This window comes from Granulicella mallensis MP5ACTX8 (genome assembly GCF_000178955.2).
Taxonomy (GTDB): domain Bacteria; phylum Acidobacteriota; class Terriglobia; order Terriglobales; family Acidobacteriaceae; genus Granulicella; species Granulicella mallensis.
On the sequence record NC_016631.1, the window covers coordinates 403,701 to 461,371 of the forward strand.

Annotated in this window: 47 protein-coding genes (1 of these 47 only partly in view); 23 read left to right on the forward strand and 24 right to left on the reverse strand. The window is 59.9% G+C overall.

Annotated elements, in window-relative coordinates:
• Positions 1-58 precede the first annotated feature (58 nt).
• The 4 genes from ACIX8_RS01700 to ACIX8_RS01715 form a co-directional block, all read right to left on the reverse strand.
• Positions 59-688, reverse strand: a complete 630-nt coding sequence (locus tag ACIX8_RS01700) for a hypothetical protein (RefSeq protein ID WP_150110453.1) — start codon at positions 686-688, stop codon at positions 59-61.
• Positions 689-809: 121 nt separating this feature from the next.
• Positions 810-2,066, reverse strand: a complete 1,257-nt coding sequence (gene fabF, locus ACIX8_RS01705; protein ID WP_014263585.1) for a beta-ketoacyl-ACP synthase II — start codon at positions 2,064-2,066, stop codon at positions 810-812.
• A 3-nt stretch (positions 2,067-2,069) separates the two neighbouring features.
• Positions 2,070-2,312, reverse strand: a complete 243-nt coding sequence (locus ACIX8_RS01710; protein ID WP_014263586.1) for an acyl carrier protein — start codon at positions 2,310-2,312, stop codon at positions 2,070-2,072.
• 550 nt (positions 2,313-2,862) lie between these two features.
• Positions 2,863-4,353, reverse strand: coding sequence for a DNA recombination protein RmuC (locus ACIX8_RS01715; protein ID WP_014263587.1), 1,491 nt, complete (start codon positions 4,351-4,353; stop codon positions 2,863-2,865).
• A gap of 116 nt (positions 4,354-4,469) precedes the next feature.
• Here ACIX8_RS01715 and ACIX8_RS01720 point away from each other — a divergent pair, with 116 nt between their 5' ends.
• The 3 genes from ACIX8_RS01720 (at position 4,470) to ACIX8_RS01730 (ending at position 5,799) form a co-directional block, all read left to right on the forward strand.
• Entirely contained in the window at positions 4,470-4,757 is a 288-nt protein-coding gene (locus ACIX8_RS01720; RefSeq protein WP_014263588.1) for a ribbon-helix-helix domain-containing protein, read from the forward strand.
• A 2-nt stretch (positions 4,758-4,759) separates the two neighbouring features.
• Positions 4,760-5,044 carry a type II toxin-antitoxin system RelE/ParE family toxin gene (locus ACIX8_RS01725; RefSeq protein WP_014263589.1) on the forward strand — a complete coding sequence of 95 codons (285 nt, stop codon included), beginning with the start codon at positions 4,760-4,762 and terminating at the stop codon, positions 5,042-5,044.
• 98 nt (positions 5,045-5,142) lie between these two features.
• On the forward strand, positions 5,143-5,799 hold the full coding sequence (locus tag ACIX8_RS01730) for a DsbA family protein (protein WP_044177599.1): 657 nt from the start codon (positions 5,143-5,145) through the stop codon (positions 5,797-5,799).
• 89 nt (positions 5,800-5,888) lie between these two features.
• On the opposite strand, the gene ACIX8_RS01735 is transcribed toward ACIX8_RS01730, so the two are convergent.
• Entirely contained in the window at positions 5,889-6,965 is a 1,077-nt protein-coding gene (locus tag ACIX8_RS01735; protein WP_014263591.1) for a radical SAM protein, read from the reverse strand.
• A 459-nt stretch (positions 6,966-7,424) separates the two neighbouring features.
• On the opposite strand from ACIX8_RS01735, the gene iscX reads away from it, so the two are divergent.
• Complete coding sequence (gene iscX, locus ACIX8_RS01740) at positions 7,425-7,646, forward strand: Fe-S cluster assembly protein IscX (RefSeq protein ID WP_014263592.1); 222 nt, start codon at positions 7,425-7,427, stop codon at positions 7,644-7,646.
• Here iscX and murJ read toward each other — a convergent pair.
• The 6 genes from murJ to tyrS form a co-directional block, all read right to left on the reverse strand.
• Entirely contained in the window at positions 7,643-9,145 is a 1,503-nt protein-coding gene (gene murJ, locus ACIX8_RS01745; RefSeq protein WP_223295445.1) for a murein biosynthesis integral membrane protein MurJ, read from the reverse strand. The two genes, iscX and murJ, sit on opposite strands and share 4 nt — an antisense overlap.
• A gap of 122 nt (positions 9,146-9,267) precedes the next feature.
• Complete coding sequence (locus ACIX8_RS25010; protein WP_083836761.1) at positions 9,268-9,915, reverse strand: MerR family transcriptional regulator; 648 nt, start codon at positions 9,913-9,915, stop codon at positions 9,268-9,270.
• A gap of 618 nt (positions 9,916-10,533) precedes the next feature.
• Positions 10,534-11,865 (reverse strand): hypothetical protein, encoded by a 1,332-nt coding sequence (locus tag ACIX8_RS24295; protein ID WP_014263595.1) that lies wholly within the window; start codon positions 11,863-11,865, stop codon positions 10,534-10,536.
• A 56-nt stretch (positions 11,866-11,921) separates the two neighbouring features.
• Positions 11,922-13,340 carry a phytoene desaturase family protein gene (locus ACIX8_RS01760; protein WP_014263596.1) on the reverse strand — a complete coding sequence of 473 codons (1,419 nt, stop codon included), beginning with the start codon at positions 13,338-13,340 and terminating at the stop codon, positions 11,922-11,924.
• A 26-nt stretch (positions 13,341-13,366) separates the two neighbouring features.
• Entirely contained in the window at positions 13,367-14,083 is a 717-nt protein-coding gene (locus tag ACIX8_RS01765; protein ID WP_014263597.1) for a YoaK family protein, read from the reverse strand.
• 8 nt (positions 14,084-14,091) lie between these two features.
• Positions 14,092-15,384: a tyrosine--tRNA ligase gene (gene tyrS, locus ACIX8_RS01770; protein ID WP_014263598.1), complete on the reverse strand. Its 1,293-nt coding sequence runs from the start codon at positions 15,382-15,384 to the stop codon at positions 14,092-14,094.
• Positions 15,385-15,501: 117 nt separating this feature from the next.
• Here tyrS and ACIX8_RS01775 point away from each other — a divergent pair, with 117 nt between their 5' ends.
• The 3 genes from ACIX8_RS01775 (at position 15,502) to ACIX8_RS01785 (ending at position 18,289) form a co-directional block, all read left to right on the forward strand.
• The gene (locus ACIX8_RS01775; RefSeq protein WP_014263599.1) at positions 15,502-16,446 is read left to right on the forward strand and encodes an aldo/keto reductase; all 945 of its coding nucleotides are present in this window, start codon (positions 15,502-15,504) and stop codon (positions 16,444-16,446) included.
• Positions 16,447-16,498: 52 nt separating this feature from the next.
• Positions 16,499-16,951 (forward strand): MmcQ/YjbR family DNA-binding protein, encoded by a 453-nt coding sequence (locus ACIX8_RS01780; protein WP_014263600.1) that lies wholly within the window; start codon positions 16,499-16,501, stop codon positions 16,949-16,951.
• A gap of 216 nt (positions 16,952-17,167) precedes the next feature.
• Positions 17,168-18,289, forward strand: coding sequence for a DUF6709 family protein (locus tag ACIX8_RS01785; protein ID WP_014263601.1), 1,122 nt, complete (start codon positions 17,168-17,170; stop codon positions 18,287-18,289).
• A gap of 484 nt (positions 18,290-18,773) precedes the next feature.
• Here the strand turns inward: ACIX8_RS01785 and ACIX8_RS01790 are convergent, their stop codons facing one another.
• Positions 18,774-19,175 carry a hypothetical protein gene (locus ACIX8_RS01790; protein WP_014263602.1) on the reverse strand — a complete coding sequence of 134 codons (402 nt, stop codon included), beginning with the start codon at positions 19,173-19,175 and terminating at the stop codon, positions 18,774-18,776.
• A gap of 70 nt (positions 19,176-19,245) precedes the next feature.
• Between ACIX8_RS01790 and ACIX8_RS01795 the strand changes: the two genes are divergently transcribed.
• The 8 genes from ACIX8_RS01795 (at position 19,246) to ACIX8_RS01830 (ending at position 24,531) form a co-directional block, all read left to right on the forward strand.
• Complete coding sequence (locus ACIX8_RS01795; RefSeq protein ID WP_014263603.1) at positions 19,246-20,055, forward strand: SDR family NAD(P)-dependent oxidoreductase; 810 nt, start codon at positions 19,246-19,248, stop codon at positions 20,053-20,055.
• A 4-nt stretch (positions 20,056-20,059) separates the two neighbouring features.
• Entirely contained in the window at positions 20,060-20,902 is an 843-nt protein-coding gene (locus tag ACIX8_RS01800; protein ID WP_014263604.1) for a hypothetical protein, read from the forward strand.
• Between the two features lie 90 nt (positions 20,903-20,992).
• A complete protein-coding gene (fabZ, locus tag ACIX8_RS01805; protein ID WP_014263605.1) occupies positions 20,993-21,556 on the forward strand; it encodes a 3-hydroxyacyl-ACP dehydratase FabZ in 564 nt (187 codons plus the stop codon).
• Positions 21,553-22,338, forward strand: coding sequence for an acyl-ACP--UDP-N-acetylglucosamine O-acyltransferase (lpxA, locus tag ACIX8_RS01810; protein ID WP_014263606.1), 786 nt, complete (start codon positions 21,553-21,555; stop codon positions 22,336-22,338). Before fabZ ends, lpxA begins: the two co-directional genes overlap by 4 nt.
• Before the next feature lie 29 nt (positions 22,339-22,367).
• A complete protein-coding gene (locus tag ACIX8_RS01815; RefSeq protein WP_014263607.1) occupies positions 22,368-22,694 on the forward strand; it encodes a type II toxin-antitoxin system RelE/ParE family toxin in 327 nt (108 codons plus the stop codon).
• Positions 22,695-22,708: 14 nt separating this feature from the next.
• Complete coding sequence (locus ACIX8_RS25435; RefSeq protein WP_014263608.1) at positions 22,709-22,984, forward strand: helix-turn-helix domain-containing protein; 276 nt, start codon at positions 22,709-22,711, stop codon at positions 22,982-22,984.
• The gene (locus ACIX8_RS01825; RefSeq protein ID WP_014263609.1) at positions 22,981-23,880 is read left to right on the forward strand and encodes an LpxI family protein; all 900 of its coding nucleotides are present in this window, start codon (positions 22,981-22,983) and stop codon (positions 23,878-23,880) included. The genes ACIX8_RS25435 and ACIX8_RS01825 overlap by 4 nt, the downstream gene beginning before the upstream one ends.
• Positions 23,881-23,973: 93 nt before the next feature.
• Positions 23,974-24,531, forward strand: coding sequence for a peroxiredoxin (locus ACIX8_RS01830; RefSeq protein WP_014263610.1), 558 nt, complete (start codon positions 23,974-23,976; stop codon positions 24,529-24,531).
• Positions 24,532-24,734: 203 nt separating this feature from the next.
• Here ACIX8_RS01830 and ACIX8_RS01835 read toward each other — a convergent pair whose 3' ends face one another.
• Together ACIX8_RS01835 and ACIX8_RS01840 are read right to left on the reverse strand one after the other, a co-directional pair.
• A complete protein-coding gene (locus tag ACIX8_RS01835) occupies positions 24,735-25,529 on the reverse strand; it encodes a hypothetical protein (RefSeq protein ID WP_014263611.1) in 795 nt (264 codons plus the stop codon).
• Between the two features lie 250 nt (positions 25,530-25,779).
• Complete coding sequence (locus ACIX8_RS01840) at positions 25,780-27,588, reverse strand: lytic transglycosylase domain-containing protein (protein ID WP_223295446.1); 1,809 nt, start codon at positions 27,586-27,588, stop codon at positions 25,780-25,782.
• Positions 27,589-28,024: 436 nt separating this feature from the next.
• Here ACIX8_RS01840 and lepA point away from each other — a divergent pair, with 436 nt between their 5' ends.
• Positions 28,025-29,827 carry a translation elongation factor 4 gene (lepA, locus tag ACIX8_RS01845; RefSeq protein ID WP_014263614.1) on the forward strand — a complete coding sequence of 601 codons (1,803 nt, stop codon included), beginning with the start codon at positions 28,025-28,027 and terminating at the stop codon, positions 29,825-29,827.
• Between the two features lie 346 nt (positions 29,828-30,173).
• Here lepA and ACIX8_RS01850 read toward each other — a convergent pair whose 3' ends face one another.
• Positions 30,174-31,442, reverse strand: a complete 1,269-nt coding sequence (locus tag ACIX8_RS01850) for an isoaspartyl peptidase/L-asparaginase (RefSeq protein WP_014263615.1) — start codon at positions 31,440-31,442, stop codon at positions 30,174-30,176.
• 114 nt (positions 31,443-31,556) lie between these two features.
• Positions 31,557-32,216 (reverse strand): OmpH family outer membrane protein, encoded by a 660-nt coding sequence (locus tag ACIX8_RS01855; protein ID WP_014263616.1) that lies wholly within the window; start codon positions 32,214-32,216, stop codon positions 31,557-31,559.
• A 1,652-nt stretch (positions 32,217-33,868) separates the two neighbouring features.
• Between ACIX8_RS01855 and ACIX8_RS01860 the strand changes: the two genes are divergently transcribed.
• The 3 genes from ACIX8_RS01860 to ACIX8_RS01870 all read left to right on the forward strand — a co-directional run bounded on the left by ACIX8_RS01860 (position 33,869) and on the right by ACIX8_RS01870 (position 38,490).
• A complete protein-coding gene (locus tag ACIX8_RS01860; protein ID WP_223295447.1) occupies positions 33,869-35,017 on the forward strand; it encodes a response regulator in 1,149 nt (382 codons plus the stop codon).
• A gap of 209 nt (positions 35,018-35,226) precedes the next feature.
• Positions 35,227-38,121 carry a hypothetical protein gene (locus ACIX8_RS01865; protein WP_014263618.1) on the forward strand — a complete coding sequence of 965 codons (2,895 nt, stop codon included), beginning with the start codon at positions 35,227-35,229 and terminating at the stop codon, positions 38,119-38,121.
• A 171-nt stretch (positions 38,122-38,292) separates the two neighbouring features.
• Positions 38,293-38,490, forward strand: a complete 198-nt coding sequence (locus ACIX8_RS01870; protein ID WP_014263619.1) for a hypothetical protein — start codon at positions 38,293-38,295, stop codon at positions 38,488-38,490.
• 28 nt (positions 38,491-38,518) lie between these two features.
• Here ACIX8_RS01870 and ACIX8_RS01875 read toward each other — a convergent pair whose 3' ends face one another.
• Positions 38,519-39,064: a carboxymuconolactone decarboxylase family protein gene (locus ACIX8_RS01875; RefSeq protein ID WP_014263620.1), complete on the reverse strand. Its 546-nt coding sequence runs from the start codon at positions 39,062-39,064 to the stop codon at positions 38,519-38,521.
• A gap of 200 nt (positions 39,065-39,264) precedes the next feature.
• On the opposite strand from ACIX8_RS01875, the gene ACIX8_RS01880 reads away from it, so the two are divergent.
• Positions 39,265-39,825 (forward strand): TetR/AcrR family transcriptional regulator, encoded by a 561-nt coding sequence (locus tag ACIX8_RS01880; protein ID WP_014263621.1) that lies wholly within the window; start codon positions 39,265-39,267, stop codon positions 39,823-39,825.
• Positions 39,826-40,043: 218 nt separating this feature from the next.
• Here ACIX8_RS01880 and ACIX8_RS01885 read toward each other — a convergent pair whose 3' ends face one another.
• Together ACIX8_RS01885 and mnmG are read right to left on the reverse strand one after the other, a co-directional pair.
• Positions 40,044-41,045 (reverse strand): SPFH domain-containing protein, encoded by a 1,002-nt coding sequence (locus tag ACIX8_RS01885; protein WP_014263622.1) that lies wholly within the window; start codon positions 41,043-41,045, stop codon positions 40,044-40,046.
• A gap of 110 nt (positions 41,046-41,155) precedes the next feature.
• Positions 41,156-43,249, reverse strand: coding sequence for a tRNA uridine-5-carboxymethylaminomethyl(34) synthesis enzyme MnmG (gene mnmG, locus ACIX8_RS01890; protein ID WP_014263623.1), 2,094 nt, complete (start codon positions 43,247-43,249; stop codon positions 41,156-41,158).
• A 429-nt stretch (positions 43,250-43,678) separates the two neighbouring features.
• Here mnmG and ACIX8_RS01895 point away from each other — a divergent pair, with 429 nt between their 5' ends.
• A complete protein-coding gene (locus ACIX8_RS01895) occupies positions 43,679-44,314 on the forward strand; it encodes a YceH family protein (protein ID WP_014263624.1) in 636 nt (211 codons plus the stop codon).
• Positions 44,315-44,446: 132 nt separating this feature from the next.
• Entirely contained in the window at positions 44,447-47,275 is a 2,829-nt protein-coding gene (locus ACIX8_RS01900; protein WP_014263625.1) for a M16 family metallopeptidase, read from the forward strand.
• A 342-nt stretch (positions 47,276-47,617) separates the two neighbouring features.
• On the opposite strand, the gene ACIX8_RS01905 is transcribed toward ACIX8_RS01900, so the two are convergent.
• The gene (locus ACIX8_RS01905; RefSeq protein WP_014263626.1) at positions 47,618-48,715 is read right to left on the reverse strand and encodes an ACP S-malonyltransferase; all 1,098 of its coding nucleotides are present in this window, start codon (positions 48,713-48,715) and stop codon (positions 47,618-47,620) included.
• Between the two features lie 23 nt (positions 48,716-48,738).
• Positions 48,739-50,178 carry a hypothetical protein gene (locus ACIX8_RS01910; protein WP_014263627.1) on the reverse strand — a complete coding sequence of 480 codons (1,440 nt, stop codon included), beginning with the start codon at positions 50,176-50,178 and terminating at the stop codon, positions 48,739-48,741.
• A gap of 176 nt (positions 50,179-50,354) precedes the next feature.
• Between ACIX8_RS01910 and ACIX8_RS01915 the strand changes: the two genes are divergently transcribed.
• Positions 50,355-51,242, forward strand: a complete 888-nt coding sequence (locus ACIX8_RS01915; protein WP_223295448.1) for a glycerophosphodiester phosphodiesterase family protein — start codon at positions 50,355-50,357, stop codon at positions 51,240-51,242.
• 375 nt (positions 51,243-51,617) lie between these two features.
• Here ACIX8_RS01915 and ACIX8_RS01920 read toward each other — a convergent pair whose 3' ends face one another.
• The 3 genes in view from ACIX8_RS01920 to ACIX8_RS01930 are tightly spaced (at most 35 nt apart) and all read right to left on the reverse strand, a layout consistent with a single transcriptional unit that may run on beyond the window.
• Complete coding sequence (locus ACIX8_RS01920) at positions 51,618-53,138, reverse strand: efflux transporter outer membrane subunit (protein ID WP_014263629.1); 1,521 nt, start codon at positions 53,136-53,138, stop codon at positions 51,618-51,620.
• Positions 53,139-53,173: 35 nt separating this feature from the next.
• On the reverse strand, positions 53,174-56,305 hold the full coding sequence (locus tag ACIX8_RS01925; RefSeq protein WP_014263630.1) for an efflux RND transporter permease subunit: 3,132 nt from the start codon (positions 56,303-56,305) through the stop codon (positions 53,174-53,176).
• Positions 56,302-57,671, reverse strand: the 3' portion of a protein-coding gene (locus ACIX8_RS01930) for an efflux RND transporter permease subunit (protein ID WP_014263631.1). 1,960 nt of this gene lie beyond the right edge of the window; the window shows 1,370 of its 3,330 coding nt (coding positions 1,961-3,330); the start codon falls outside the window, past its right edge; the stop codon is at positions 56,302-56,304. The genes ACIX8_RS01925 and ACIX8_RS01930 overlap by 4 nt, the downstream gene beginning before the upstream one ends.

The window sequence follows — 57,671 nt, forward strand, 5'->3', positions numbered from 1 at the left end:
TGCACTTTCTATTCTATCCGTTTGGCCCGAAATTCTCCGCTATCGCAGATACAGCGCATTACTTCTTGAGTTCTTCGTGAAAATGTTCCGTGACATCTTTTCCCGCCAGGAAGGCTTTGTCTATCGCGGCAGAGTCCTTCGCCAAAGCGTCCACCATAAGGAGATGGCCCTGCATGATGCCAAGCCGTTCCAATACAGCGCTTGCTCCTTCCGCGGTGATCTCTTTATCGAAGTCCTCTTTTTGAATGATTCCAAAGAACTGCGCGACGTCTTCCGCAATCTTTTCCTGCGAAGCCTCAAATTGGTTCTGAGCACCATAGATGTTGGAATATTTGTTCGCCTCTTCGTAAGGCATAAACCCTAAAGCGCCAGTAGCCTGGGCTGTCTTCCACGCTGTATCGTCCAAACGCGTGAACGAGAAATTCGCGGTGAGAGACCCCTTCTGTAGGCTCTTGTCGTTAGGGTTTTTACGGAGGCGGGTGAGAAAGTCGATGTCATCTTTGACGAGTGTCTGGTTCTTATCGGTACCCGCCAGTGCATCCGTCATCTGTTTGGAGTTGGATTCGATCTCTCTGTGCAGCGTCTCGCGCGCATCGCGCGCGAGGTTATGCTCATGATGCCGCTCGACGCAGCCTTCAATGCCGACAGCAATCAGCAGGCCGACCGTGATGGTCAGCAGATGGATCAAGAAGTCTCTGAAACCTTCAAGCCGATGATGCGGCGAATGAACATCCAACACATTGCCCCCTCGATAGCGCAGGATCTGCCTGTGAGTTCAGCCGTACAAGGAGCCAGCTATGCTGGGGGCGTTATTCCGCGCCCCAGCGTTTGAATACCAGCGAGCCGTTCGTCCCACCGAAGCCGAAGCTGTTCGACAGTGCATAGTCGATCTTCAGGTCCTGCGGCGTATTGGGTACATAGTTCAGACGGCAGCGTGGGTCGGCCTCATAGAGGTTCATCGTCGGCGGAGCGATGCTGTTCATCATCGCCAGGATCGTGATGCCTGCCTCCAACCCGCCTGCGCCGCCGAGCAGATGCCCGGTCATGGACTTGGTCGAGCTGACCAGCAGCTTGTGGTTCTTGGCGCGATCACCGAAGACGTTCTCGATGGCCTGTGACTCCAGCGCATCGCCGAGGGGTGTCGACGTGGCGTGGGCGTTCACGTAATCAATCTTGTCCGGAGAGATGCCCGCTACCTTGAGGGCAGCAGCCATCGCCCGCCGGCAACCGTCGCCCTCGGGGGCCATGCCGGTCATGTGGAACGCGTCGCCGCTCATGCCGTAGCCGACGATCTCAGCCAGGATGTTCGCGCCGCGTGCCTTGGCGAATTCAAGTTCTTCGAGGATAAGAATGCCTGCGCCTTCGCCTACGACAAAACCATCGCGGTCTTTGTCGAAGGGACGGCAGGCGTGCGTCGGGTCGTCGTTACGGGTGGAAAGGGCCTTCATTGCGGCAAAGCCCCCAACGCTGAGGGGAGTGATAGCAGCCTCAGCGCCGCCCGCGATCATTGCATCCGCATCACCGCGCTGGATGGTGCGGAACGCATCGCCGATAGAGTGGGCCGAGCTCGTGCAAGCCGTCGCCGTGGCCTCGTTCGGCCCTTTGGCGCCGTACTTGATCGAAACATGACCGGCGGCGAGGTTGATGATCGAGGCAGGGATGAAGAACGGCGAGATCTTGCGAGGCCCGCCGTTCATCAACGCCGTATGCTCGCGCTCGATGACATCGAATCCACCGATGCCCGAGCCGATATGGACGCCGATGTTATCGGCATTCTCAGGTGTAATCTTCAGGCCCGAGTGCTCCATGGCCTCCTGCGCCGCCGCCATCGCGAAGTGGATAAAGCGACCCATCTTGCGGGCCTCTTTCTTCTCGACGAAGACATGCGGATCGAAGTCCTTCACCTCTGCAGCAAAACGGACGGAATGGCCTTCGAGATCGTAAGCCTTGATCTCGGCCATACCGCTCTTGCCTGCGAGCAGACCTTCCCAAACTTGCTGGGCGGTGTTGCCGACCCCGCAAACGAGGCCCATGCCCGTGACGACTACCCGACGATACTCCTGCATTCGTTACTTGCCCTTCTGGTTCTTCTCGATGTAATCGACGGCATCCTTGACGGTCTTGATCTTCTCCGCGTCTTCATCGGGGATCTGGATGTCGAAGGCCTCTTCGAACTGCATGACGAGCTCAACGACATCGAGCGAGTCTGCGCCGAGATCTTCCTGGAAGCTCGCGCCGGGGGTAACCTCGGCCTCATCCACCTGAAGCTGCTCGACAATAATCTGCTTTACCTTCTCGTCTACTGCTGCCATCGTTCGATCTCCTGTGTGTGTTGCGTAATAAGCTTGTGGGAAACGCAGACCCTTGGGCCGGGCATCCGTACGACATGCCCCAGTGTGAAAGCATACCCACGCGGTCTTGCGGTGTAAAGACGATGCTGGATGCAAGGATATCCGACATTCGTTAAATGTTAGGTTAAGGGTACAGGTTTACGCGCTGCGGAAAAAGTTCAGTTTGTTTGTAGACAGCGTTATCCCTGTTCCGATACAACATCTTTTCTGGCAGTAGTTGAGCTCTATTCCTGTCTAAACCGCCTGTCAAACCACGTTCCGTCGCTAGAATAAGGCGACAAACGCTGTATCTGATTCGAAGGGTTCCCGTTGAGTACCAAAGTCTGTTCGTATTGTAAAAGTACGTCGATGCGCCGGATTAATCGCAATGGATTCATTCAGCGCGTATTTTTGCCCTGGTTTGGCTTCTATCCGTGGGAGTGCGTGATGTGCCGGCGCCGGATGTTCTTCCAGGACGCGGGCCACAGACCCTCCGAACGCGGCTCGTTGTCATAAGCGGCCGAACCGTCCCCTATTCCTCCTCGTTGGTGGTCAGCATCGGCAGTACGTTTTCGATGCTGAGAACCTTGGCGTCGCCGGGGTCCACCTCACCCACATCGCGTAGTGTGCGGTTAATGGCGCGGGTACGCACGCCGACGGCCTGAATCGTCTTCTGGACCTTGCTTACCTGGTCGTCCATCTTCGCCATCAACTCCTCAAATTTGCCGAACTCATTCTGGGTTTTGGCCAGAATCTTCCATACCTCATCGCCCTTTTTCTGCAGGTTGAGCATCTTGAAGCCAAGCTGGAAGCTGGTCAGCAGGGCATAGAGGTTCGCCGGTCCGGCGACCATCACACGGCAGTTCTGGTGCAGGTCGGCCTGCAGCCCGTCGCGGCGCAGCACCTCGGCGTAGAGGCCTTCGGTCGGCAGGAACATGATCGCGTAGGGAGTCGTCACCGGCTCGTTGATGTACTTCGAGCAGATGCGTTTGCCTTCCACCCGAATCGCCGCGTCGAAGGCCTTGCGCGCGGTTTCCACCTCGGCGGAAGCTCCCGACTCGTAGGCCGATTCCAGCCGCTCCCAGTCCTCGCGCGGGAACTTGGCATCAATGGGCAGCAGCACCTCGCCCGAGGTCCCGGGGAAGCGTACGGCGAACTCCACAACCTCCTGGGTGCCCGGCCGCACATTCGCGTTTTCGACGTACTGCCCCGGAGCGAGCACCTGGTCGAGCAGCTTGCCAAGCTGGACCTCGGCAAAGCCGCCGCGCGACTTTACGTTGGAGAAGATACGGTTGAGGTCGTTGACGCCGGTCGTCAGGGTGTTCATCTCGCCCAGTCCCGCATGGACCTTCGTAAGCTGGTCGGTTACCGCTCCGAAGCTCTCGGTGAGTCGCGAATGCAGGGTCTTCTGCAGCTTTTCGTCGACCGTGGCGCGCATCTCCTCAAGCTTCGCGACATTGCTCTGGTTGAGCTTGTTCAACTGCTCTTCGACGATGCCACGCAGCTTCTCCTGGTTGGAGGTCTGCGCCGTGCCGAGCTCCGTCAGTCGGGTGTGCAGGGCTTCGCGGCTTTCGCTGTGATGCCGTGTCGTGTCCGAGGTAAAGTTGGTGAGCCGTTCGCCCAGTGTCTTCAACTGGCCGTCGACAGCTGTTCGCAAACGCTCGGCAGCAGCGGTGTTGTCGGAGCGAAAACCTTCCAGCCCTACCCGCTGGGTCTCGCCGAGGGTGCTGATGCTGGCAAGCACCTCGCCGCGCAGCGCCGCATTGGCTGCTCCGGAGGCTTCGCGGGTGCGTGTGGCCTCGCTGGCAGCGTCGCTGCGCATCTGGGCCAGCTCGGCCCGCAGATGCTGCTCCTGGGTCTCCGCACGCGTATCCAGCCGCGCAAGCTTGGCGGGAAGATCGGCGGCCAGAAGCTGCGCCAGGCGCGGATCGGCAGCTTCCGCAGGACCGAGAGGCTTGCGCAGCAGCAGGACCACGAGCGCCAGAAGGGTGAGGATTTGGATAGCAAGGAGGGCAATGATCATTTCGATTTTCCTTCGCTTGGAGAATAGCAACTGCCGGGCTCTGAACAAAGGGTACAGAGCGGTTTTTTCTTTGAGACGGTGGTATTCTGCGGGTGCGATCCTTGCAGGGAGGACTCATGACGCCAAAGACGGAGACGCTCACGGTAAACCTTCCCGTAGAACTTGTTGCTCAGGTGCGTGGCGCCGTCGAGCATGGCGAATACCGCTCGGACAATGAGGCCATCTCGGACGCGCTGCTCGATTGGAGTGCGAGACGTGGTTCAGAGGCTGAGGATACAGGGCGATTGAGACAGGCCTGGCGAGAGGCGACAGAAGTGGACGCCCCGTATGTGCCGATGGAGGAAGTCTTTGGCCGCTTAAAGGCAAGGTATAAGGCGATGATCGTCCCCGCAGCGGAAAAATAGCAATGCATGTTGAGCTGTCGCGCTTTATTGAAAGAGATCTTCAAGAAATTGGCGACCACATTGCCAAGCATAATCCCACGCGAGCCTTGAGCTTTGTGGAAGAGATCGAGGAGAAGATCCAAAGCATCGGGGACAATCCACTGATTTATCGGCTTCGTCCGGAAATTGGGCCAGAGGCACGCGTGGCTGTTCATGGCCGTTATCTCATTCTCTTTCGCCTCATGGACAACTACATATTCGTCGAACGGGTTGTCAACGGTGCCCGCGATCTTTCCAGAATTCGTTGACGTCTCAGTCTGGGCATTGGCGCAACTCACATTGAAGTGATTGAATGATTCCAGAGCACACTTTGCTCGCAAAGGGTCTGCACGTGCGTCCTACAGCTATGTCTCGACTTCTCTCTGCCGCTCTTTTCCTCTCCCTGACCGGTGTCGCTCCTTTCGCGCTTACGGCGCAGACCTCCGTTCCGCCCAACCAGGTTTCGAACTTCAAGGACACCTCGATGCTCAAGCCGCCTCCGGGCGTGCCCGTAGCCATCATCGAGTGGGAAGACCTGGAGTGCCCCGCCTGCGCACATGCGTTTCCTATCGTGCATGAAGCCCTGAATCACTACAAGATTCCCCTGATTCGTCACGATTTCCAGATTCCCGGCCACATCTGGAGCCACGAGGCTTCGCTCTACGCGCGCTACATTCAGGACAAGATCTCGCCTGATCTTGCCACCGAGTATCGCCGCGAAGTCTTTGCCTCGCAGTACCAGATCGCGAGCAAGGACGACCTGCACAACTTCACGCAAAAGTTCATGACCACGCACGGCAAGCAGATGCCATTTGTCGTCGATCCGACCGGTGAGTTCGAGAAAGAGGTTCGTGCGGACTCGGCTCTTGGCGAAAAGCTGGGCCTCAACGAGACCCCGACCATCATCGTCGTGACGCAGAAGCACTGGATTCAGGTGAAAGACGTCATGCAGCTCTACACGGCGATCGATCAGGCTCAGGCAGCAACCGCTGGATCTGCTGCCCCCGCTGCGCACAAGAAGTAGTTTCAAACCAGCGAAGACTCGAAACCCCATCCTGCGACGGTTCACCGTCGCAGGATGGGGTTTCATTCGTTGTATTGTCTTGAGGCCGGTTATTGAATCTGTACGAGATCGCTTTCGCCGTGACCTGCTCCGCCGGGTGTGATGGTCGTGTGCTGCGGCGCGCGCCAGTGGTCGATGTAGCTCACCTGGTGCACGCAGGAGATCGTGCAGTTCGGCGCGCAGGATTTCTCTGTAAGGAACTCACGCTTCACAATCTCGGTGGTGTACTCGGCGACTGGAATGCCGGGATAGCCGCGCTGCTGAGAGCAGTAGGAGACGATCCCCTGCTCGTCGACATAGAGATAGCGAGAACCCGCGCGGCAGCGCCAGTCGTTCGGCAGACCGTTAGCGATGGCTTCCTGAAAGTGGTTGAAGCGGGAGTAGCTGCGGCGGGTGAGGCGGCGAACTTCGTCCCACACGCCACGCTCGCGCTCGCCGAGCGGCTTCAACTGGCCGGAGCCGTCGTGGATGATGCCGATGGTCGAGCTGAAGCCCAGCGCCAGCGCGCGCTTGCTGATGGTCAGCGCGTCCTCGGGGTTGGAGATGCCTCCGCCGACGACCGAGTTGATGTTCACGTGGAAGTCGGCATGCTCGGCCAGCATGCGCAGCTTGGCGTCCAGCACCTTCAGCGACTTCTTGGAAACATCGTCGGGCATGACGTTGTCGATGGAGATCTGCATGTGATCGAGCCCGGCTTTATTCAGACGCTCGATGCGATCCGGCATCAGCAGGTAGCCGTTGGTGATCATGCCGGCGATGGCGCCGGTCTTGCGAATCTGGCGGATGACGTCGTCAAGCTCGGGGTGCAGCAGCGGCTCGCCGCCGGAGATGGTGATGACCGAGGTGCCGAGGCGTCCGAGATGATCGACGCGGCGCTTCATCTCCTCGATATCGACCGGCTTGGAGACGTCGTCGAACTCGTTGCAATAGGTGCAGGCCAGGTTGCAGCGGCGCATGGGCACAATGTGCGCCATGTAGGGGTGGCTCGTAGAGGCTACGGCGGACGCGATCGAGCCGAGCTCGCGCATCTTGCGCGCGGCGGCGATCAGGCGGCGTCGCGCAGGCATGCGGCGCGCCACGGGAGTGGGGCTGGGGGTTACCTTCGTTGCTGCTGTTTCCGTGGGCATGTGCAGTCTTTATTCTATCGCGGCGGGGGTGAACCCGACTGAATGTGCGAGTTTCGATACCTGGCTATGTTTTGTGGTGCACAATTCTTCGTGTAGATACAGCGCGAAGCGCGTTTTGTTCGCCTCTCCACAGAATCGTCATCCTGAGCGAAGCGTCCCGGTCCTTGGGGACGCGGAGTCGAAGGACCCCGAGGGTTGCAGCCTCGCCTACGCTTTCGTACCTTTTCTACCTCAAGCTCCCGAGCCTGGATCTTTGTGCTGGAAACGGTCCCGATATCATGGGCAAGATCAAGTCCCTCGGGGTCCTTCGGTCCTGAGCGTAGTCGAACGGACGCACCTCGCAAAAGCGCGAGGCGCTTCGCTCAAGATGACAATTCTGGGAAGACGCGAACATTCACAAACCGCTCATGCTGTCGCTGATATTTTGATTGCCGTTACACTGACTCTGGAGACGACAACATGCCGCGCGAAATCAACTGGACAGACACACTCGAGATCGGGATTCAACTACAGGAGATGTTTCCGGACACAGACCCCTACTCGGTGCGCTTCACCGACCTGCACAAATGGGTGACCCAGCTGCCGGGATTTGTAGGGGACCCGACGAAGTCGACGGAAGGCATCCTCGAAGCCATCCAGACCGCATGGCATGAGGAGTACGTGGACGCGAAAGATGCCTAACTCTTTCGGCGGCGAAGAATCTGGGCAGGCAGCGCCGATCCTGTGAGGTGCAATGCGACGAATCCAAGAGCAGCCCATGCACAGCAGCCAGCGGTGAGCAGCGCGATGTCCCAGATATATCCGCTGCGTGCGGGTGCTATTTGCAGCAAAACAAAAACGCCCGCTCCCGAGATGCTGGCAGCTCCAAGTGAGCGGAGGATCTCCTTATAGTCAAGTCCGTCGAGAGACACTAAGTAACGCTTGTGCAGCAGCACGGCGAGCGTTACCGTGTGCGCAAGAATGGCGAGGTTGGATGCCCATGCTAATCCAATGACCCCGAAGTGCGCGTACAAACTCCAGTACATGGGTAGGGAGACAAGTGTAATGATTGTTCCCGCGACCATCGGGGGCAGCGTTTGCTCCGCAGCATAGAACGCGCGAATATAGATGGCCTGCGAACTCCACAGTGCGAGAGAAAGCGAGAAGACAGCCAGGAACATAGCTGTTTGCAAGCTATCGGCGTGGGTGTAGTGACCGCCGCGCAATACCAGATCGCACAGTGGGCGTGCCATTGCAAACATGGCCGAGGTCAGTAGCAACGCAATAGAAATAATGCGTGTTACGGAACGGTTGACCGCGTTACGGAAGTCCTCATACATGCCGCGGGAATAGAGAGATGCAAAGAAGGGCAGCGATGCTGCACCGGCAGCCTGCCCAATGATGGCCATGGGGGCCGTGAAGAGCTTTTTGGCGTTCATCATCCGCGAGATGTCGCCCGTCGCATGTTTGGCGAAGTATTGCAGAATTTGTGAATCCATGAAGACAACTGTGACGCCCAGCATCATGGGCAGCGACATCTTTACCCAGTCGCGGAGACCTTCGTTGTGGAAGTCGAGGACGGGCCGCCACCGGCCACCGGAGCGCCGTACTGCATAGGCATTGACTAAGAATGGTCCTGCTACAGAGCCGGCGAGCGCTCCCCAGGCTAGCGAGGGAATCCCAAGCCAGTGTGCTCCCAGCAGGCCCCCAAGGATGATGCCCATCGTGTAGACCAGTGGTGAGATGGCTTGATAGCTGAACTGTTTTCTCACCAGAGCCACGGACGCCAGCACGCCACCAGCGAAGAAGAACAGTTGTCCGGGAAGGAGGATGCGCGTCATGTAGAGCGCGAGTGCATCCTGTGCGGGGTCGCCGCTGGAATAGAGCCGGATGTACCACGGAGCAATGAAGAATTCAGCCAGCAGCAACGCGGACCCAAGCACAAGAGCCATTGTGTTCAGGATGACCGAGAGTGCAACTTCACCGTCCTCGTCTCGACCTTGTTCGCGATAGCGGCTGAGGATCGTTACGAAACTGATGGAGGCCGCGCCTCCGACGAGCAGATAGTTCACCCAATCGGGAAGATTGAAGGCGATATTGTAGGCGTCGGTCTGGTGGCCAGCACCAAACGTATAGGCGATATATTTATCGCGCACCAATCCGATAGCTCGCGATACCAGAGCGAAGAAACCGAGCAGCATTGCTGCGGAAGTGGTTGTATGTTTATGAGAAAAACGCAGAAAGTCGAATCGGCCATTCTTTGGCCGCTTCGCATTTGTGTTTGTAATCGCTTGGCTTGTGCTTGATGGGGGGGCAGACATCTTCATTCGGAGAGATCGGTGGGCTCAGGAGATTCCTCGCCGAATAATCCACGTTGTTCGAGCCGCAACTTCGGGCGTTCGGAGATGACATGCAGCGGCCTCGGCTCAGGCTTCGGCTCCAATACCAGGCGCGGACGCATCGCCTGTACCTTGCTCTCCTCGCGTTTTTCCGTGGGGGAAGAGGCAGGATCGGACACGGCCACAGGCGCACTCAGGATATCGAGCAGGGAGTGCATCTCGTCCCGCAGGGAGACAAGCTGTGCCAGTGAGGGCATGGAGAGAGACGCGGACGCGGCGGCTTCCGCTACCGGTGGCTGAGGAACAGCTTGCAGCATTGCAGCTTCGGCGGCCATGGCGGGAGTCTCTTTGGGTTTCGTCTCTGTTTTGAAGACCTGCCGGGCACCCGGAATCGTGTAGCCCTGGTCGTAGAGCAGGCTCTTGATACGCAGCGCCATCTCGACGTCGCGCTTGCGATAGAGCCGCTGTCCTGTACCGCCCTTATTGGGTTTCAGCTGGGGAAACTCGGTCTCCCAGAAGCGCAGAACGTACGCTGGGACCTCGCACAACCTCGCAACATCGCCGATGCGAAAGTAAAGCTTGTCCGGAATCTCCGGAGCAACGATCTTGCGGATTGGCTGGTGTGAACCCATGCTGTCAACATCCGCAGAGTCGATGCGCCCGTGCGGCAGCGCAACAAGGAGCGGAGTCTGAAGTATAGGATGCAAATTCCCGTAAAACCAGTCTTTTCTGTGGTACTCCCTTTGATTCATCCACTTCCGTGGATGGATCAGGTTTGGAGCTGGAAGTGTGCTTGAGGAGTCAGGGGCTGTCCTCAAACTTGCAGGCTCAAGCTGTGGAGGAGTCGGGTTAGGGGAATGTCTGGCGAATCGGGTACAACAACGAATCACCTATTTTGCGTCTTCCCACAGAATCGTCATCCTGAGCGGAGCGCCTCGCGTTTTTTGCGAGGTGCGGAGTCGAAGGACCCCGAGGGACTTGATCTTACCCATAGTGTCGGAACCTTTTCCAGCACGAAGGTCCCGGCCCGAGCACTCGGGTTAGAAAAGGGGCGAAGGGCATGGGCAGGATTGCAACCCTCGGGGTCCTTCGACTCCGCGTCCCAAAAGCCGGGACGCTCCGCTCAGGATGACGCTTTGGTGGGGGGATAAACAAAAGCTATGTGTGCAGCGAGCTTGGTTTCGCTCAAGGCTGGGGCTCCGATTCATCAGACACTACGTTAGAGCTCAGGCTTTTGCGAAGATCTGGACCTAACGTTCGAAGGGCCATTCGTTGATCAGATGAAAGCCACGGTCGAGCAGGGGATAGTGCTGCGGAAGTGGAACCCTGGTCAGATGGAGAATATAGCCGTTCTTCACGTCTCCCGCCGAAGCGAGCACGAGATGGGACGGATCGGGTTGACTGACGTTGTAGTCTGCCGGGCCCTGGCCCACCCACGTCATCCAGAACGTATGCTTCGTCTCGTCATACTTTGTCCGGGCGCGCCAGAGGACCCGGTCTGTCGCGCGTAAATTGGCGTGGCCGGTGGGTTCGAAGAAGATGTCAGTGATAGGCAGGCCACCACCGGAGAGCAAAGGATGAGGCGTGCTTATGCCATTCACGGTGATTTCGGCGGAGTCGATATGCCACTGGCCGGTGATAGAGGGAGGGTGTAGCCGGTTCTCCCTCTGCTGGGCGTAGACCTCTCCGTCCTGATACGCCATCACCCCCGCGCCCAAAATCAGGAGCGCTGCGATGCAGATCGCCTCGATGCGCCGGCCAAGCGGGGTAACGGGTGCCATTCCCTCTCCGTGAGAGGATGTGCGGCGATGCAGCAGGAAGTTGAAGAGTGGGCCAAGATCCGGCGCGAGCACGACCAGCGTCAGCAGCATCAGATGGACGGCATAGAGCTTTACGGGCACATCGAAGCAGAAGTTGTAGAGCACCACATTGCCCATGGAGAGCGCTGCAAGAAGAGCACCCAGCAGGGCGGTGCGGCGGAAGGGAAGCAGCAGGCCTGCACAGACCTCCACGATGCCGCAGATGATCTCGTAGACCGGGCTGAGGCCGATGAGCGTCCAGAGCATGATCATCGGCGACGTGTTGCCGACAGGCTCGTTGAGTACGGCCAGCGAGGGCGGTGTCATCTGCAGGGGGAAAACCTTGGACAGGCCATAGGCCAGCATGTCGTAGCTGATCGCGAGCCGCAGCACGAAGCTGAACCAGCGGAACAGGGTTCGATACTCCGTGCGGTTGCGGTCGAGCACGGTCCATACCAGCGCTGCGACAACAGCCACGATGAGCATGAGGCCGAACGCGATCCAGTCGAGAGGTTTATCGCCGGAGCCGCTCTGGTGAAGTAAGGCGCTGACGCCCTGCAAATGGAAGAGGTGCTGGCCAAGCCACTGCGCAGGCCGCCAGAAGGGCTTCGCCAGCCACGCTTCGACCGTTTCTCCGGCAAATGGAATCAGCTTCCAGAGCGTCACGTTGCCGCAGCAGAACACGTACAGCAGGCAGTAGCAGAAGACGAGGCGAAAAGCGATACGGGTCAGGGGTGTCCAGTGGATAGGCTCGGCATCTGCGGTCGTGGCGGGATCGGACAAGGGGGGCCTCAGGATGCTTCTGATTCTGTCGTCTGTGGGCCGGAAGGTCAATGGGGTCAGACGTGATCCGCCAGGGCGGCAAGCGCGGCGAGGTGCCCGCACATGCCATGCACGCCGCCGCCCGGAGGCGTGGACGAGCTGCAGAGGTAAAGCTTCGGATGGCTGGTGCGGTAGAGTTTCGCTGTAGGCCGCGTCAACATGCCGGAAAGCGTCATGGCTCCTCCTGAGACATCGCCGCCGGCCAGGTTCGGGTTCCAGGCCTCGAGCGCTTCGGAGTTGCTGGAGCGGCGTGCGAGGACGATATCGCGGAAGCCCGGAGCGAAGCGCTCCACCTGCCGTTCGATGGCTTCGGTACGGTCGAGGTTCGAGCCGCTGGGCACATGGCAGTAAGCCCATGCCGTATGTTGACCGGCAGGGGCGCGGGTGGGATCGAAGAGGCTGGGCTGTACCAGCAGCACGAAAGGCCTGTCGTAGCTCCGGCCATAGAAGGCGCCGTGTTCGGAGCGGGCGATCTCGCTCAGCGAACCGCCGAGGTGGACCGTTGCCGAGCGACGGCAGGCAGCTGCGCTCCAGGGGATGGGTTCGCGCAGCGCCCAGTCGACCTTGAAGATGCCCGGGCCACGACGAAAGTGGCGCAGCCGGGTACGGAAGCTGGAGGAGAGCGCTGTTCCCGCAATGCGGGCCAGTGCCGTGCTCGAGGTGTCGAAGAGTGTCGTGTCGGCTGCATCGAGTTCGTCAAGGTGCCTGATCTCGGTCTGGGTGACGATGCGGCCGCCGAGAGAGAGCAGGTAGCCCGCAAGTGCCTCGGTGAGCGCCTGTGCCCCGCCTGCCACGATGGGCCAGCCCGTGGCGTGGGCCGCGGCTGCGAGCACGAGGCCTGTCGCGGAGCTGGCGACGCGCGTCAGAGGCAACACGGAGTGCGCGGCGCATCCGGCAAAGAGCGCGCGGGTCTGCTCCCCGCGGAAGACATTCCGGGCGAGCGCCTGCGCGGGCAGTGCGGCGGCAAGGCCGAAGTTGGCCATGGCGGCGGGGTGGCTGGGGAGGCCCAGCAGCGGCTGCATGATGTCGTCGATGATCTTCGGCCAGTCGCGCACGGTGGGTGCAAGCAGCGCCCGCCAGGTGCGGGCGTCGTGCGGATCGAGCTGGGCGGCGGTGGCGTCGAGGGAGTGCTCGAGCGTGAGCGCTGTGCCGTCGTCGAAGGGATGCGCTAGCGGGGCATCAGGTTCGATCCAGCGCAGGCCGTGCTGCCCCAGCGGCAGGCTGCGAAAAAACGGCGAGCAGATACCGAGCGGATAGACAGACGAACCGAGATCGTGATGAAAGCCAGGTAGCGTGACCTCAGCGGTCGAGCAGGCCCCGCCGATCTGCTGGTTGCGCTCGTAGACCGTGACGGCTACTCCAGCTTGCGCCAGCGTGATCGCCGCGGCGAGGCCGTTGGGTCCGGAGCCGATGATGTTGGCCGTCCGCAGAGGCATGGTGTTCCTCCACGATCATACGTCTGTTAGCTGGGAGACAGAAGGTGCAGGTCGGTGGCGATGGGGAGGATGGTAGGCACGGCCAACAGGGCGGCCACCGGGAGCATCAACAGGAATCCGACATGCGGGTAAGCAAAGGCTCCCAGTGTTCCGCCGGTAAAGAAGAGCGTGACCAGCATGGTGAGCAGAAGCAGGCGAGAGCGCTCCGCGTGCACAGGAACGCGTCCGGTCGTCCGGTTCCAGTAGAGAGCTTTGCCAAGCTCGATGCCGATGTCGGTCACCATGCCCGTAATGTGCGTGGTGCGGATCTCGGCGTGCGAGACCTTGGTGATGATGGCGTTCTGCAGGCCCATGCTGAAGCTGAGCACACACAGTGTGAGGAGGATGTGGTGACCCTTGAGCGGAAACGCGAGCGAGGCTAGCAGGAGCGCTTCGAGCAGCACTGGGACCGCGAAGAGGCTTTCGCGATTGCGCCGCCTCTCCCAGTTGACGAGGATGGCGCAGAAGGCTGCTCCGGCCAGGAAACAACCGAGCACGACCGCAGGCTGCAGGAGAATATCGAGGCCGCGCGTGGCGATGTCCGCAGCCATCGCGGCGACGATGCCCGACATGTGCGAGGTGAACTGGCGCAGGGCCAGGTAACCGCTCACATCGACCGTACCGGCAGTAAAGGCGAGCAGGGCCGCAAGCTGCCAGTTGGCGGCGGTGGAGCGGTTACGGCCTGTGAGTCTGCGCAGGGGCATGGTGTTTGTCAGTCGGTCCAGCGCACGCGGACGGATTTTTTGCCGAGGCGTAGGGTTGGAGCTTCGCCAAGCGATTCTTTACTCAGCGTCTTGCCGTTGAACTTCTCCCCGTTGATCGAGACGGCGTTTTCGCCGAGCTTGCGGGTGGCTTCCCCGGCAGAGGCCGCGAGGCCTGCGAGCTGCAGCAGCTTCGCGATGCGCAACTCGCTGGTGCCCTCGACAGAAGAGGCGTGCAGCCCCTCGGCGCTCAACGATACGGCAACCTCCGGCACGTCCTCAGAGACACCCTTCTGCTGGAACTGTGTCGCCCAGCTTTCGGCGGCGGTGTCGGCCTCGGTGGCCGTGTGGAAGTCGGCGGTGATGGCATGCGCGAGATTCTTCTTCGCCTGCATCGGATGCAGTTCGCCCTTCTCGACAGACTCACGCATGGCATCGATCTGCGACTGCGGCAGGTCGGTGAGGAAGGTCCAGTAGCGCCACATGAGCTCGTCGTTGATACTCATCAGCTTGCCGTACATCTCGGGCGCAGGGTCCTTGATGCCGATGGCGTTGCCGAGCGACTTGGACATCTTCTGCACGCCGTCCAGGCCTTCGAGGATCGGCGTCATCAGGATGATCTGCGGCTTCTGGCCGGCGTCGCGCTGCAGGTCGCGGCCGCGCATCAGGTTGAACTTCTGGTCGGTGCCGCCGAGCTCGACGTCGCACTCCAGCGCGACCGAGTCATAGCCCTGCGCCATCGGGTAGAGCAGCTCATGCACGTGGATGGGCTGTTCTTCCTGGAAGCGCTTATGGAAGTCCTCGCGTTCGAGCATCTGCGAGACGGTGAACTTCGCCGCCAGCTTGACCATGCCCGCATAGCCGAGCTTGTCCAGCCACTCCGAGTTGTAGCGGACCTCGGTCTTCTCGCGGTCGAGGATCTTGAAGACCTGGTCCTTGTAGGTCTCGGCGTTGACGTCGATCTCCTCGCGGGTCAGGGGCTTGCGCGTCTGGTTCTTGCCCGTGGGATCGCCGATGAGCGCGGTGGAGTCGCCGATGAGAAAGATGACCGTGTGGCCGAGCTGCTGGAAATGGCGCAGCTTGCGCATCAGCACGGTGTGGCCGAGGTGTAGATCAGGCGCTGTGGGATCGAAGCCGGCCTTGATGCGCAGCGGCACACCGGTCTTGCGAGACTCTTCGAGCCGCGCGGCGAGGGCGTCTGCCGCAGAGGCGGCGACGGGAGGAATGATCTCGGCTGCGCCCTTGGTGATGAGGTCGAGTTGCTCGGGGACAGGTAGAAAGGCGATTTGTGTTTCGGTCGGCATGAGGTGGCTTTAAGTATAGAGAATCTGTTCCAGCGTCTGTTTGTCAGATGGTCGCCGTAGCGCCAGACCGCGTAACATCAGTTAGTCCATCAATGCCGCGGAGAGAGCAGGTTCATCATGATCGAATCTTCTGATTTTCGGAATAGGACAGTGCCGCTCAACCACGGAGCCGGCAACATGCCCGCACTCGGGTTTGGAACCTTGATTCCCGATGCCGCCGTGACGATAAGTGCTACCAGAGCCGCGCTGGAAGCCGGATTTCGACACTTCGATTGTGCGGAGCGATACCGGAACGAGCGTGAGGTGGGCGAGGCCCTGCAGGCAGGACTTGCCGCAGGAGGGATTGCGCGCGAAGACCTCTTCGTTACGACAAAGTTGTGGAACTCCAATCATCGGCCCGAGCGCGTGGAACCGGCCTTCGAGGCGAGTCTGGGCAGACTCAGGCTCAACTATCTGGATCTCTATCTCATCCACACCCCCTTTGCGTTTCAACCGGGAGACGAGCAGGATCCGCGGGATGAAAACGGCAATGTCATCTACGACCGCGGTGTGACTTTGCTCGACACCTGGAAGGCGATGGAGAGCCTTGTGGACCACGGCAGATGCCGGGCCATCGGACTGTCTGACATCACCCTGGACGGACTGTTGCCGCTCTACGAAGAGGCGAGGATCAAGCCGGCTGTGGTCCAGGTCGAAGCCCATCCGTATCTGCCGGAGACGGAGCTTCTGGAATTCTGCAAGGAGAAGGGCATTGTGTTTTTGGCCTTCGCGCCTTTAGGGCATGGAATGAGGCCGGGGCTGATCGAAGATCCGGTCATTACGGAGATCGCTGCACGAGTCGGAAAGACACCCGCACAGGTGCTGCTGGCCTGGGCTGTGCAGCGTGGAACGGCCTTACTGACTACGCCCAAGACTGCGGACCGGGCGAGAGAGAACTTCAACGTCTCCGCCCTTCCAGAAGACGCATTTGAAGCGATCAATCGCATTCAGACCAGGCAGAGACTCAATGACGTGGTGAATACCGGCTCCCCGGGCTTTATTCCACGAGTTAAATCAACATAAAAGCCGAAAACAGGATGACACGTCGCAGGTCCTCCAGTTCTATACTCTGCGCATGGATGTCGAACGCGCACGCAAGTTTCTGCTGTCTCTGCCGCATGCCGTCGAGACGATGCAGTGGGGCGACAACCTGGTTTACTGGGTTGGCGACAAGGCTATCGGTGGCAAGATGTTCACGCTGATCGATCTTGGCGAGGGTCTATCCAAAGGTGTGGCGATGTACTCCGCCGGTCCGGAACGCTATGCCGAGCTGCTGGAACGGGAGGGCCTTCTTCCAGCGCCCTACATGGCCCGCATTCACTGGCTTGCGGTAGAGCGGTGGAGCGCCCTGCGTAACTCCGAGTGGGAAGACGAACTGCGTGGGGCACATGCCATTACCTTCGCCAAGCTGCCGAAGCGCACACGCGAGGTCCTGACGCTGCCGGTAAAGCAGCAGGAGAAGCTGATCGCCGAGCGGAGAAAACTGCTGGCGGACAAGCCAAAGAAACCACGCACGCGCAAGGCATAAAGCAGGTTGTAGAAGGTCCCAAGGCAACTTCTTGCAGCGGATTGACGTCGCACTTTCGGTACCTGCTTTCGGGCCTGTTTAATATCCGTACGCTTACCTGCTGATAATTTTTTACGTGGCAAAAATCCTCGGGAGTTACTCTTCCCGTTGATCTTTGTGTCTCGATCCAAATTCCTCGCTGATGCGTTGCGCTAAATTTCCCGATAAAGGACACCCATGCTTCCCGGATTTTCCAGCAAGATCATGCAAGAACGCAATAAAAGGCTGCTGAACCTCGTTCTCTTCTTTGCAGTCGTTCTCCTTGGATTCTTCGCCTACGAATGGCAATACTTCTATAGCTTCTTCAGCGGTTCACATGCGGTGTCGAGTACCGAGCTGACCAGCTTCGCCAAGGCCTCCGATGCGAAGAATATCTTCGTCCTTGTTCAGCCGGGCGAGACTCGCGATACAGGCCTGCAGGACACGACCACCAACGACGAGCATGAAAAGGTGACGGTAGCCTCTTTCTACACCACCGTCATCGGAGGCAAGACCCTGCTGGTGCGGGGGCCCATCGGTCTTGAATATGGCGTGTCCGGCGTGAGCTTGTCGGATGCCATGTCCGGTACGGCGTTTACCCTGTCGCGCTCGCTGGAAGGCATGTTGCGCCCGCTGAACGGTGACGCCAAAGAGGTCATTCGGCGTTACACGGACAGGCCGGATAACAGTACCACGGACTTCCTGCCCTACTACCTGGACATGCAGGACTACAAGTCCTTTGGATATATCTCCCTCGCAATAGCGGGAGTCGTTTTGCTGCTGGCGGTCTGGCTGCTCTTTCTCTACATGCAGCGCACCAGCAATCCGGCAAAGCATCCTTACAACAAGCGCCTTGCCGCCTATGGGCCTGTCGATGTGCTCACGCAGCAGATCGACGAAGAGATGGCCGGGCCGCATACAACGATCTCCCAGAGGTTTTACAAAGTGGAGATATCCGACCATTGGGTGGTTGGGAATCAGCTGCTTTTGCCCATGCAGATCGACCGTATCGTCTGGGTCCATCGGCGCATCGTGAAGCGCAAGATGTACTTTGTGGTGACAGTTGGCAAGAACCACTTCGTCGATGTCTACGACGATCTTGGCCACAAGCTCATGGTCACCATGAAGCCGGAAAAGCTTACAGAGCTCTTTGACGTTCTGCGGCAGCGGGCTCCTCAGGCGGTCTTTGGCTATAGCAAGGAGCTTGAGAAACTTTGGAACGGCCTGAAGAAACCGGAGAAGGCCAACTTCCCGGGACGGGTGCAGATGCTTCCCGCCCAAACTCTGGGCGAAAAGACGCAGAACCAGATGACGCGCTGACACTGCCCGGGGAATCAGGTAGTGTTCGTCGAATCGGAGTCCCAGCTTTAAACGGAAACCCCAAAAATGATGCACTCGTACTGTTTTCGTACCCCCCACAGAAACGTCATCCTGAGCGGAGTGTCCCGTCTTTTGGGGACGCGGAGTCGAAGGACCCCGAGGGCTACCATCGTGCCCATGCTCTTCGAACCTTTTCAACCTCGAGCACTCGAGCCTGGGGCTTCGTGCTGGAGAAGATCCCAGCATCATCGGTGAGAAAAGTCCCTCAGGGTCCTTCGACTGCGCACCTCGCAAAAGCGCGAGGTGCTTCGCTCAGGATGACGATTCTGTGGAGAGAGTGAATAAAGATATGGGGTGAAGCTGTTGTCTACGCTGGCCAGACACAACCCAAAACCCGGACTTATCTCAGAAGCGAAGGCAAAAGCCGCTGGTGCCCGAAGCGCGCGCCTTCAGTCGAGGTGACGGGATCGAGGCAGCCGAACCGTTACAGCTTGTTTGTGTCGATCTCAGGATTCGGTGCAAACAGCGAGTGGAAGCTGCGGTGGTACGCGACGAGCAGGATGAGTTCCAGGAACGTGCAGACCAGGGCTATGGAGACGCCCTGTCGCATAAAGAGAAAGTGGAAGAGCAGGATGTTGACGAGAATGGGCGCCAGGATCGTCAGGCCCAGCGGGACAAAGCGACCGACCAGCAGTAGCAGGCCTCCGACGATCATGAGGACTCCCACAAAATTCATGTAGTGGTGAGCCATCATCAGGCCTGTCCAGATCCCGGCATCCCCCGGAGGCATGGAGGAACCACCCATGAAATGCAGAACGCTGTTGGCGCCGAAGACGACAAAGACGAGGCCGAGCAGAAGGCGTGAGACGAGAACGATGTACTTCATCGGCGAGCTCCTGTGAATTGAAGTTCTGACGCTTTTTGAAGACGCAGGCTTGTCCTGCTACAACTGCCAGATGAGTTTCTCACAGGAAATCAAAGGTGTCGCGCTTTCTCTTGACGGGAAAGTCGCGTTGGTAACAGGTGGGTCGCGCGGTATTGGAGCGGCGACGGTGCGGCTGCTGCGGCAGGCCGGAGCGCGGGTGGTGTTCAGCTATCGTTCGGCTGAGAAGCAGGCCGCCGAGTTGGTGGCCGAGTGCGGCGGCGAAACCGTATGCCGTGCCGTGCGGCAGGAGCTTGCAACCGTCGAGGATGGCCAGGCGTTGATTGCTGCCGCCAGCGTCCTGTTCGGGCGGCTGGATTGCCTCATCGTGAACCACGGCATCTGGCCTCCGCACGATCAGCCGATTGCGACGATGAGCCTGGCGCAGTGGCGAGGGACGCTGGGGATAAACCTCGACAGCGTCTTCGGATTGGTGCAGGCGGGCGTGGCCCAAATGCTGAAGCAGGAGGCCGCGCCCACTTCTGCGAGAGGGCACATCGTTCTGGTCGCGAGCACAGCGGCGCAGCGCGGCGAGGCCTTTCATGCGGACTACGCCGCCAGCAAGGGCGCGCTGCTCTCGCTGACCAAGAGCCTTTCGAGCGAACTCGCGCCGCAGGGAATCTTGTGCAACTGCGTGGCTCCCGGCTGGGTGCGGACGGAGATGTCGGCGGGAACCCTGAGCGACCCGATTGCATCCCAGAAAGCATTGGGGTTCATTCCGCTCGGCCGCGCGGCGGAACCGGAGGAGATTGCCGGGCCGATCCTGTTTCTGTGTACGCCGTGGGCCGGGTTCGTGTCGGGAGAGGTGTTCAATGTCAACGGTGGTGCCGTATTGGTAGGTTAGCCCTATGAAAAATCCTGGATGGATCGCAATCGCTCTGCTGATGCTCGGAAGCCTGCCCATGCAGGCCTATGCCCAGGCTTCGGCGATTCCCAGCGCACAGCCCGTGCCCGAGACGCAGGGAGAGAACCGAGGCCGCAAGTTGCTCGACCAGATGGTCACCGCGCTGGGAGGCGAAGCCTGGCTCAATCGCGTGGACTGGATCACCTATGGCAAGGGCGCGACGTTCTACAAGGGCCAGGCGAACCCGTATGTCTCGGAGTTCGAAGAGTACACACGCGCGCAGCCGTTTGGAGATCGCGTGGTGATCGTGTCGAAGATGGGTGTCTTCATCCCGACCTCCAAGCGCGATATCGCCGAGGTATGGACGCTGGACAACGGGTACGAGATCACTTTTCGCGGCAAGAAAGAGCTGCCGAAGGACGATGTCGAAGACTTCCAGCGGCGGCGCAGGCACAAGCTCGATGTGGTCGTGAAGGACTGGCTTCATCAGCCTGACGTATTGGTCACGTATGAAGGCACGAGCATGGTCGGTCGGCGGCTCGCTGACAAGGTGAGCGTGCTGACAGCCAGCAACGATGCGGTGACGATAGACCTGGACGAATCCACGCACCTGCCACTGAGCCGCACCTTCGAGTGGCGCAACGCGACCTACAGGGACCACGACGTCGATGAGGAGCAGTACGACGGCTACCAGCCGGTGCAGGGCATTATGACGCCGTTGATCATCACGCGCCTGCACAACGGCGACATGGTGACACAGCGCTTTCTGACCAAGGTGGTCTACAACAGCAAGCTTTCGGCGGACTTGTTCGATCCGGACAGGCCGCTGGAGAAGAAGGCGAAATAACCGCTAAATCGCTTTGCCGTTAGGGGGGCCAGCGTCACCTCCACGCAAAATGCCTTGAAATGGCAGCTTCCGAGAGGTGAAGGCATAGGAATGAATGATATTCTGAGCGACGCTATGAATGATTCCCCTACGTCGACTACGGTCGAGACCGCAGTACCCGCAGCAGCCGAAAAGACGTCCATGGACATCGTCGAAATCATGTCCCTCCTGCCGCACCGTTATCCGTTTCTGTTGATCGATCGCGTGATCGAGATAGAGCGCAGAACCCGCGTCGTTGCGATCAAGAACGTGACGGTGAACGAGCCGCACTTTGTCGGCCACTTTCCCGACTATCCCATCATGCCCGGTGTGTTGACCATCGAAGCGATGGCGCAGGCCGGCGGCACGCTGCTGTTGACCGAGATTCCCGACCGCGGAGACAAGCTGATGGTGTTCACCGGCATCGAAGAGGCGCACTTTCGCCGCCCCGTACTGCCGGGCGATCAGCTTCGCATCGAGGTCAAGGTGCTGAACTGGCGCTCGCGTGCGGTGAAGATGCAGGGGGTGTGCACCGTCGATGGCAAAGTTGTCGCGGACGCGACGATTACCTGTCAGCTCGTGCCGCGTATGCGCAAGCCGAAGGCTGCGGAGAAGTCCGAGGAAACGAGCGCTTGAGCATTCATCCCAGTGCGATCGTTGCCGAAGGCGCCGTTATCCCGGCGAGCTGTCATGTGGGACCGTACTGCACGGTGGGGCCAAACGTCGTGCTGGGGGAGGACTGTGAGCTTGTCTCGCACGTCGTGCTGGACGGCCACACGACGCTGGGCAAGGGTAATCGCATCTTCTCCTTTGCCTGCGTAGGTGTTGCACCGCAGGACCTCAAGTATGCGGGTGAGCCGACGCGCGTGGAGATTGGCGACGGCAACACGATTCGCGAGTACGTGACGATCTCGCGCGGTACGAACGGCGGCGGCGGCGTGACTCGTATCGGCTCAGGCTGCCTGATCATGGCCTACGTGCATATCGGGCACGATTCGTCGATCGGCAATGGTTGCATCCTGCCCAATGGCGCAACCCTGGCGGGGCATGTCACGGTCGAAGACTACGTTACCTTGAGCGCGATGGCACCGGTGCATCAGTTCTGCCGCATCGGCAAGTACGCGTATATCGGCGGAGGAACGACGATCACGCAGGATGTTCTGCCGTACTCGCTGACGTCGATTGAGCGCAATAATCATGCCTATGGACTGAACAAGGTAGGCTTGCAGCGGCGCGGGTTTACGCCGGAACAGCTTCGCGAGCTCTCCACGGCGATGCGTCTGCTCACCAGCGGCAAGCTCAATACAACCCAGGCTCTCGAAAGCATCAACGACATGCTCGCGCAAGGTGCGGGCGGTGAGCACGTGAAGTATCTGGCGGAGTTTGTGGCATCGAGCGAGCGCGGTGTCATCAAGTAGAATATTTATATCGAAATGGATATATTTAAATGAAGCCGCTGATATGGCTTGAAGATTCCCGCAAGTCAATTCAGTCGTTTCCCGCTGAAGTTCAGCATGAGGCGGGCTTTGAACTGCTGGCGGTGCAAAGAGGGCAGCAGCCCAGCGACTCCAAACCGATGCCTGCCATCGGTAGAGGCGTAGAGGAGATACGAGTATGGGTCGAATCAGGAACGTATCGAGTGATCTACCTCGCGAAGTTGGCCGAGGCGGTGTACGTGCTGCACGCCTTTCAAAAAAAGACACAGCAGACAAGCCAAAGAGATCTCGCGTTAGCGCGCGCACGACTCGAGCAGCTAATGCGAGAGCGAAGGTAGTTGAAGAGCCTCTTGTGATCGAAGAGTTCGAATCCGTGTGGGATGCGTTGGGCTTCTCTCCTCAGGAGGCAGCGAACCTCCAGGGACGATCTGAACTCATGCTGCAGCTTCGAGCGATCATCCGTGAAAATGGTTGGACGCAGGCGGTAGCGGCGAAGCGCTGCGGCGTCTCCCAGCCACGTATCAACGATTTATTGAGGGGCAAGATTGGCAAATTTTCGATTGATGCTCTGGTAAACATGGCAACAGCCCTTGGCCGTCGCGTGGACTTCGAACTCAAAGCTGCATGAGCACCGCACAGGATCAAACCCTCGGTCTCATCGCCGGCAACGGACGCTTCCCGTTTCTGCTGCTCGACGCCGCGCGCGCGCATGGCCTGCGCGTCGTTGTCGCGGCTATCAAGGAAGAGACCGACCTCGAGATCAACGAACGCGCGGCGCGCGAGCCTGAGTTCGTGCGCGTGCACTGGCTTTCGCTGGGTGAACTGTCGAAGCTGATCGAGATGTTTCAGCGCGCGGGCGTGGCGCGTGCCGTGATGGCCGGGCAGGTAAAGCACAAGCAGATCTTCTCGAGCATCCGCCCCGACTGGCGGCTGGCAAAGCTGCTGCTGAACCTGCGGACACGCAACACGGACATGCTGCTCGGCGCAGTGGCGAAGGTGCTGGAGGATGAGGGCATCACACTGATGTCGTCGACGGCGTTCCTGGAGCCCATGCTCGCGGTTGAGGGAGTCCTTACCTCACGTGCGCCCGACGCTACCGAGCGTGGCGACATCGACTACGGCTTGCGCGTAGCGCGCGGTATCGCGGGTTTTGACCTGGGACAGACCGTAGTGATCGCCGCAGGGGCCTGCGTCGCTGTAGAGGCCATGGAGGGCACGGACGCGACCATTGCACGTGCCGGTGAGCTCTTCCGGACGCTCGAAGACGAGGCTAGTACGCTGGACCGCCGCCTGACGGTCGTAAAGGTCGCCAAGCCGAAGCAGGATATGCGCTTCGATGTCCCGGTCGTGGGGTTGCCGACCATCCAGGCCATGCAGGCGGCGGGGGCAACCTGCCTGTGCATTGAGGCGGGGCGGACCCTGCTCTTCGACCGCGAAGCCATGGTGGCGGCAGCGGACGCAGCAGGCATCGCGATCATCGGTGCTTCAGGTCCGGGGCAGACGTCCGCCATGACAAAGGAATGACATTGATAGGTAGGCGAGGCCTCGGGACCGGCGAGTAAACTGAAGGTGGCAGCGCATCCGGAGTGAAGAGGCGCGCCCTTCAGGAGATTGATTATGCTTCGTTCCAAAAGAATCGTGACGGGACTTGCCATGGGGCTCGCCTCGCTGATGGCATTCGGTACGGCCACCGCATTTGCAAAAGACACCGTGGCGGTTGGTACGTCCGCCCCTTCCTTCACCCTGCCTTCCCAGGATGCCTCGCCGGTTTCGCTGGCGGACTACAAGGGCAAGTGGGTTGTGCTGTACTTCTATCCGAAGGATCAGACCAGCGGCTGCTCATTGGAAGCGCATAACTTCCAGCGCGATCTGCCGAAGTACGAGGCGCTGCATGCCGTCGTGCTGGGCGTCTCGCTCGACACGGTCGACAGCCACCGGGTGTGGTGCACGAAGGACTCGTTCACCTTCAAGATGCTGGCCGACCCCGCGCACAAAGTGGTCGATGCCTATGGCGTACCTGTGAAGACCTTCCAGACCAAGGACGGCCCCATGTCGATCGCGATGCGCGATACGTTCCTCATCTCCCCCAGCGGCAAGATCGTGAAGGAGTGGGAAGTGAAGGACATCCAGGGACACAGCGACGAAGTTCTCGCGGCGATCCAGGCCAGCAAGTAAGCTCCACCTAGAGCATTTCACTGTAGGTGTCGTGCGAGGCTTCGACCGCCATGGGCGTTTTCCCCAATGAAAACGCCACAGCACGCCCGTTTTGGGGTTCCCCGTAACAGTGAAAATGCTCTAAGCAACAGACGCAAAAACGCCCGGGCCTCGTGAGAGGTTGCCGGGCGCTTTTGCTTGCCTGTACTGCGGTTGGGGACGGCTTACTTCTTGACAGCCGTCTTCTTTGCTGCGGCTTTCTTCGCGGGAGCCTTCACAGCCTTCTTGACGGCCTTCTTCGCGGGAGCCTTCACAGCCTTCTTTACAACAGCCTTCTTGACGGCCTTCTTTGCGGGGGCCTTCTTGACGGCTTTCTTTGCAGCTTTCTTTACAGCTTTCTTTACAGTTGCCAAGGTCTTACCTCTCATAGTTGATTTTTTGGTGATTGTGCTCTTGTTGCCAACTGCCTTTTTCAAGGCAGCCTTACCGCCGCGCAGAGCACGTGATGACTTCGCGGCAGAACTTGTAATCTTTTTGCCCGCGGTTTTCTTTGCGGGAACTTTTTTCGCAGCCACTTTCTTGGCCGGAGCCTTCTTTGCGGGGGCTGCCTTTTTGGCGGGAGCTTTCTTTGCAACGGCCTTCTTCGCGGGAGCCTTCTTTGCAACAGCTTTCTTGGCCGGGGCTTTCTTGATGGCTTTCTTCGCCACCGTCTTTTTGGCCGGAGCCTTCTTCGGCGTCCTCACCACGGGTTCGGGTTCGGCAACTGCCGGTGTCGGTTCAAACGAAAGATGTGTCGGCGGCTCGTAGGGGGCGACGGGCGTAGAGGGCAGGGCGAAGAGTTCGGCCTCTTCGGCGTGCGTGTTCGGTTCGTCGAAGACGACTTCGACGGAGGCGGTGAGTTCCTCTTCTTCTTCCTCGTCGTCCTCATCATCGAGATCGTCGAAGTCGCGTGTGCTCTCGTCTTCGTCTTCGTCGTAGGCGGCGGCGTAAAGTTTGATCGTTTCCTCTTCCGGCAACATCGTCTTTCTCCCTGGCTGATGGCGTGTGTTGTGCATCGCCTCTGCCGCTTGACTCTAAATTTCGAACTGCTCGTCCTGCTTTATCTCGAACGGAGAGAAGGCTAAACTTGCCACTCCCTTCGCGCGAATCGTAGCAACAGGATTACGCCCGGCGTAGGGAAATAGCAAGCACCTTTTTTGGTGCAGGTGATTTTTTTTCAAAGTGGCCATTCCAATTCACTCGCACCGCGTTCAAAAAACAGGTCGCGGATCAGCGTGCATGCCTCTTCTTTGCGCTCGTTCTGGAACTCGTAGCAGCAGCCGAGGAGCTTCGAGAGTGAGAACGCGAGCTCGTTCCGTGAGCGGGCGTAGAAGCATAAGATCTGCCGCCGCGGGTTGCACGGGTTGAGTTGCGGCCGCGCCGTGAGCGGCTGGAATAGCCTGGGGCCAGACGCACAGGTTCTGCGACATTGATCGAACGGCCCGGCGTGACGCTGTTCGACGAGAGGCGGTTCCAGGTGCGGAGCTGCTCGACCGTTACGCCGAAACGATCGGCAACGGTAACCAGAGTGTCGCCGCGACGTACGGTGTAGTGCTGCTGTCCAGCCGAAGAGCTGTAGGCAGAGATGGGGATAACCAGTTCGTCACCGTCTTCAATCGGCTTGCCTGGGGTGATGTCGTTGGCTGTAGCAATCTCGGCGGCCCGCGCGTGCAGCGAGAGCGCGATCTGGTCGAGTGTCTCGCCTTCCTTCACGACATGGAAGCGCCAGCTCGCACGATTGTCTTCGGGAATCTCCTTGAGGCGATCGAGGTAGGCGTCGCGGGTTCCCTGCGGCAGGTGTAGATCATAGGGAATATCGCGCGGGGTGGTGAGACGCAGCAGCGCAGGATTCAGCGCGACGATCTCCGGCACCGTCGAGCCGGTAAGGTCGGCGACGAGCCTCAGGTCGATCGCATAGCTCGTGGTCACCGTGTCGAAGAGCACGGGCGCATCGGGCATCAGGTCGGTGAGTCCGTATTGCGCGGGGTTCCTGGCCATGATGATGGAGGCGATGAGGCCGGGAATGTACGCCTTGGTCTCCGCAGGCAGGCCGCCACGGCGATAGAGCTCCCAGTAATCGGCATAGCCTGTACGGCTCACGAGGTGTTGCACTCGTCCTGGGCCCCAGTCGTAGGCGGCCATCGCCAGGTACCAGTCGCCGAACTGCGCGTACAAGTACTTCATGTACTTCGCGTAAGCGATGGTGGACTTTTCAGGATCGAAGCGCTCGTCGAAGTAGCCGTTGCGCACCAGGCCGTAGGTGCCGCTGCCGAAGGGCATGAACTGCCACATGCCGCCGGCGCCGGAACTGCGGTTGAGAGCCTGTGGCTGGAATCCGGATTCGGTGATGGCCTGGTAGATAAGATCCTGGGGAACGCCGTTGTCGCGCAGGATCTTGGAGATCATCTCCTTGTACTTGCCCGCGCGTTCCAATGAGCGCTTCAGATAGCCGTGATACTTCGGTTGATTGCTGAAGATGCTGATCCAGCCCGCAACGTAGTCATTGAGCACGAGCGGAAGATCGGAGGTCGTCGTCTTGAGCTCATTGGTCACCCGGCCGAGGAGTGCGGGGTCAGCTGGCGGGAAGGTGACATCCGTTGCTGCGTCGATGGGAGCGGCGTCGAGCGTGGGCGAAAATCCGTTGCCCTGCTTGAGCGCAAGAATCTCCAGGGAGTTGATCTTCGAGAGCAACTGATCGAACTCGTCGGAGAGCTGCGGATCGGTTTTGAGGTCCATGCCGCTGGAGAGCATGGTGTCGACGGCGAAGTCGAAGTCCTGGCGCGCGGCGTCGAGGCGGTTGTTGTTGTAGTTGTCCACGCCGGACTTGTAGCTCTTCTCCGCGCGGTCGATGATGTCCTGCACCTTCTGCGCATGCTGTTGCGAGGCCGCGAGCTGTTGAGCCTGGGCCTGCTGCTGCGCAGTCGGCTGTGCGGCTGGAGTCTGTGCCGCCAACGAATGGGCAAGCGCAAACAGCACGGGCGCGCAGGCCAGAGCGAGGGTCCGTCGCCGCAGAAAGGAGGTGTGTCGCTCGGTCGCCATCAACCTATTCATTGTACGGGTTGGACGTGGGCGATGTGTAAGCGTGTGCCTGTCTATGCAGGTAGTCACTGGAATAGGCAACAGAGAACGCACAAGGATCTTCCCTTCCCAAAATCGTCATCCTGAGCAGAGCGTCCCAGCTTTTGGGGACGCGCAGTCGAAGGACCCCGAGGGTTGCAATCCTGCCCATGCCCTTCGCCCCTTTTCTGCCCCGAACGTTCGAGCCTGGATCTTCGTGCTGGAAAAGGTCCCGAGATCATGGGTGAGATCAAGTCCTTCGGGGTCCTTCGACTGCGTAGCTCGCAAAACGCGCGAGCTACTTCGCTCAGGATGACGGGTTGAACGGATAGGAAGCGCTTGGTATCTATACTGTTCCCGCACCTATCTCCGGCGATGTTAGCCTAGAGGTTCAAGGCTTTTTGCCTCTCTGGACAGCATGGACCCCAAGTACATCCGCAACTTCGCGATCATCGCGCACATCGACCACGGCAAATCGACACTCTCCGACCGCCTGCTGGAGCTTACCGGCTCGCTGACCTCGCGCGAGATGCAGGCGCAGGTACTCGACGCCATGGACCTCGAGCGCGAGCGTGGCATCACGATCAAGGCCCACACCGTGCGCATGATGTACAAGGCGCAGGACGGCGAGACCTATCAGCTCAACCTCATCGACACCCCCGGCCACGTCGACTTCAGCTATGAAGTCTCTCGCTCGCTCGCCAGCTGCGAGGGCGCGCTGCTGGTCGTCGACGCATCGCAGGGCGTCGAAGCGCAGACGCTCGCCAATGCCTATCTCGCCATCGCTGGTGGCCTGGAGATCATTCCGGTCATCAACAAGATCGATCTCCCCAGCGCCGACATCGAGCGCACCAAGGCGATGATCGAGAAGTCCGTCGGGCTTCCTGCCAGCGATGCCGTCGCCGTCAGCGCCAAGACCGGCCTCCACGTGGAGGACATCCTCGAAGCCGTCGTTACGCTGTTGCCGCCGCCGCAGGGCGATGCCGAGGCCCCGCTGCAGGCGCTGATCTTTGATTCCTGGTTTGACGCCTATCGTGGCGTGATCGTGCTGGCCCGCATCATCAACGGCCGCTTGCGCAAGGGCGACAAGATCAAGATCATGTCCAACGGCCGCCAGTTTGAGGTTGACTCCATGGGCGTCATGACGCCCAAGCCGGTGGTGCTCGAAGAGCTCAGCGCCGGAGAAGTCGGCTTCTTCGTCGCGACCATCAAGAACGTTGCCGACACCAAGGTCGGCGACACCATCACGCACGTCGACAGGCCCTGTGCCGAGGCTCTGCCGGGCTTTGAAGACATCAAGAGCATGGTCTTCGCGGGCCTCTACACCGTCGACTCGCACGAGCACGCGCTGCTGCGCGATGCGCTCGAGAAGCTTCGTCTCAACGACGCCAGCTTCAACTTCGAGCCGGAGTCTTCCGCTGCTTTGGGCTTTGGCTTCCGCTGCGGCTTCCTCGGCCTGCTGCACCTGGAGATCATTCAGGAGCGCCTGGAGCGCGAGTACAACCTCGACCTCATCACCACCGCGCCGGGCGTGCGCTACAAGATCACCCTGACCGACGGCAGCGTGCTCGATGTGGACAACCCCTCGCGCTGGCCCGACAGCACGGAGATCGAGCAGATCGAAGAGCCCGTCATCACGGCGAAGATTCTGACCAACGAAGAGTATGTCGGCGGCATCCTGAAGCTGGTCGAAGACAAGCGTGGACGCCAGCAGAACTTCGAGTACGTCTCGGAGACGCGCGTGATGCTGACCTACGAGCTCCCGCTGAATGAGATCGTTCTCGACTTCTACGACCGCCTCAAGTCCGTCAGCCGCGGTTACGCTTCGCTCGACTATCATCTGGCAGGTTCGTGGATCTCGCCCATGGTGAAGATGGACATCCTCATCGGCGGCGACCCGGTCGATGCGCTGAGCATTATCGTGCACCGCGATTCAGCGTACGAGCGTGGCAAGGCGCTGGTCTCGAAGATGCGCGAGTTGATTCCGCGCCAGATGTTCGAGGTGGCGATCCAGGCTGCGATCGGTGCGAAGGTCATCGCGCGCGAGACAGTGACCGCCATCCGCAAGAACGTGATCGCCAAGTGCTACGGCGGCGACATCAGCCGTAAGCGCAAGCTGCTTGAGAAACAGAAGGAAGGCAAGAAGCGCATGAAGCGCATCGGCAAGGTCGATATCCCGCAGGAGGCCTTCCTGGCTGTGCTGAAGGTCGGCGAAGAGTAGTAAGAGCCACGTTAGCGATTGGCATGATTCAGGAACGGGTGAAGTCTCCTGTTTTTGTGAATCACCCCAGGCACCGTCATCCTGAGCGAAGTAGCTCGCGTACTTTGCGAGCTACGCAGTCGAAGGACCCCGAGGCCTTTCGCCTTCCCATGCGCCCCGTCCCTTTTTAACCTCGAACTCCCTTACCTTTGTGGCCTCAGCCTCTTGGGTGGAAACGGTTCGAATCGCATGGGTAAGACAAATACTTCGGGGTCCTGCGACTCCGCACCTCGCAAAAGCGCGAGGCGCTACGCTCAGGATGACGATCCTTGGGAGGGAGCCGTGTCTGGTGCTCTATAGCTCCGTTCTAAAACGGCGGCCACTCCGTAATCGAACCCTGTAGCAGTGCCGCACAAGGCTCGACACGATAGCTGCCATCATGCACAGCGAAGGCTCGTGGCTTTCCGGTCGCTCCCGTGCTCCAGAGCGACACCCCGGCATAGGCGCCATCCTTGCGCAGGATGTAGTACTCCATATCGAGATAGCGAACCTTACTCATGTCGCCGTTGTAATTGCGTACGATGCGTCGCAGAGTCTCCAGACCCGCTTCTTTGGGGCTCCATCCCTGCCGCATGAGCTCGACGATGGTGTGCGCTCCTGCAACCTTGATGTTCTCTTCGCCCGTTCCGGTAGCGCCGGCTGAGCCGACGTCCTGATCCGTATAACTTCCCGCGCCAAGGATGGGCGAGTCGCCGAGTCTTCCCGCCAGCTTCCAGGCCAGCCCCGAGGTGGTTGTCGCGCCGGACATCTCGCCCTTCGTATTGATCGTGGAGACGTGAATGGTCCCGGTCGTCGGCCACAGAATCTGTTCGGCGGCGAAGAGGCGTTTGTCCGGCTCGATGTTGAGGTCGGCAGCCATCTCGGTCAGCTGCCGCATGCGGGCCTGGATCGTGGCCTGCCACTCCGGCGTAGGATGGCGCGGCACGGGGCCGGGGCGCAGTTGCGAGAGTCCATGCAGGTCCATCGTCGGCTTCGGAGCAGGGCGGCCCTCGTAGGGATCTTTCCATGCGGGATCGGCCATGGGGACTCCCCACCAATCCATCGTAGAGTGGTTCTCCTTCCAGAGCATCCAGATCTTGCGGGCATCCTCGGTCAGCAGATTCTCTTTGGCAAACCCGAGGTCGATGCCGAATTTCTCCGCGCCCTCGGCCACCATCATGACGTGCGAGGTGTGCTCGTAGACCTTGCGCGCCAGCAGGCAGACGTTCCTGATATTGCGAACGCCGCCCACGGAACCGGCGCGGCGTGAAGGCCCGTGCATGCAGCAGGAGTCCAGCTCCACAATCCCATCTTCGTTCGGCAGGCCTCCGAGACCGACGCTGTGGTCGGTCGGATCGTTCTCCCGGCCCAGGCAGATGTGGTGCGCGGCATCCAGCGTATCGGTGCCGTCGAGCAGCATCTGATACGCCTGCTGAATCGTCTGGTCTCCCGTCACACGGGTGATGATGACCGGCTTTGCCGGTGGCTTGAGTTGCTTGACCTGTTCCGCCGGGGTGGCATGGCTTTCGCGTTCAGAGGCACAGAATCCAGCAGCGCTCAGAGCGCCAAGAGAAAGAAAATCACGTCGTGTAGTCAAAGGGGGAGGACTCCAAATCACTCGAATGTAGGAAGAAGGGTATCACTGCGCACAAACAGGAACGGAGGCCCGAAGGCCCCCGTTCTTGTTTGCTACTTATTTGCTGCTGCCGAACTACTTCTTCGGTGCGGCGGATGGTGTCGTGTGGTGAACCGCCGAAGGAGCCGACGGAGCAGGAGCGGCTACACCCGAGCTCGTGTTGTAGGCGTTGACGACAGCCTGCGAGATATCGGTGGTCTGTGCGAACCACAGGATGGGATCTGGAACCTGGGGGTTGCCGGAGCGGTTCAGCAGCAGCGTAAAGCCGTTATCCTGCGCATACTTCACCGCGGTCTGACCAACCTTCTGCTCTACCTTGCCAAAGGCCTCTTGCAGGTCGCTCTGGTAGGAGTTCTGAGCATCTTCGGCATCACGCTGAAGGGCCTTGTCCTTGACGTCGATGCTCTTGATCAGCGAAGCGCGCTGCTCATCGGAAGCGCTTGCCGGCAGGGCCTGGAGCTGCTTCTTGAGGGAGTCGACTTCGGCACCCTGGGTCTCGATCTGGCTCTTCTTCGGCTCGTACTTCTTCTGAACTTCAGCGACGGCGCGCTGACCTTCATTGGTAGCGACGACGACCTGCTCAAAGGCGATGATGGCAACCTTGGCAGGAATAGCCTGGGGAGCAACAGCGGCAGCAGCAGGTGCGGCGGCGGGCGCAGCAGGAGCCTGCGCAAAGAGGTTGGTGGTGGCCAGGCCTGCAGCCAGCGCGGTAGCGAAAACAAGGGTGCGGTTCATGCGGTGTTTGAGACTCCTTACAGGATGGAGAGATTGGTTGGCTTATTCGTCGAGAGATCGATGGCTAAAGCGTTGGATCGGGAATCGGCAGTTCGGTTCAATATCTCTGACTGTTGAAAGGAGAGAGTTGCGGGCGCAGAGTGCCGTTGGCTGCCGTCCAAATGTTCCAGTTCAGCGTCTCTGATTATAGGAGAGGCCTCTGGCATGGTCAACGTCCGAAAAGACCCAGGTTGACGCGCTTTTTTTAGGCAATTCTTCCGAAAAACGGAGCATGTGTAGGGCTATCTCCGGATTTTGGATAGAAATCATTCCCGGCATTCTCGAATTCCCTTGAAATGAAGGGTATTCGGGTTTGGCACGAAGATTGCTTTATCTCTCAGTGTTCGAAGCATACACTTCGGCGCGGGAGGTTTACCTGCCGATGCGAAGTGTAAAGCTGAATGTTCGGGATCAGGGCATGAAGTCGCACCTAGTGATTATTAGAGATGCGCCACCCTCCGAACCGGTTCTGCTTCAGGCGGAGCCATTTTAGGGAGGCCAGTGACTGGCCGTTAGAAGCTGAGGGCCATCTTCCGGGGAGGGGAGGTGGCCCGAGGGCTTTAAGAACTCCAAATGCCTGCACAGCGCTTTGCGTCTGGAGGCGGCCCGAGGGCTTTATAAAGCTGCAAATGCTCGCACAACAACGAATCACATATTTTTGCCCCCCACAGGGACGTCATCCTGAGCGGAGCGCCTCGCGTTTTTTTGCGAGGTGCGGAGTCGAAGGACCCCGAAGGACTTGATCTCACCCAGGAGGTCGGGATCTTTTCCTGCACGAACGTTCAGGCTCGGGCGCTTGAGGTTGAAAAGGGACGAAGAATATAGGCAAGATAGCAACCCTCGGGGTCCTTCGACTCCGCGTCCCAAAAGCTGGGACGCTCCGCTCAGGATGACAATTCTGTGGAGAGGCATACAAAAAGTTCGAGTACATTGCGATCTTGGTTTCGATCTAAACCGGCCTAAGACCTTTCTGGAGTGCACTTTCCTCAAAAAGATAGGCATGATTGGCAGAACAGGCTTGCGCATCTCAACTTCCGGGCGTAGTATCGCTATGTTTGGCACGCGGATGGGGCTTTATCCGGAGGGTTGCCGGTTTACGCCGGAGGATGAAGCGAAACGCCGGAGGTTTTACACCTCGGGTTATGCGGGTTGGCCTTCTGGCAAATCAACCGGAATGAGCTGTGCGCTTGCTGGATTGAGCCGGATACAAAAGACGGTATAGGGACAGGTAAGGACAATAGGTAAGGGATTTTGAGTCCAGGCAGGATTTGGCCGGACTCCTCTCGATGCCGCACAGCCCTGAATTGAGACAGGGCAGAGAAGCAGCGATGCAATGCACAAAACCGTTCGCCAAGGCTGGCGAATGGGCCGGGTGAGAGCAGTGTCTGAGGCATTCCGACGCTGGAAACCACCGATCGGCAACGATGTTCAGGCCTTAATTTGAGTCAACGTTTGAGACCGTCTCCTAGGAACTACCCACGGGCTGTCTGTCGTCCGCTCCCTCTTCGGGATGCCGGATACGCGGAATCGTGCATGGGCTTTGTCTCCGAAGAGTTCATCTCAAGCACCCAATTGCAAGGGGAACCAACAGCACCATGTCAGAGCAGAATGTAATGGACGTTCCGTCGCATCAGGCGGCGGACGACTTCGACGGTGGCGATTTCGGCAACGACTTCGGCAGCAACGACAGCAGCGAAAACGGTAACAATGGAGCGTCTGCCCCTCCCGGCATGGGACTGAGCAAGAGCAGCCGCCGCCGCCGCCGCAAGCGGAAGATTAAAGTTGCAGGTGTTGATGGCGTGGTCGCGGCCGACGGCGAAGGTTCGCCGGTGCCGGTCGTTCCCATCGTGATGGAAGGCGAGAGCCTTGCCCTCGCCGCCGCCGTTGCGCCGCAACAACAACCCCAGCAGCCGCGCAAGCAAAACCAGAACAGCCAGGGCGGTCAAAGCCAGGGCGCTGGCCAGCCGCAGGGCCAGGGACCCGGCGCCAAGCGCTGGAAGAAGAAGTTCCGCGATCGCGAACGCCGTCCAGGCCGCAGCGAAAACCCCGGCAACGACTTTCGCGCAGAGGCCCCCGCCAGCACCGGCCAGAGCAACGGCTATCGTCCGGACAACTTCGGCAATGGTGGTGGTTTCAAACGCAAGGGCAAGAGTGGCGGCGGTCAGCAGCAGCGCAAAGAGCGCGGCTTTGTTGGTCCGATGGACCACAGCTACCGCGAAGTGAATGGCAACTTTGCAGACGGCCCACCCTCGACGATTCAGATGCACTCCAACGGCCGGCGTGGAGGCCATCGCCATCAGGGTGATTCGCAGCCCATCGACCACTCGATGCCGCGTCCGATCCCGATCCCCGAGGATGCACAGACGCACATCTATTTCTTCATCGAAGAGCTCTTCTTCATCGCGAAGATTCAGGAGACGGCACGCAAGCAGGGAGTCAAGGTTGCATTCCTCAAGAACGATAAAGAGGCGATTGCGGCACTGACCAGCGGCGGCGATGAGAACAAGCCTGCTCTGATCGTCTTCGACCTGAACAACGCGAACGCCAAGCCGCTCACGCTGATTCCTAAGCTCAAGACCAAGCTGAAGCGCTCGGTATCGATCGTGGGATTCCTCTCGCATCTGCAGGGCGACCTCAAGGCCAAGGCTGTAGAGGCTGGCTGCGATGCGGTCATGCCTCGCGCAGCATTCTCTCAGAACCTGCCGAATCTTCTGCGGAGATACAGCGTCGAAGAGGGCGAGGAAGTTAACTACAACTACTAGGAAACAGGAAGTAGCAAACAGGAAACAGTTAAAGATAGAGGCCGCCGAGTGATCGGCGGCCTTTGTTGTTGCTGTTTCCTGTTTGCTGTTTCCTGCTTCAGCGTGCTGCAAAATATTTCGGCGAATATCTGCAACGATGACGGCCTCTGGATCACTACCTTCCATACGAGCCGGACTCATGAAGTCCGAACCCTCGAAGGAGTTTCGTCATGATTCAGGAATTCAACAGCGCGCGTAACGTGTATCTCGACCTGGACAATCAAAAGATCGTACGGCAGCTTATTCACACCCATGCTCCCGTCGCCGTTGCAGCCGCAACGCCACAATTGGCCGCAGCCAACTATCTGGGGCAGTATGCCGGACTGTTTGGTGTCAGCACCGCTCAACTTGCCAATCTGAGTCTGGAGCCCTCTCCAACGATTGAGGATGCGCCGGTCGAGTATCGGTTTCTGCAGCAGAAGAACCAGTTCGACAGTACGACGGTAGCTTTTTACCAGACCGATCTGGGGTTGCCGGTATGGCAGGCGGGCATCTCGGTGCAGATGCGGGTGAATCCGTTTCGCGTACTGACATCGCAGTCCACGCTGCATCCGAATCTTGAGGTGACGAAACCCACGGCGGACGCAGTGAAGCGTGCCGAAGCGATTACCGAAGAAGAGCTGGCTCAACTGCTGGGGCTGGACAACTCTCCAGCGGCCTCGTTTGTGCCCGACACCAAGGCGCTGCGTATCGAGAAGAAGACGCTGGTGATCTACCAGTACGAGAGCGCGAACCGAGTGGTTGCGAATGCTCCGCCCCGGGAGCAGGCGGCAGCAGGCAAGGCGAACGAGTTCGTTTCAACCCTTCCAACGCTGCCATTGCCGGAGGTTTCGGACAAGATCACGGAGGGCGATCACTACGTATGCGTGAAGATCGACTTCGAACTTCCAGTGAGCCCGATTGGTGCGCTGCACTGGGTGGCGATCGTCGATGTGCAGACGCTTTCCGTGCTGTACCTGCGCGCTCTGGTGGACTGCGTGAACGGTCTGGTATTCGAAGACGACCCGATCACGACCAACGGTGGTCCTCTGCCGACGGCGGGCAGCGCGGCGCTGAACGCGGTGCGCGTCTCCGATACGCTGCCTGGTCTGATTGCGCCCTCGGGTGGGACGCAGTCGCTGACCGGCAATAATGTCATTTTGGAAGATGTGGAGGCGCCGACGGTCGCGCCGCCCACTGAATCCGGTGCAACCGCCTTCAACTTCGACGCGCGTTCCGACAACTTTGCCGCGGTGAACGCGTACTACCACTGCGACAAGTTCTTTCGGCTTCTCGACGGCATGGGCTTCACGCAGTCCGGCTACTTTGGGCATACGACGTTTCCCACGCCGGTCGACCATCGCGGCTCCATCGGCACAGCCAATGGAGTTGAGGTGAACGCGCACTGCATGGGCAATACGAGCGGCGAGGGAATTCTGCGGACGACGTTTGCTTTGGCCGATACCAGTAATACGACGGACCCGATCGGGATCGCGTGCGACTACCGTGTGGTGCTCCATGAGCTCTCCGGACACGGCACATTGTGGAACCACGTCAATTCGCCGAACTTCGGCTTCTCCCACAGCGCAGGTGACAGTATCGCGGCGATCTTGAACGATCCCGGAACGAAGGCCACGGATCGCTTCGAAACCTTCCCGTGGGTGTATGCCTCGGTGAATCGCAGGCATGACAGGACACCGGCGGCGGGTTGGGGTTGGGAAGGGCAGATTGCCCTCAACCCTTTCGATATGTTCCTCGATGATGGCGGATACAACAATGAACAGATCCTCTCCACCAGCCATTTCCGGATCTACCGGTCGATCGGCGGAGACTCCACCGATCTCCCGACCCAGCAGTTCGCTGCGCGCGTGGTGACGTACCTGATTCTGCGTGCGATCGCCACGTTGACCCCGGCGACCAACGCGGCGGATGCCGCAGCCTGGGTAACAGCCCTGACAACGGCAGACGCCGGCGACTGGGTGAGCGAAAATCTGACCGGAGGCGCCTACAGCAAGGTGATCCGCTGGGCGTTCGAGAAGCAGGGCCTGTATCAACCCTCAGGCACTGCGACTCCGAACAACAATGTCGGGTCGCCACCGGCGGTGGATGTCTATGTCGACGATGGCCGCGGCGGGGAATATACGTACCAGCCGAACTTCTGGAGTAACCAGAGCATCTGGAATCGGCTTGCGCCGGATGGTGGCACGGCCTTCCAGACACCTGTAACCAACCAGCCGAACTATGCGTACGTGACACTGAAGAATCGCGGGAGCCAGACGGCAACCAACGTGACGGTGAAGGCGTATCACGCCAATCCGGCGGCAGGGCTCTCGTATCCGAACGACTGGGTTCCGATGATCACGTCGCAGCTTTCGGCTGCGAACGTCCCTCCCAACAGCTCCGGCGAAATCACCGTCGGGCCGTTCGAATGGATTCCGACGAATGTGGGCCACGAGTGCCTGTTCATGGTGGTCTCGGCGACGGGCGACTCAAGCAACGTCGACAACATCAACGCCGGCGATTCGATTCCGGAGTGGAGGCTGGTTCCGAACGACAACAACGTTGGACAGCGGAATGTCTTCCCGATCACCGGAAGCGGCACGTCGGGCCTGACGAAGCAGTTCAACAGCCTGACGTTCAACCTGAAGAATCCGATGCTGGTCTCATCCGTCGTAGAGGTGCGGCCGCAGCTTCCTGCATTCCTTGTCGATAGAGGCTGGAAGATTGAGTTCCTCAATGCCGGTGGAGCATCGTTCCGTCTGCAGCCTGGTGAGAGCCAGGACATGATCATCCGGCTGGTGCCGGGGGCGGACTTCACGCCTGCCGACGTCAACTCGGCGAGCGATCAGACGATCCATCTGTATGGCTATGCGGGAGGGATTCTGGTTGGCGGCATGTCCTACGTGATCGATCCGAACCTGAAGGTGACGACGGGTGGCGGAGGTCAGTCCGGTGCCTGCAATGCCATCGGGACGGAGCTGCTGAAGTGCATCGACGTATCGAAGGAAAAGATCACGAAGATACGCGTCAGAAAGGTCAACGTCGATCTCGATTTCGAGGCGGAAGACTGCGGTTGCTCGGAGTGATCGGCTAATCATAGTGCAGGAAACAGCAACAGCGCTTCATTCGTGGCAGAGATGCCCAGGATGAAGCGCTGTTGCTTTTCTGGTTGTCATTTCCGGAGGGAATCTGCTTCCTCCGCAGTGGCGAAACCGCGTCTTGATAGAACAGCATCCAAGCAGGCAAGGAGACTTTCCATGCCAACCACCCAACACTCAGCCGCTGCCGAACGCCATATGCAGGCCGCTCACGCACACGAGGCCGCAGCAGCTTCGCACAATCAGAACGATCACCTCGCCGCCCATGAGCAGTCCAGGATCGCCCACGAGCACTCGATGGAAGCGCACAAGCATTCCGAACAGATTGCGAAAGAAAAGGCGGGGGAGGCGAAGTAGCCGCCCCTGCCTCTACCCTTCACAAACCTTAGGCGACTTCGCTGGAGGAGACCTTCGGAAAATCGATGTCCACTTCGGTAGCGATATTGAAGTAGTTGGTAAAGACATTCAGCGCCACGTGCGCGATGATCTCCGCGATCTCGCCGTCATTGAAACCGGCATCGCGCACTGCCGTCAGATCGCTTTCGCTGATCTGGCCATGAGTCTCACCGACGCGCTTGGCGAAGACGAGTGCCGCCGTGATGCGTGGCGTAGTTCCGTTGCCCTTGCGGCTTTCGAAGGCCTGATGCGGGGTCAGTCCCACCATCTTTCCAATCGCCGTATGGGCGGAGAGGCAGTAGTCGCACCGATTGTCCTGTGAGACAGCCAGGGCAATCTGCTCACGTGTCTGCGCATCGAGCAAGCCATGGCTGAGCGCTCCGCTGAATCCAAGGTAGCTCTCCAGCACCGCAGGCGAGTTTGCCATCACCTTGGTCATATTGGGGACGATTCCCAACTTGCTCTTGACGGCATCGAGCAGATCTTTCGCTTTTCCGGTTGCGTTGTTCGGGTCGACTGTATTGAGACGTGACATGATGTTTCTCCTGAAGCCCTGTGGGCGGGTCTATGTTTCATCTCTTTAGATACCGAACGATCGGTATAGTTGCAAGACTTTTCAATTTTCTTTTGGGGGCGGATTAGAACCGATTCGTGGCGAGTGCCATCAAATCCATGACAGGTTTCAAAGATGTGAACCGAACGATCGGAATACATTAAGAGACTGGGGGAAGGGCTATGGCACATCGAACAATCAGCGACGAAGAGTTCCTGGGCCGGGCTTTGGACTTATTCCGTACCTATGGATACGAGGGCGTGAGCCTGAGCCGGTTGTCCGAAGCGACCGGATTGGAAAAGGCCAGCCTCTATTACCGGTATCCCGGCGGGAAAGAAGAGATTGTGATGGCGGTGGCTGCCCGAGTAGTCCAGGGGTTCGAGGAGCATCTCTTTACCGCCCTCAAGGCTGAAGGCCCACCTCGAAAGCGTGTCATGGCGGTTGCGGAACAACTGCGCGATTTCTATTGCGATGGCTCCAAGCCATGCGCCATCAATATGTTGTCCATTGCAGGCGGCGGCGAAGATCTTAAGACGATGCTGCGCAACGTGACGCAGGCATGGCTGAAGGCCTTTACAGAGATCGCGCGGGAGAGCGGTATGTCTCTCAGCCTGGCTCGTCTCCGCGCAGAAGAGGCCATCGTGAGGATTGAAGGCTCACTGGTCGTCGCACGAGCCCTTGGCGACAACGCACCATTTCAACGGACGCTCAAGCTCTTGCCTGATCTTTTGACGGAAGCCTAATGTTTTGAAAGGGCGGGGCTTCAGCCCCGCCGCCAAGATCTTCCCACAAAAGCGGCTTCAGCCGCGGAGGGAATGATGGGGGTAGCAGATCATGGGTAAGTGTTAGCGCTGGCCCCTCTGCGGCTAAAGCCACTGCATGGAGCTAGCTCTACCGGCGGGGCTGAAACCCCGCCCCTTCAAAACAGAGGCGAGGCAAAACAGCGGTGGGGTAGAGAGAACTACTGCCCGGTATAAGGATCAGGCGTTCCGGGAGTCCCTACCGGTGGGGCTGGTGGATTGGTAGGACGTGGCGGAAGAACAGCGCGCGCCGCATCGATGCCGGGTGCGGGTGTGTGGCCTCCACGCAGACCTGCCAGGATTTGAGTCTGGAACTCGCTGGCTGCGCCTGGGCTATTGGGCAGGAAGAGCGTGTTGGTCCCGCCACGGGTGCCGATATCGCGCAGCGTATCGAAGTACTGCGTGAGCAAAACCAGCGCCATGACGTCTTCAGCGGAAGCGCCCGGAACGCCCTGCTGGAAGTGTTCGATGGAAGCCGAGAGACCATCGATGATGGCCTGGCGTTCGGCGGCGATGCCCTGGCCCTGGAGCGCCTTCGACTGGGCTTCGGCCTCGGCCTGTTTCACCTTGAGGATCTTTTCAGCTTCGCCGCGAGCCTGGGCCGCGACCTGCGCGCGCTGCGCAGCGTTGATGTCGTTCATCGCAGCCTTCACCTTGACGTCGGGGATGATGTCGGTGACCAGCGCGGTGAGGATGTTGAAGCCGAAGCCGGACATGATGGCGTCGAGCTCGACCTTGACGGCGACGGAGATGCCGGACTGCTGCTCAAAGGTCTCGTCGAGCGTGAGCTTGGGCACGTGGCCGAGGATCGAGTTGAAGACGAAGCTCTCGATCTGCTTCTGCGGCATGCTGAGCTTGTAGAACGCGTCGTAGATCTTGTCGTCGAGCACGACGTACTGCACGCTGACGGGGATCTGTACGAAGACGTTGTCGCGAGTCTTGGTCTCAACCGAGAACTGAGCCTGCTTGACCTGCAGGTCGACGAAGTAGACGCGCTCGCCGAACGGGATAAGGAAGTGTAGTCCCGGCCTCGTGATGCGGTTGAACTTACCGAAGCGTTCGACAACGCCGGCGGTCGCGGTACGGACGGTATAGAGAGTCTTGAGAAGGGTGACCAGCAAGAAGAACAGAATGATGGCGACGAAGATCACAAACAGCGGCATGAAAGAACCCTTTCGGTACGAGCCCAAGCATACTCCCTGGAGGAACCAGGAAAGTTAACACCCCGCTCAAGGACTACTTGAAGTGTTACTGAAAGGTAACGGGCGAACGTTCAGGCAGTGCGGCCGCGGAGCTCTATTTCGAGCAGGCACTGGATGAGCGTGACCGCCGCCGGGGTAACGCCGGACATGCGGCTGGCCTGTCCCAGCGTGGAGGGACGGACGCGGCTGAGCTTTTCGACCATCTCGCGGGAGAGGCCGGAGCAGGCCCGGTAGTCGAACCAGTCGGGGATGGCGCGTGCCTCATCTTTGCGCAGACGCTCCATCGAGCGCTGCTGCTGTGCAAGGTAGCCGGCGAACTTGATGCCGGTCTCGACCGTCTTCATCTCATTGCGAACCCAGGCAGGAAGCGTCTGCGGATAGTTCGCCGCAGTGAGAGCGGAGAGCCAGGGCGCAAACTCGGAGATGGCGCCCATGCGCGTGACCAGCAGGGGAAGGAGCTGCTCAATAGTGATGGCCGGACGCTTCAGGAGCTGGGAGAAGAGGTCGCCCCGGGTGTAGGTCTGTGCCGCGGAGGGCTCTGAGGAGCTAAGAGCTTCGAGGGCTTGCAGGTCGCCATCGGTCAGACGAGTGGTCTCGAGCAGGCGTGTAAAGGCCGCGGCGCGGGCCTGCTTGGCCTCGAAGTTATCCCAGGCTGTGTCGTCGATGAGACCGAGCTGGCGGCCGTGCGGAGTCAGGCGCACGTCGGCGTTGTCGATGCGCAGGTGCAGGCGGAACTCGGCGCGCGAGGTGAACATGCGGTAGGGCTCATCGGTGCCCTTGGAGATGAGGTCGTCGATGAGGATGCCGGTGTAAGCCTCGGTGCGGTCAAGCGTGAAGGTCTCCGCAGTGCCCTTGGCGTGCAGCGCTGCGTTGATGCCGGCCATCAGTCCCTGGCAGGCGGCTTCCTCGTAGCCGGAGGTCCCGTTGATCTGTCCGGCAAGGTAGAGGCCCTCGAACTTCTTGACGCGCAGCGTGCGATCGAGCTCGGTCGGGTCGATCGCGTCGTACTCGATGGCGTAGCCGGGACGAAGCATCTCGGCATTTTCGAGGCCCGGGATGCTGTGCACCATGGCGGCCTGCACCTCCATCGGGAGCGACGTGCTCATGCCGTTGATGTAGACCTCGTGCGTGTTCAGTCCCTCGGGCTCGAGGAAGAACTGGTGTGAGGTCTTGTCGGGGAAGCGGACGATCTTGTCTTCGATTGACGGGCAGTAGCGCGGGCCGATGCCTTCGATCTGCCCGGTAAACATCGGCGAACGGTGCACGTTGTCGCGGATGAGCTGCAGCGTCTCAGGCGTGGTCGTCGCGATGTGGCAGGAGATCTGGCGCAGGGGCGGAGTCCACGTGGGTTCGCCGTCTGTCGGCGCGCTGCGGAAGCTGAAGGGAGTGGGGTCAGTATCGCCGGGCTGCTCTTCGAACTTGCCCCAGTCGATGGTGCGGCCATCGAGGCGCGGAGGGGTGCCGGTCTTCAGGCGGGTCTCGCGCAGGCCCAGCTTCTTGAGCGATTCACCAAGAAGCACGCTGGCGGGCTCGCCGGAGCGTCCGGCGGTGTACTGCTGTTCGCCGCAATGAATAAGGCCGTTGAGAAAGGTGCCGGTGGTAACAATGACCGAGCGCGCAGCAATGGTGCGGCCGTCGCGCAGCTTGACCCCAGTAATTCGGTGCCTTCCCTCCGGGGCTAAAGCCCCTACGACAGGAGTGGCCTGAACGGACGGGCTCAAGCCCGTCCCCTTCAAAGCTGGCTCGCTGACTTGCTGACTCGCTGACTCGCTCTCGATCACCAGATCAATCACTTCCGCCTGCTTGATAAACAGGTTCGGAATGCTCTCGAGCTTCTCTCGCATCTTCACGCGGTAGAGGGCCTTGTCGCACTGGGCGCGGGGGCTCCAGACGGCCGGACCGCGCGAGGTATTGAGCAGGCGGAACTGGATGCCGCAGGCATCGGCGACCTCGCCCATGATGCCGCCGAGAGCGTCGACCTCGCGCACCAGGTGGCCCTTGGCGACACCGCCGATGGCAGGGTTGCAGGACATCTGCGCGATCAGGTCGAGGTTCAAGGTAAAGAGTGCCGTGCGCAGACCCATGCGGGCAGCAGCAACCGCGGCTTCACAGCCGGCATGGCCTGCGCCCACGATGAGAACGTCGAATTGTTCCGAGAAACTCACAGCACTTCTATTTTACGGGACTGCCGGTGTCTCTGATATTTTACGGGACTGCCGGTGTCTCTGAGATAGGCCCGGCTTTTAGCCCGTGTCTGAAGAATCACATATCTTGTTCCTCTACAGCAGCGTCATCCTGAGCGGAGCGCCTCGCGCTTTTTGCGAGGTGCGGAGTCGAAGGACCCCGAGGGACTTGATCTCACCCAGGATGTCGGGACCTTTTCCAGCACGAAAGTCCGGGCTCGAGCGCTTGAAGTTGAAAAGGTGCAAAGGGCTTGGGCAAGAGGGCAATCCTCGGGGTCCTTCGACTCCGCGTCCCCAAAAACTGGGACGCTCCGCTCAGGATGACGGTTCTGTGGGGAGACGTAAAACAAAAAGCCGGCATCTCCAATTCGCCGGACCCACCCTGACCTCGGGCTTCGATAGCATGAAGGCATGGTCGAACTGAATGTGGTCGAGGCACGCGTGCTGGGCGCGTTGATGGAAAAAGAGATCACCACGCCGGAGTATTATCCGCTCTCTTTGAACGCGCTGGTGAACGCCTGCAACCAGAAGAGCAGTCGCGATCCGGTCATGGAACTCGGAGAGGCAGACGTACGCACGGCCCTGTTCGACCTTGAGGGCCTGGGGTTGGTCAGAACTCTGGCGGATACGCGCGTTTCAAAGTTTGAGAACCGCACGCGCGACGGCCTGAACCTGCGTCGCGACGAGTTTGCCGTAATCTGCCTGCTGTTGTTGCGCGGGCCGCAGACCTCGGCGGAGCTGCGCGCCCGGGCGGAGCGGCTGTACTCATTCGACGACAACGCGGCGGTGATCGCAACGCTGGAGCGACTGGCCACGCGCGAAGAGCCACTCACGGTCAGCCTGCAACGGCAGCCCGGCGCACGCGAGGTGCGGTGGGCGCACCTGTTATCGGGAGCCGTCAGCGAGGCTACGGTGTTCACGCCGCGCGAGAACGAGGCTCCCCATGCAAATCTTTCGCAGCGCGTGGAAGAACTGGAGAAGCTGGTGCGCTCTCTGGAGGAGCGGCTAACGGCCCTTGAAGGTTCCGGCACGGTTGGCCAGGAATAATCTTTTCTTTGTCATGACCTGTTGTGCGGAAGACCGTCTATTGGCTATCAGCTTATTCTGAAGAACGCGCATTTCGTGGTGTCTGCTACGTCTGAGCTGTGGAGTTCTGTTTTTCCTGGGAGAGCAATCGTGATGTCAATGGACTTAAAGAAGGGCCTGGCAGCGGCGATGGCCGTGTGCTTTGCGATAGGCGGGTCTGCAATCTCGCAGACAAACGGCAAGCTCAAGCTGCCGGAGATTAAATACGAGACCTACACGCTGCCCAATGGGCTAAAGGTCATCACGCATGAAGACCACCGTCTGCCGCTGGTCGCGGTAGATCTCTGGTACCACGTGGGGCCGTTGAATGAGCGTCCCGGCCGCACGGGCTTTGCCCATCTCTTCGAACACATGATGTTCGAGGGTTCCGAGCACGTCGGCGAAAAAGCCCACATCAAATATGTGCAGGGCGCGGGTGCGACGGACGTCAACGGAACCACTGATTTCGATCGCACCAACTACTTCGAGACGCTTCCGGCCAACCAGCTTGAGCTCGGGCTGTGGCTGGAGAGCGACCGCATGGGCTTCCTGATGGAGGGCCTGAACCGCGACCTGCTGCGGAACCAGCGCGACGTAGTCCGCAACGAACGCCGCCAGGGTGAGGGAAGTCCCTATGCTGCGGCCGACGAAGCTGTCGCGCATCTGCTCTATCCCAAGGGACATCCTTACTACGGAGACGTGATCGGCTCTCACGCGGACATCGAAGCCGCCCGCATCGCCGACATCCGCGACTTCCACCAGCAGTTCTATACGCCGAACAACGCTTCGATCGCTATCGCCGGCGACTTCGACCCCGCCAAACTCAAGGAGTTGCTGACGAAATACTTTGGCCCGATTCCGGCTGGCCCAAAGGTCGATCCCGTCACCGTGGTGACGCCGCCGATCACCTCGCAGCGCCGCCAGACCGTTACCGATACGGTCAAGCTGCCGCAGCTCAATATCGCCTGGCTCACCCCCGCGGCCTATACTCCGGGCTCCTATGACGTCAGCGCGGCCATCTTTGCGCTCGGCGGCGCCAAGGCCAGCCGTCTCGATGAGGCGCTGGTCTACAAGACGCAGGTTGCGCAGAGCGTCACCTGCTACAGCCGTCCCAATAAACTCAATGGCACCGCGGAGTGCTCCGTCATCGCCAAGCCCGGTGTAAAGCTGGAAGACCTTGAAGCCACCGTCTGGGCAGAGATCGCCAAGCTTCAGACGGAAGGTCCCACTGCAGCCGAGGTTGAGGCCGCGAAGGCCGGCAGCCTCACGCAGAAGATCAACGGTCTGCAGCGCCTGGGCGGTTTCGGAGGCGTTGCAGACACCCTGGACGAGTACAACCAGTACACCGGCGATCCCGGCTATCTGCCGAAGGATATCGCCGCGGCTGAGGCCGTCTCCGTTGCCAGCACCAAGGCGGCTGCAGCTCGGTATCTCACGAAGGACACCGCTGTCGTGGTCTACTGCGTCCCCGGCAAAAAGGTGCTCGACGATGTGCCGCGCAGCCCTGAAGACACCGATGCGAATGTAAAGATCACTAATCCCTACACGCCCGAATTCGAGACGGCGCAGGAGTGGCGTAAGACGGTGCCGAAGGCTGGCCCTCCGGTCACGGTGCATCTGCCCGTACCGCAGACCTTCACCCTTGCTAACGGCTTGAAGGTCTACGTCGTCGAGGAGAGCTCGCTCCCTGTGCTCTCGGCCACACTGGTCGCGCGCGCCGGCAGTGAAAATAATCCGTCCGGCAAGGAAGGCCTGGCCTCGTTAACCTCCCAGACTATGGGTGAGGCGACAACCACGCGTGACCTCAAGCAGCTCGCCGATGCGCAGGAGCGTATCGGTACGCGCATCGGTGTCGGCTCCTCGATGGACGGCTCCACGGCTTCGATGACGGTGCTCACCAATCACACCCGCGAAGGCTTCGATCTCCTGTCGGATGTGGTCGAGCATCCTGCCTTCAAGGTCGAGGATCTGGATCGCCTGCGCAAGCAGCGCCTGATCGGCATTCAGCAGGAGACGGACTCCGTCTCCGCCATGGCGCAGCGTGTCGGTCCTAAGTTGGTCTACGGAGACCAGCCCTACGGCCACTCCCAGACCGGCACGAACGAGAGCGTCACCGGACTTACACGTGACGACGTAACCGGCTTCTACGCGGACCACTATGGCCCGGCCGATTCCGCGCTGGTCCTGGTGGGAGACGTTACTCCTGCCGAGGCCAGGAAGCTCGCCGAGCAGTACTTCGGCAAGTGGACGGGCAAGGCGACAGCGGCCATTACGCTGCCGTCCGCGCCTACCCTGACGCCTACGCATGTCGTCATCGTCGACAAGCCCGGTGCTCCCCAGTCGGCGCTCATCGCCTACGGTCTCGGTGTACCGGGCAACTCGCCGGATCTCCAGCCCCTGCAGGTGATGAACTATGTGCTCGGCGGCAGCTTCGCCAGCCGTATCAACATGAATCTGCGCGAGGTCCACGGCTATACCTATGGGGCCAGCTCCAATTACTCGTTGTATCGCGGCGGCGGGCCCTTCCAGGCCGGCGGTCTGGTTCGTACGGATGTCACGGGCCCGGCGGCGAAAGAACTGATGACCGAGATCAGACGTTTCCCCTCCACACCCCCGACGGAAGCCGAACTGAATGAAGCCAAGACGGCCCGCATCCAGTCCCTGCCCGGGCAGTTTGAAACCACCGGATCCATCGCCTCGTCCATGGGGTCGATCTTCCTCTACGACCGTCCTCTCGACTACTACGCCACGCTGCCCGAGAAGTATCGCGCGGTAACGGCGGCGAATGTGGAGCGGGTTGCGAAGGAGGACGTGCATCCGGACGAACTCATCATCGTGGCTGCGGGCGATCGTACCAAGATCGAACCGCAGTTGAAGGATGCAGGTCTCGGACCGGTCGAGGTGCGGGACATCAACGGGAAGCTGGTGACAGACGCGAAGTAGCGGACGTTGCGGCAAGACACTAGGGAAACAGGAGAGGTGTCACCTACAGGTGGCGCCTCTTTTGTTTCCCGCGGGAGCTTTTGCCTTTGCTTTTCTGGTTGTCATTCCGAGCGAAGCGAGGAACCTGCTGTCTCCCGTTCTTCGTTCGTATTATCCAGAAAATACGCAAGCTACAACTGAGCATCGCTTGAGCTAACGCATAACATTTGTGGTGATACTGGCAAAAAACGGGAGACAGCAGGTTCCTCGCTTCGCTCGGAATGACAACCAGAAAAGCAAAAACAAGTTACCCTACATGATTTCGGAAACGGTTTTCATCTGAACCCGAACTAAAGATCAAAATCAGGCAAACACCGCCAGCGCCTTCTCCAAACTCGCAGGATCTTCGACGTTCGTCGTCGCGAGCGCACGATCGATCTGGCGGTTGAGGCCGCTGAGCACCTTGCCCGGGCCGACTTCGATGTAGTTCGTCGCACCGCTCTGCTGGAGCAACTGGATGCACTCCACCCAACGCACGGCTCCAGTCACCTGCCGGATAAGCGCATCGCGGACTTCGGAACCACGGGTCATCAGGCGGGCATCCACATTCGCCGCGATAGGGAAGGACGGATCGTTGAAGGCGATGGATTCCAGGCGGCTGGTGAGTTCATCCTGTGCAGGCTGCATCAGCGCGGAGTGGAAGGGACCGCTGACCGACAGCATCACGGTACGCTTGGCTCCGGCTTCCTTGCACAGCTCGGCGGCGCGCTCGACGGCGGCTGTCGTGCCGGAGATCACAATCTGGTCGGGCGAGTTGATATTGGCGGGGGCGACGATGGCACTGACGCGTGAGGCTGCTTCGACGGGCGTGCTGGCCGGATTATTGGGATCGGCAAGGGCGTCCACCGCAGCGGCGGCCTGGGTGCTGGGATTGCCGGGGTCCTGGGGCGGCGCTTGTGTCAGATCGTCGGCGACGCGCGCGCAGATGTCGTTGATCTGCTCCACGGGCAGGCCGAGGATCGCAGCCATGGCTCCCTGGCCCGCAGGCACGGCCGACTGCATGTACTGGCCACGCAGGCGCACGGTGCGCACCGCGTCGGCGAAACCGAAGGTGCCTGCGGCCACATGCGCGGAGTACTCCCCGAGGGAGTGTCCTGCGGCGAATGCGATAGACAGGCCACGAGACTTCAACTCCGGCTCCAGCACCCGCAGGGCTGCAATCGAGACGGTCAGGATTGCAGGCTGGGTGTGCTCGGTGCGCTTGAGTTCTTCTTCCGGGCCTTCGAAGATGATCTTCGAGAGCGCAAAGCCGAGGGCGTCATCGGCCTCTTCGAAGACCGCGCGCGCTGCGGGGAAGGTGTCGTACAGTGCACGGCCCATGCCGACGGTCTGTGAGCCTTGTCCGGGGAAGAGAAGTGCGATCTTGCGTTCGGTCTGCGATGCGGGAGTTTCGACAGTCATGTCATTAGTGTAGCGATTCGTCGCTACTGAATCACGCCGCTGACGAACTGCTGCTCTGCCTGTGCGGAGGTCAGGCGGTAGAGCGCGAACTGCCGTGTCGATTGCGCGCGCAACTCGAAGAGCAGGCTGGCACGATGTCCGGCATCGGGATCGACGGCGTCGACCAGCCGCATCCAGGGCGTGCGGTCTAGGTGCCCGGCATCGGTGATGGAAGCCAGGGCAATCTGCAGATCGCCCGAGGGCAAACGTTGCGCGACCAGCGTGAGATAGACCGGTCCACCTGTAGCGAGGGCCGCCTCAGCCGTATAGACGAACGTAGGCAGGCCATCGTAGCTCAGCGTGTAGGGTGTTAGCTGCTCGCTGGAGAGCGCAATCGGCGGGGGCGGTTGTGGCGTGGAGGGCTTCGCCGCGCTGCGACGAGGAGTTCTCTTTGGCGATGGTTTGGTAGCTGCCGCAGGTACGGCAGGGGGAGCAGGCAGGCTGAGGTGATTGGTTGCAATGTAGGCCGCAAGGCGCGGCTGGGCGAGCGCCTCGAACTGAAGGGTCGTTTCGGCGCGCTCTGTGGGAGCGGTCCATTCGCGGTTGAAGAGATGCGGCTCGCGGTTCGCTGCATCGGAGACGGCAGCGACCTGGTGCAGATTCGGCGGCAGGTTGTTGAGTTCAGCCGGTGGGGTAATCCCTGCCGGTTTCCCGCGACGCATCGTCGGGCGGTTGGGATCGTCGTTCAGCGAGGTGTTCATGCCGGTAACGCTCGACCCGCTGTCTGCCTTGCGGCGCTGGGCGTCCTGCTTGGGGTCGCGATGACGCAGGGTGGGCCGATCGGGGTCGTCGGCGGGGACATCGCCTTTTGAGGGGGTAGCGGGCGTGTCGGAGGTGCTGTCGCTCCGGCGCTTCATGTGTGGTCTGTCAGGATCGTCCTCCGCCGGCTTTGACGTATCCGAACCTGTGCTGGAGGGTGTACTGCCCGAGGGAGACCGGGTTACAAAGTGCGGCCGGTCAGGGTCGGAGCTGGAAACGACGGGTACCGGATGCCCGGAGGCATGCAGGGCAGGGGCCTTGGGTTCGGCAGGTGTCGGCACAAAGCTGCCATAGCCGAACCAGGCGCTTACCGGGTTGTCGTCCGTAGCCGAACGTCGTGTGACGACGTCGCGCGCATAGTCGAGTCCAACGGTGCCTTTGGAGCGGCCTGCCTCTTCGACCGAATACACGGTGCCGGTCTGCAGTGCGAAGGGCAGAGGCTGCGTGAGATAGACTCCCGCATCTTGGAGATGGCCGTCGATGAACAGAGATACCGGGACAAGCCGGGCAGCGGTGGGCTTGGCGAGATCGCCCGTCCACTCGTAGACGGCAACGGCCCGCGTTACGCGTTCCGGGGCCGCCACGCGATGCGTCTGCGCATACAGGGGCACGGCGAGGAGTACCGCCAGCAGAGACGGGCCGCGAAGATAAGGTCGCCTGGGCATGTTCTCATCGGACGCCGGGAAACGGCGTTTCGTAGATCGTAGCCCATTGTCCCGCCGGGATGATAGATTTTGCCCAAGGTTGTAGACAGACGGTTAATCTCCCTGTAACGGAAGGGGCCGAAGCTTTCCGCATGTTCACTAAATTTGCAGCCCTTTTGCTTCTTGGAGTCATCCCCGTGTCCGCTCAGACCATCCTGGTTCATGCCCATCGCGGAGGACGCGCGGCGCGGCCGGAGAACTCGATCCCGTCGTTTGAGTACGGCATCCAGCAGGGAGCCGATGTCCTCGAACTCGACCTGGCCGTCACCAAGGACAACGTCCTGGTCGTCTCGCACTCGCCTTACCTGACCCAGGTGCACTCGGACGATCTGCGCATGGCGGAGGTCCTGGCGAACGAACGGCAGTGCATCGGGCCCGCAGTGCCTCCGGGAACCTTGATTCACTCGCTCACGCTGGCCGAGCTGAAGAAGTACGACTGCGGATCGAAGACGCTGGCCGCCTTCCCGCACCAGGTAGCGGTTCCGCACACGCCGATCCCCACCTTTGAAGAGGTGCTGAACCTCGCTCCGCAAGGGAACTTCCAGTACAACGTCGAGACGAAGATCTTCCCGAATCGCCCGGAGATCACCCCCACCCCAGAGGTGTTCGTGCAGATGATCGACGAGGCTGTGAAGCGGCATCATCTGGAGTCGCGCGTGATCCTGCAGAGCTTCGACTTTCGGACGTTGATAGCCATGCGGAAACTGGACCCGAAGATCCGTCTGTCGGCGCTCTTTGGGCAGTCGAAGTATGACGTGATGATGGGCATCACGGACTCGGACAAGAGCTTCGCGCATATCGCCAAGATCACCGGAGCGGAGATCCTGAGCCCGGACCAGAGCCTGGTAACGCCCGAGGAAGTAGCGACGGCTCATAAGCTAGGCGTACAGGTCGCTCCCTATACGGTGAACACGGAAGAGGGTTGGAAGAAGATGGCCGATGCCCATGTGGACGCGATCATCACGGACGATCCGGCTGGACTTCTGCGGTGGCTGCGCGCGCAGAACCCGCCGCTGCATCCGTAGCTGTTGCTATCTTGTTCACCGCACTGGAACGTCATCCTGAGCGTAGCGCCTCGCGCTTTTTGCGAGGTGCGAAGTCGAAGGACCCCGAGGGATTCGATCTCGCCCGTGACGTTGGGATCTTTTCCAGCACGAAAGCCCGGGCTCGAGCGCTTGAGGTAGAAAAGATGCGAAGGGCATGGGCAAGATTGCGACCTTCGGGGTCCTTCGACTCCGCGTCCCAAAAGCCGGACGCTACGCTCAGGATGACGTTCCAGTGGGGGATGGAGTTTTACAATTTTGTGGTGGTTCGAATGTCAAAAAAGAAAGGGCTGAAGGTTCGATCTACCGGTGATTCCACCGAAAGATCGGGCCTTCAGCCCTTTCTTGTCAAACCGTTTACTTCTGAATCGTCGTCTCGTCCTTGGTCAACTTCTTCGACACATCCGCCGGTGTAGGCAACTGCGAGCGATCCCACCCTCCGCCAAGAGCCTCGATCAATTGCACCGACGACGTCATCACCTGCGTGTGCAGCGTGGCGAGGGTCTGCTGGTCCGATAGCAACGTGGTCTGCGCTGTCACAACATCGATGTAAGGATCGATACCCGTGGTGTAGCGTCCCATCTCCAGATCGAGAGACTCCTGCGCTGACTTTTCAGCGTCCTGCTGCTGTTGAATCTGGTGGGACAGGATGCGTGTGGAGGATAGAGAGTCCTCAACCTGCTGGAATGCAGTAAGAACCGTCTGGCGGTAGCTGGCGACGTCTGCGTTGTAGGTAGAGATGAACTGGTTGACGGTGGCGCGGCGCAGGCCGCCATCGTAGATGGTCTCGGATACCGCCGGGCCAACCGACCAGAAGCGACTTGACCAGTCGAAGAGATGGCTCCAGGCGGAACTCTCAAGACCTCCCGAAGCGCTAAGCGTCAACGTGGGATAGTAAGCGGCATAGGCTATCCCGATCTGGGCATTGGCCGAGGCCATATTCCGCTCTGCTGCGGCGATATCCGGCCTGCGTTCCAGCAACTGGGTCGGAACCCCGATAGGAATGGCGGGCGGAGCGGCGTCCAGGGCCTTTACAGGGATGGAGAAGCTGGACGGGTTCGTTCCGATCAGCACGGCGATGGCATGCTCGTACTGCGCGCGCAGCAGGCCGACATTGGTCGCGGCGGCTTGAGCATTCTGCAGCGTGTTTCTCGCCTCGACGACCGAGATCCGATCGCCGATCCCCGTGTCGTACTGCGACTGCGTCAGGTCCAGCGACTTTTTATCGGCTTCCACGGTCCGGTCCAGGACACCTTGCAAGGCGTCCTGACCGCGAATCTCAAAGAAGGTGATCGCCAGCGTGGCTTGCTCGGTAAGACGCTCGTTCTCCAGGTCGGCAGCACTTAACTGGGCAGCATATTGCTGCTCGCTGATGGTGTTGCGTACCTTGCCCCACAGGTCCGGTGCCCAGGAGACATCGAAGGGAAGGGATGCGAGGGTTGAGGTGTGATTGACCCCAGCGCCTGCTGTTGTTGCCGTTGTCAGGTTCGCAGAAGTGCCGGAACGAGTGTAGGCCGGCGATGTGCCGACCGTGGGATAGAGCTGGGAGCGGGCCTGTGCGATCAGCGTGCGCGCTTCCATGAAGTTCTCGAAGAACTGCTTGATGTTCTGGTTGTCAATGTTCAGCTTGTCTTCGAGCGCATTGAGTTCGGGGTCGTTGTAGATCTCCCACCACTTGCCATGCAGCATGGCGTCCTGCGGTTGTGCGACCTTCCAGTCGTCGGAGCCGGGGAACTGAGTGGGCGACTCTTTATACGTGGCCGGAGGGGCCTGTGCGATGGCCGGCGGCGCATGGTACTTGGGGCCGACCCTGCAGCCTGCCAGCAGCAGGACTGCGGCAGCAGAGGTAATAGCGGCATATTGACGGAAGGTAGTCATAGTTTCCTATCCATTAATTCTTCAGATTCTTCAAATTACTCTGATGCGGAGGCCGCGAGGCCATCCGTGGCATGAAAATCGTCGTGCTCTTTGCCCGACATACGAAGACGCAGCTTGTCGAGTGTGAGGTAGACGACCGGAGTCGTATAGAGCGTAAGCAGTTGGCTGACGATCAGGCCGCCGACGATGGTGATGCCCAGCGGACGGCGAAGCTCGGATCCCGTGCCTGTTCCAAAGGCCAGGGGAAGAGCGCCGAAGAGTGCCGCCATGGTGGTCATCAAAATGGGGCGGAAACGCAGCATGCAGGCTTCGAAGATGGCGTCTTCCGTATTCATTCCGCCTTCGCGTTCCTGCTGCAGGGCGAAGTCGATCATCATGATGGCGTTCTTCTTAACGATACCGATTAAGAGAACGATGCCTATGATCGAGATGACGTTCAGGTCTTCCTTGAAGAGCATCAGCGCCAGCATGGCGCCCACACTTGCCGAAGGCAGGGTGGACAGGATGGTGAGCGGGTGCATCAGGCTCTCATACAGTACGCCCAGAACGATATAGACCGCGATCAAGGCCGTCAACACCAACACCGGCTCGGTGCCGAGTGACTGCTGGTAGGCCTGCAGCGTTCCGGCGAAGAAGCCCTGGATCGACGTGGGCGTACCGAGCTTCTGCTGCATCTGCTCGATGGCCAGCGTGGCCTCGCTGAGCGAAACACCGGGCGCGAGATTGAACGACACCGTCACCGAAGGAAAGAGCCCGGTATGGTTGAGCGCCAGGGGAGTCGTATTGGCGCTGGCTCTGGCCATGGTGAAGAGCGGCGTGTTGCCGCTTGCTGTCTTGCTGCTGCTCGAAGCGTCGTGGAAGTAGATATTCTCCAACCCTTCTGGGTGGGCCCAGTATTGCGGGGCGACTTCCAGCACGACATAGTACTGGTTCAACTGCGTATAGATGAGCGAAACTTCCGACTGGCCAAAGGCTCCGTACAGGCCGTTATCCAGCGACTGGGCCGTCTGGCCGAGCTTTGCCGCCGTAACGCGATCGTAGGACAGCAACTCGTCAAGACCGCCGTTCTGTTGGTCGGAGCTCACATCCTGCAGGCCGTGAAGATGCGTCATCTGCTCCAGCAGCTTCGGTCCCCAGGTCTGGAGGTCGGTCACATTGTCGGCTTCGATGGTGTATTGATAGAGCGCATTACTGGAGCGGCCACCGATGCGCAGGTCCTGCGACGCCTGGAGAAAAGTAGAGGCTCCGGTCAGCTTGTTTAGCGGCGCGCGCAGGCGGTTGATGATGTCCGGGGCGCCGATCTTCCGGATATTCAAAGGCTTGAGGATGACGAAGAGGTTTCCGGTGTTGGTCGCGCCCTGGCCTCCGGTAAAGCCGATCACGTTCTGAACGGATGGATCTTTCTTGATGACTTCCTCAGCCTGCAGCAGAGAGGCATTCATCACCGGATAGGAGGCATCCTGGGGCCCGCGAATGGCTCCCGACAAGGTGCCTGTGTCCTGTTGCGGGAAGAAGCCCTTGGGGATCTTGATGATGATGACCACATTGAGCGCGATGGTCAAAAACAGAACGGTGAGGGTGAGCCCCGGATTTCCCAGCACCCAATGCAGGCTCTTTCGATAGATATTCAGGACCCAATCGAAAGCTCCCTCCATCGCCATGTAGAGCCGGCCATGCTTTTTGTTGTGCTCGCTCTTCAGGAGATAGGCGCACATCATGGGCGTTGTGGTCAGGGAGACCGCCATCGATACCAGGATGGCGGTAGAGAGCGTCACGGCAAACTCGCGGAAGAGACGGCCCACGATTCCGCCCATCAGCAGCAGCGGAATAAAGACCGCAATGAGCGAGATGCTGATGGACACCACGGTAAAGCCGATCTCTTGTGCCCCCTTCAGCGCTGCCGCGAAGGGGGCCACGCCATCTTCGATATGGCGCGTGATGTTCTCCATCACGACGATCGCGTCGTCCACCACGAAGCCGGTCGAGATCGTCAGGGCCATCAACGACAGGTTGTCGAGGCTGTAGCCGCACATGTACATGATCGCAAAGGTGCCGATCAGCGAAACCGGAACTGCCACGGCAGGAATGAGCGTCGCCCTGCCGTTGCGCAGGAAGATAAACACTACGACGATGACCAGGCAGACGGAGAGAATCAGCGTCCGTTCGACGTCATCCACTGAAGCGCGGATCGTCGTCGTGCGGTCCAGGACCTTCGTGATGGTGATGCCCTGCGGGATCGTCGCCTGGAGCGAGGGCATCTGCTCATCGATACGGTCGACCGTATCGATGATATTGGCGCCTGGCTGACGGAAGACGATGAGTACGATGGCGCGTTTGCCGTTCAGGTAGCCGCCGGCGCGCACGTTCTGCACGGAGTCGACGACATCGGACACGTCGGACAGGTGGATCGCCGTCCCGTTGTGGTAACCGACAATGAGCGGCTTGTACTCCTCGGCATGCGAGATCTGGCCGTTCACCACGATGTCGGCGCTGGCGTCGCCATTGGTAATCTGGCCACGCGCGAGATTGGTGTTTTGCAGGCTCAGCATGGCCTGCAGGTCCGACATCGCCAGCCCGTAGCTGGCGAGCTTGGTCGGATTAACCTCGACGCGGACCGAGGGCAGGGCACCGCCGCCGGCGCTTACCTGTCCTACACCCTCAATCTGCGACAGCTTCTGCTCCATGACGGTAGAGGCTTCGTCATAGAGCTTGTCCGGGCCGTAGATGTCGGACGTCAGGGCAATGATCATGATCGGCGAATCGGCCGGATTGACCTTGCGATACGTCGGGTTGCTGGGCAGGTTGGTGGGCAGATACGTCCGGGCGGCATTGATCGCCGCCTCCACGTCGCGCGCCGCGCCATCGATATTGCGGCTCAGGTCGAACTGGATGGTAATTGAGGTCGCGCCCAGGCTGCTGGACGAGGTCATCTCCGTTACGCCGGCGATGTGGCCGAACTGCCGCTCGAGAGGGGTCGCAATGGACGACGCCATAATGTCGGCACTCGCGCCCGGAAGGCTGGCACCGACAGAGATGGTAGGGAAGTCCACCTGGGGCAACGGGGAGACCGGCAGCACCGTGAACGCGATGGCTCCGGCGATCGCTACGGCAATCGTGAGCAGCGTTGTGGCTACCGGCCTATGGATGAACGGAGTGGAGAGACTCATGACAGTCCTGCCGGTTGAGGGGCATCGCCGTTGTGGGGCTCAACGTGGTCTTCCTTGGGCTTGCGCGAGAAGCGCTTCGCCAGGTTGTCGAAGAAGATATAGATAACCGGGGTCGTGTAGAGCGTCAGCACCTGGCTGAGCATCAAGCCGCCCACCATCGCAATACCGAGAGGCCTGCGCAGTTCGGAACCGATGCCGTGCCCGAACGCCAGCGGAAGACCGCCAAGCAGCGCCGCCATGGTGGTCATCATGATCGGACGGAAGCGCAGGAGGCAGGCCTCGTAGATCGCTTCGGTAGAGTTCTTTCCGTGGTGCCGCTCCGCCTCCAGGGCGAAGTCCACCATCATAATGCCGTTTTTCTTAACGATACCGATGAGCAGCACGATACCGATGATGGCCACGACGCTCAGATCCTGGTGGAAGAGGATGAGCGAAAGGAAGGCTCCTACACCGGCCGAGGGGAGAGTCGACAGAATCGTGATGGGGTGGATGAAGCTCTCATACAGAACGCCCAGAACGATATAAACAGTCACCAGTGCCGCAAGGATCAGAAGAGGCTCGTTGGAGAGGGAATTCCTGAAAGAGGCGGCGGTACCCTGGAAGTCGGCCTGCACGCTGGCCGGCATGTGCATGTCCTTCTGCACCTTGGTGATGGAGTCGATGGCGCCGCCGAGAGCGGCGTTCGGAGCCAGGTTGAAAGAGACGGTGATCGACGGGAACTGTCCCTGGTGCGCGATGGAGAGCGCTTCGGTCGTGGTCTCGAAGTGCGAGAAGGCGCTCAGCGGAACGGGGCTGCCGAAGGATGAGCTGGTCGTACCGGCCGAAGTCGCGCCGCCACTGGAAGCCGCCGTGCTCGAAGTAAGAGCGTTGACTGCCGGTGAAAGAGTGTTTGCGGAAGGCGTAAAGAGCGCGGAGCCGGTAAGGGCATTCGATCCGGCGGAAGTGGAGCCGTTCCCCGAAGAGGTGGAAGCGCCCGCTCCGCTGGCCCCTGAAGAGGCGTTGGACTGGATGTACAGGTGATTCAGCTTGTTGGGGTCGAGCTGGAACTGTGGCTGGGCCTCGAGAATCACGTGGTACTGATTCAACTGCGTGTACATCGTGTTGATCTGCCGCTGACCGAAGGCGTCGTAAAGCGTGTTATCGACGGTCGTCGGAGCGATGCCCATGCGGGAAGCGGTGGGACGATCCAGCACGAGGGATACCGCGAGGCCACCCATCTGCTGATCGGTAGCCACGTCTTCCAGCTCAGGCAATTGCTTCAGCTTCGTCACGAAGCGGGCCGTCCAGTCATTCAGTTCGTTTTGGTCGGGATCTTCCAGCGTGTACTGGTACTGGGTGCGGCTGACGCGGTCATCGACCGTGATGT

Coding starts and splice junctions, on each gene's coding strand:
- ACIX8_RS01830 (WP_014263610.1), top strand. CDS start 23,974: ATGCTTCGTTCCAAAAGAATCGTGACGGGACTTGCCATGGGGCTCGCC.
- ACIX8_RS01775 (WP_014263599.1), top strand. CDS start 15,502: ATGATCGAATCTTCTGATTTTCGGAATAGGACAGTGCCGCTCAACCAC.
- ACIX8_RS01835 (WP_014263611.1), bottom strand. CDS start 25,529: ATGTTGCCGGAAGAGGAAACGATCAAACTTTACGCCGCCGCCTACGAC.
- ACIX8_RS01815 (WP_014263607.1), top strand. CDS start 22,368: ATGAAGCCGCTGATATGGCTTGAAGATTCCCGCAAGTCAATTCAGTCG.
- ACIX8_RS01765 (WP_014263597.1), bottom strand. CDS start 14,083: ATGCCCCTGCGCAGACTCACAGGCCGTAACCGCTCCACCGCCGCCAAC.
- ACIX8_RS01885 (WP_014263622.1), bottom strand. CDS start 41,045: ATGCCGCTGTTTGTGATCTTCGTCGCCATCATTCTGTTCTTCTTGCTG.
- ACIX8_RS01785 (WP_014263601.1), top strand. CDS start 17,168: ATGCTTCCCGGATTTTCCAGCAAGATCATGCAAGAACGCAATAAAAGG.
- ACIX8_RS01880 (WP_014263621.1), top strand. CDS start 39,265: ATGGCACATCGAACAATCAGCGACGAAGAGTTCCTGGGCCGGGCTTTG.
- ACIX8_RS01790 (WP_014263602.1), bottom strand. CDS start 19,175: ATGAAGTACATCGTTCTCGTCTCACGCCTTCTGCTCGGCCTCGTCTTT.
- ACIX8_RS01725 (WP_014263589.1), top strand. CDS start 4,760: ATGCATGTTGAGCTGTCGCGCTTTATTGAAAGAGATCTTCAAGAAATT.
- ACIX8_RS01760 (WP_014263596.1), bottom strand. CDS start 13,340: ATGCCTCTGCGGACGGCCAACATCATCGGCTCCGGACCCAACGGCCTC.
- ACIX8_RS01855 (WP_014263616.1), bottom strand. CDS start 32,216: ATGAACCGCACCCTTGTTTTCGCTACCGCGCTGGCTGCAGGCCTGGCC.
- ACIX8_RS01910 (WP_014263627.1), bottom strand. CDS start 50,178: ATGCCCAGGCGACCTTATCTTCGCGGCCCGTCTCTGCTGGCGGTACTC.
- fabF (WP_014263585.1), bottom strand. CDS start 2,066: ATGCAGGAGTATCGTCGGGTAGTCGTCACGGGCATGGGCCTCGTTTGC.
- ACIX8_RS01800 (WP_014263604.1), top strand. CDS start 20,060: ATGAAAAATCCTGGATGGATCGCAATCGCTCTGCTGATGCTCGGAAGC.
- ACIX8_RS01825 (WP_014263609.1), top strand. CDS start 22,981: ATGAGCACCGCACAGGATCAAACCCTCGGTCTCATCGCCGGCAACGGA.
- ACIX8_RS01840 (WP_223295446.1), bottom strand. CDS start 27,588: ATGGCGACCGAGCGACACACCTCCTTTCTGCGGCGACGGACCCTCGCT.
- ACIX8_RS01710 (WP_014263586.1), bottom strand. CDS start 2,312: ATGGCAGCAGTAGACGAGAAGGTAAAGCAGATTATTGTCGAGCAGCTT.
- ACIX8_RS01795 (WP_014263603.1), top strand. CDS start 19,246: ATGAGTTTCTCACAGGAAATCAAAGGTGTCGCGCTTTCTCTTGACGGG.
- ACIX8_RS01905 (WP_014263626.1), bottom strand. CDS start 48,715: ATGACTGTCGAAACTCCCGCATCGCAGACCGAACGCAAGATCGCACTT.
- ACIX8_RS01730 (WP_044177599.1), top strand. CDS start 5,143: ATGTCTCGACTTCTCTCTGCCGCTCTTTTCCTCTCCCTGACCGGTGTC.
- ACIX8_RS01875 (WP_014263620.1), bottom strand. CDS start 39,064: ATGTCACGTCTCAATACAGTCGACCCGAACAACGCAACCGGAAAAGCG.
- ACIX8_RS01925 (WP_014263630.1), bottom strand. CDS start 56,305: ATGAGTCTCTCCACTCCGTTCATCCATAGGCCGGTAGCCACAACGCTG.
- ACIX8_RS01715 (WP_014263587.1), bottom strand. CDS start 4,353: ATGATCATTGCCCTCCTTGCTATCCAAATCCTCACCCTTCTGGCGCTC.
- ACIX8_RS01780 (WP_014263600.1), top strand. CDS start 16,499: ATGGATGTCGAACGCGCACGCAAGTTTCTGCTGTCTCTGCCGCATGCC.
- ACIX8_RS01720 (WP_014263588.1), top strand. CDS start 4,470: ATGACGCCAAAGACGGAGACGCTCACGGTAAACCTTCCCGTAGAACTT.
- ACIX8_RS01895 (WP_014263624.1), top strand. CDS start 43,679: ATGGTCGAACTGAATGTGGTCGAGGCACGCGTGCTGGGCGCGTTGATG.
- ACIX8_RS01735 (WP_014263591.1), bottom strand. CDS start 6,965: ATGCCCACGGAAACAGCAGCAACGAAGGTAACCCCCAGCCCCACTCCC.
- ACIX8_RS01920 (WP_014263629.1), bottom strand. CDS start 53,138: ATGACTACCTTCCGTCAATATGCCGCTATTACCTCTGCTGCCGCAGTC.
- ACIX8_RS01860 (WP_223295447.1), top strand. CDS start 33,869: ATGGACGTTCCGTCGCATCAGGCGGCGGACGACTTCGACGGTGGCGAT.
- ACIX8_RS01900 (WP_014263625.1), top strand. CDS start 44,447: ATGTCAATGGACTTAAAGAAGGGCCTGGCAGCGGCGATGGCCGTGTGC.
- ACIX8_RS01865 (WP_014263618.1), top strand. CDS start 35,227: ATGATTCAGGAATTCAACAGCGCGCGTAACGTGTATCTCGACCTGGAC.
- ACIX8_RS25010 (WP_083836761.1), bottom strand. CDS start 9,915: ATGGGTTCACACCAGCCAATCCGCAAGATCGTTGCTCCGGAGATTCCG.
- fabZ (WP_014263605.1), top strand. CDS start 20,993: ATGAATGATATTCTGAGCGACGCTATGAATGATTCCCCTACGTCGACT.
- murJ (WP_223295445.1), bottom strand. CDS start 9,145: ATGCTGCTCGGTTTCTTCGCTCTGGTATCGCGAGCTATCGGATTGGTG.
- iscX (WP_014263592.1), top strand. CDS start 7,425: ATGCCGCGCGAAATCAACTGGACAGACACACTCGAGATCGGGATTCAA.
- ACIX8_RS01870 (WP_014263619.1), top strand. CDS start 38,293: ATGCCAACCACCCAACACTCAGCCGCTGCCGAACGCCATATGCAGGCC.
- lepA (WP_014263614.1), top strand. CDS start 28,025: ATGGACCCCAAGTACATCCGCAACTTCGCGATCATCGCGCACATCGAC.
- tyrS (WP_014263598.1), bottom strand. CDS start 15,384: ATGCCGACCGAAACACAAATCGCCTTTCTACCTGTCCCCGAGCAACTC.